We start from the raw sequence: 57671 nt of genomic DNA, 5'->3' as shown, positions 1-57671 counted from the left end.
GGACGTCCAACTATATGGTGACGTACGGCACCCCCGCTCCACAAGCCGACGGGGCCGGGCGCTCCGGTCCCTTGGACGGCGCACCGCTCCGGCGGCCGTCGCGTTAGACGGGGCGGCCCGCCGCGCCCGCGACGACAGCGCGTCTGTACACGAGCCCCCTCCTCGTCCTAGATTCCACGCATGGACCTCGAACTCCGCCACCTGCGCACCATCTGCCTCCTGGCCGACACCGGCAGTGTGACCAAGGCGGCCGCCGCGCTCTCCACCTCCCAGCCCGCGCTGACCACCCAACTCCAGCGGATCGAGCGCGAGGTCGGCGGACCGCTGTTCCACCGCGGGCGTTCGGGGGTCCGCCCCACCGAGCTGGGCGAGTTCGTGCTGGTGCGCGCACGCTCGGTCCTGCTGTCCATGGACGACCTGCTGCACGACATCACCGCGCGCGGGGCCTCCCCCACCACCCTGCGCGTGGGCGGGGTCGGGCCGCTGACGCTGGAGCTGTCGGCCCGCATACCCGAGGTCTTCCCGAACGTGCCGGTCCACGTGCGCACGGAGTACTCCCCCAAGCTGGTCACCGACCTGGTGCGCGCGGGCCGCCTGGACCTGGGGACCACGATCGACTACGTGGACCGCGACCTGTCCACCGACGGCCCCCTGTCCTGGGCGATGCTCTCGGTGGAACCGCTGCACGTGGCGCTGTGGGCCGACCACCCCCAGGCGAAGCGGCCGCTGGTCAGGCTGGGCGACCTCGCGGGGACGCCGTGGGCGCTGACCCCGCCGGACGGCACCGGCTGGCCCGAGTGCTTCTACCTGGCCTGCCAGCGGGCCGGGTTCACCCCCGAGGTGCCCTACCGGCTCTACGACCGCTCCGAGATCCGCGACCTCATCGCCGACCGCCGGGCGGTCGCGCCGTGCCAGCCGGACTTCGACACCGGCCCGGACGTGGTGGTACGCCCCCTGGAGGGTGAGCCCATACAGCTGCGCCACCTGTTGGTCTGGCGGCGCGACAGTCCGATCCAGCAGGCCTCCGACACGATCGCGCGGCTGGCCCGCGAGATCCTGGGCGGCCCGTCCCGCACACCGGACCCCCCGGCCCCGGGCGACGCCGGGTCCACTCTCGGCCGGGCGCCGGGCGAGCGGCGCAACGGGCGCGCGCCGGGGACGCTCAACGGCTGAGCCGACCGCACTCCACCCCCTCCCACCTGGACACACGTCACATAGCGACCGGTCGGTTTGCGAGGTGGGGCGGCACGCGTAGAGTGTTTACTCGCAAGTAACGTACTCGTGAGTAGACATACCCCCGCCGTCCGCTCCACAGACACGTACCTCTCCCCCACGGGCCCCGCCCCGCCCGTTCCGCGAAGGCACGACCGAGTCCAGGACACCATCATGCGACCACTGAGCATCCTCTCCTCGACGCTGGCCGTCACGGTTCTCCTCACCTCCTGCTCCAGCGGCACGGACGGCTCCGACCGGGCCGTCACCCCCGGGGTGACGGACGACGCCGTCGTCATCGGCACGCACCAACCGCTCACCGGAGCGGCCTCCCCGGGTTTCCGCCACGTCTCCACCGGCGCCCGCGCCGTGTTCGACTACATCAACGACAACGGCGGCATCCACGGCCGCCGGATCGAGTACCAGGTCCAGGACGACGCGTTCGACCCCGCGCAGACCCAGGAGGCCGTCCGCAGCCTCATCGACGACCAGGAGATCTTCGCCATGCTCGGCGGCCTGGGCACCCCCACCCACGAGGCCGTGATCGAGGAGCTCAACGAGGCGGGCGTCCCCGACCTGTTCGTCTCCTCCGGCGCCCTGGCCTGGGACCAGCCCGAGGTCTACCCCCACAGCTACGGCTTCCAGGTCGACTACACCCGGGAGGCCAAGATCCAGGGCCAGTACATCGCCGAGAACTTCCCCGGCGACAGGGTCGGCCTGCTCTACCAGAACGACGACGTGGGCCCCTCCTCCCACGCGGGGATCGAGCAGTACCTCACCGAGGAGATCGTGGCCTGGGAGTCCTACGACCCCGGCGTTCCCGAGCTCGCCGGACAGGTCGAGGAGCTCAAGCGGTCGGGCGCCGAGGTCGCCGTCTGCCACTGCATCCCCGCCTTCCTGGCCCTGGCCGTCCTGGAGGCCACCGCGATCGGCTACACCCCTCAGTGGGTGGCGCCCAGCTTCGGCGGCGACGTGGCGGTGGCCACCGGGCTGATCGAGGAGTACGCACAGGGCACGGCGGCCGAGAACGTCCCGCCCGAGGCCTTCCTGGACGGTCTGATCATCACCGCGTTCCTGCCGATGGCCGCCCAGCGCGAGGACCCGTGGACCGAGTTCTTCCTGGAGATCCACGAGAGGTACAACGAGGGCACGCCCTTCACCGACACCACCGTCTACGGCATGGTGCAGGCGGTCCTGTTCGCCCAGGTGCTCATGGAGACCGGCCCCGACCTGACCCGGGAGAGCCTGCTCTCCACCCTCGACTCCCACGAGTGGACGGGGCCCGGCCTGGTGCCGTTCAACGCCACCGAGGACGACCACAGCGGCTACGCCGGGGTGATGGTGGTGCAGCACCACGCCGGTGAGGAGCCCGAGGTCCTCCAGGAGCCCATGGTCACCGACAGCGACGGCGGGGAGGTCCTGCCCTTCGAGCTGGACCGGCCCTCGCCCGACGAGGTGACCCTCTTCGGGGGGTCCGGCGGCTAGGTTCCGTTCTCTGGTTCGTGGTCCGGCCAGAGCGGGGCGCTGACCGGTACGGCCCCGGCCCGGGGAGGCGTGGCGAGCTTGTCCAGACGCGTAGCGACGCCCCGGTGGTGCTTGAGCGGGCCGATGCAGCGTTCGACCGGGTCGCGGCGCTTGTGGGCCTGCCGGTCGAAGGCGGGCGGGCGTGCGCGACCGCCGCGGGAACGCGCGGGTTCGGGACGGGCCTCAGGACCGCGTCCGCCCGCGGCGCGAGCGCGCCCACCAGACCGCGCCGATCACCACCGCGAGCACCGCCCCGCCCACGGCCACCGGCAGGCCCAGGTCCGTGCCGCCGACGCCGACCAGCACCAGCGCCGCCGTGCTGGGCACCCCGCCCAGGAGCGTGCCCAGCACGAAGGGCCACATCCGCATCCGGGTCAGCCCGAAGCCGTAGTTGACCACCTGGTAGGGGATGACCGGAACCAGGCGCAGCTGGAGCACCGCCAGGAGGGCGCGACCGCCCGCCAGGGTCTCCAACCGGGTGCGGGCCCCCTCGGGCAGCCGCCGGGCCACCGCGTCGCCCGCCACGTGGCGGGCGACCCAGAACTGGGCCAGGGCGGCGCACACCCCGCCCGCCACGGCCAGGACCAGGCCCAGGGACATTCCGAAGAGCAGCCCGGCGGCGGCGTTGAGGGCGGGCCTGGGCAGGAAGGCGAACACTCCCAGCAGGTACACGCTCAGGTAGGCCAGCGGAGCGGCCGCTCCGGCGTCCTCCACCCAGGCCTGGAGGGTCTCCAGGTCGGGGCCCCACAACAGCGCCGACACCAGCAGCGCCACCCAGAGCAGCAGCAGGGCGAGCCGCGACACGTCCGCGGCTCGCACGCCGCGCGTGTCCTCACCCATGGCCACAGCGTACGCCCGGCGCCGGACTCCCACGGAACCGGCATATCAGCGCCGTTCGGCACAGGCGGGGCGAACAGTGCGTTCAGTGTTGTCCGGGACGCCCCGAACACCCGTGCCGCCCGGAGCGGACGGTACGGTCCGCGCTGTCCGGAACAGCCGGGATGACCGCGGTGCCCAGGACGAACGGAACGGCCCGCGTTACTCGGGACGGTCGTGGTGCCCGTGGTGCCCGTGCTGTTCGGGGTCCTCGGAGGCCTCGGGGAGGCGCAGAACGAACGCGGCCCCGCCGAGCAGCTCGCTGTGGCCGGCCAGCAGACTGCCGCCGTGGGCCCGGGCGATCTCGCGGGAGATGGCCAACCCCAGGCCGCTGCCGCCGGGATCGCGCTCCCGCGACTCGCTCAACCGCGCGAAGCGCTCGAAGATCCGCTCCCGTTCCCCGGGCGGAATCCCCGACCCGTCGTCGTGCACCTCCACCACCGCGAAACCGTCCTCCCGCCCGACGATGACGTCGACGCGGGATACGGCGTGCCGGTCGGCGTTGGCGATCAGGTTCGTCAGGACCCGCACGAGGCGCAGGCGGTTGGCGACGACGTGGACCGGCCCGGAGGAGTGCAGCCGCAGTTCGGGAATACGGCGCTCGAACGGGAACTCCTCCGCGACCAGCGCGGACAGGTCCAGCCTTTCCTGAACAGGCGCGGTACCGGCGTCCAGACGGGCGAGTTCGAGCAGGTCGGCGACGATGTTCTCCAACCGCTCGGTGTCCGAGAGCAGACCGGTGAGCAGCCGTTCACGCGCGCGGGCGTCGGGATCGGGGTCGGAGAGCTCCACCTCCAGCTTGGTCCGCATCCCGGCGATGGGGTTGCGCAACTCGTGGGAGGCGTCCGAGACGAACCGCCGCTGCCGGGCCATCCCCTCCTCCATCCGTTCCAGGCTGTGGTTGGCGGTACGGGCCAGGTGGGCGATCTCGTCGTCGCTGTCGGGCACCGGGAGCCTGCGGTGCAGGTCACTGACGGAGAGGGTGTCGAGCTGGGCCCTGATCTCCTCCACTGGGCGCAGTGCCCGGCCGACCCCGTGCCAGATGACGAACCCGGTGGTGGCGAGCAGGACGCAGGACATCACCACCAGCGCGTCCTCCAGCACGTGGGTGGCCACGATCTGGGGCGTGCCCACGGCCGCCAGGACGACGACGTCGCCGTAGGCCGTGTCGTCGACGGCGTAACCCGACACCAGCAGGCAGGTCCGGGGGTCGACGCCCGCGACCGGCCCGCAGACCGTGGTGTCCACCCGCGGGTCGGAGGCGGTGGGGCGCTCGGCGGTCAGCTGCGGCTGGCCCTCCATGGCGTCGCTGGAGGCGAGCACCGCACCGGAGTCGCGCGCGACGACCTGGATCCGCAGGACGGACTCCCCGTCGGGGATCAGCTCCGGATAGCGCTGGACCGCGATGTGGTCCGCGACGTCGCGGGCCTCCTCCGCCGCCAGGTCGCGGACCTGCTCCACGATCGCCTCACGGACGAGGAAGATGGTCAGGGCCAGGCCCAGTCCGGTGACCACGGCCAGTGCCGCGACCGCGCCGAACGTGACCCGGGCCCGAATCGACCGGGGACGTATCCGCTCCCACACCCTCATGGGCCCGTCATCCCAACCTGGCATCGCCCCATTGTCACCCAGGGGACCGGACATCCGTCGAAGCGACGGCGGTGTGGCGGCGGTTGACGAACGGACCGGCGGTTACTGCTCGTAGGGGGAGGGCGGGTTGCTGACCTCCTCCATCTCCAGGACCTCGAACTCGTGCTGGCTGACGTCGGCGATGTCGCCCTCGGGCTCGACCCAGGTGCCGCGCACCGTCCACCAGCTGTCGGTCTCCGGCGAGGGCTCGTTGGAGATGTGCACCTTGTTGACGATGGCGTCGGCCGCGCAGCAGGACATCTGGAGGCGGGCCAGGAACCAGCCCTCCCCCTCGGGGTCGGGCACCGCGAAACCGGTCAGCTCGACCTCGCGCCCGGCCAGCTGGCGCTCCTCGTCCACCCAGGCGCGCATCACGAACTGGCGGATGTCCATCGCGACGACCTCGCCCGGTCCGGCCTCGGCCAGGCCGTCGTCGAAGCGGCCGGGGCGAGCCTGCTCGGGCGGCGGGGCGGAGGAGGAGGCGGTGGACTCCACGGTGTAGGCGCCCAGCGCGGGCGGGGCGACGACGAAGACCGCGACCACCGGCAGCAGGAGCAGCCAGGCCACTCTGGGCGCGCGGGAGTGGTCGTGCCCGTGGCCGTGGCCGTCGGCGGAGTGGTCGGAGTGCTCCTCGGGGGCGTTCGCGGCCGCCCTCTCACCGCGCAGCTCGGCCACGATGATGAGCACGCCGAGCACGGCCATGACCACGCCCGCGGCGATGAGGAAGGGGCCGAAGCCCGCCTTGACCCAGTTGAGGTAGAGGTCGGTGGCGACCGTGCTGGTCAGCGCGGCGGCGCCGAGCAGGACGAGGGTGAGCCCCTGGGCGATGCGGTTCACAGGAAGAGGCCTCCGATCAGGAAGGTGCTGAGCAGCCCGACCAGCAGGCACATCGGCGCGAAGCGCACCACGAAGCGCCAGCCGAACACACCCGCCTGCATCGCGATGAGCTTGAGGTCGACCATCGGGCCGATCACCATGAACGCGAGCTTGGCGGTGGGCGAGAACTCGGTGAGGCTGACCGCGACGAACGCGTCGGCCTCGGAGCAGATGGACAGCAGGATGGCGAGCAGGGCGAGCACGAGGACCGAGACGACCGGGAGTCCGGCCACCGTCACCAGCCACTCGCGCGGGACCAGGACGTTGAGGGAGGCCGCGGCCAGGCCGCCGACCACGAGGTAGCCGCCCGCGTGCATCATGTCGTGCAGCATGGACTCGCGGAAGACGGTCCACCGGGATTCGCCGGGGGCGTGCGTGCGCGCGGGCAGGCGCAGCCAGTCGGTGCGGCCGAAGCGCACCCAGATCCACCCGATGACCACGGCGGCCAGCAGCGAGGCGACGAACCGGGCGAGCACCATCTCGGGCTGCCCGGCGAAGGCCACCGCGGTGGCGATCATCACGATCGGGTTGATCGCGGGCGCGGCCAGCAGGAAGGTCAGCGCGGCGGCGGGCGCGACCCCGCCCTTGATCAGGCTTCCGGCGATGGGGACCGAGGCGCACTCGCACCCGGGCAGCAGGGCGCCGGAGGCCCCGGCCACCGGCACCGCCCGCGCGGGGCTGGAGGGGATGAGGCGCTGGTAGACCGAGGTCGGGACGAACGCGGTGAGCGCCGCCGACAGCGCGACGCCGAAGACCAGGAAGGGCAGCGCCTGGAAGCTGATCGCGGTGAAGATGGTGGCCCAGGCCAGGAAGGCGTCGCTGGTCAGCCGGTCGGTGACCCAGGCGTGCCCCATCGCCATGGCGGTGATGAACAGGGCGAACAGCCAGACCGTGCCGGTCCTGCGCTGACCGCCCCTGCGCCCCCAGTCCTCGGGGGGCAGTTCGTCGCCGCGGTCGCTCCACCCCCCGGCGAGGGTGTCGCCGAGCGAGGCGGAGGCGTTGGGCGGGGCGGAGCCGGGCGCGGCGGGGTCGGGTGCGGCGGCGGGCGTCGTCCGGTCGGACACGGTGGTACTCCGCGGTGGTCGGGTGGGAACTCCACGCATCGTACCGAAAATCGTTTTCGCCCGTCAGCGTCCCACTCCGGCCTGTGGACAACCGGGCCCCGGGTTCGACCGGGGCAGCCCACCCCGGCGGGGGAAACGGTCTTCCGCTCTCCTCCCACACCCACGTACCGCACCAGCCCCGCGGGCACCATCGCGGCGAGCGCCCGCGGCCGGTCCCCGGGCCTGCGGGCCGCCACCAGCACGAGCACGACGCCCACCGACACACAGACGCGGACCACAGGCCGCCGAACCCCGAGGCGGCAGGGCCGTCACGGGGAGGGAGAGCGCGCCCGGGGCGGGCCCGGCCACGGCGGCCGGGAGGAGCACCGGAGGAGGGAAGGGGAGCCGGTGGAGGGGGGGTGTTTACCGCACGCCCCGGTCATCGCTCGGTGTCGGAGCCCCGGTTCCCCTCCTCGGGGCCGTCGTCACCGTCGGAGCGGTCCGCGTCAGCGGCCTCGTCCACGGCCGTCGCGCCGTGCGACTCCGCCTCTTCCGGGTCGGACCGCTCGCCGTCCCGCCCCTGCTCCTCCGCGACGGCGCCCGGGTCCGGGGGCGCCTCGCCCTCGTCGCGGGGGACGTCCTCGGGCTGGGGCCCGGAGGCCGGGCCCCAGCACTCCACGTTGCGCAGGCCGGGCATCTTGGCGAGCGTGAACTGGGGGTCCAGGCCGTTGCGCAGCTGGCGGCTGTAGTCGGCCAGCAGCCGGAAGGCGATCCCCGACAGCGGTGCCAGGGCCAGCAGGTTCACGGTGGCCATCACGCCCATGGAGATGTCGGCCAGGCTCCACACCAGGGTCAGGGGCGCCACGGAGCCGAGGAAGACCGCCGCCAGGACCGCGTAGCGGAAGTAGGTCATGTGCTGGGGGCTGCTGTCCAGGAACTGGAGGTTGGTCTCCCCGTAGTAGTAGTTGCCCAGCACGGAGGTGAAGGCCAGCAGGAAGAGGATGACCGTGAGCGCGTGGACCGACCACCCGCCCAGGCTGTCCTCCAGCGCGCCCTGCGTGACCTGGATGCCCCGGTCGTCGCCGTACTCGGGGCCGCTGACCAGCACGATGAAGGCCGTCACCGAGCACACCAGCCAGGTGTCGAAGTACACGCCCAGCGTCTGCACGAGCCCCTGCTTGGCCGGGTGGGAGACCGAGGCGGTGGCCCCGGCGTTGGGGGCCGAGCCCAGACCCGCCTCGTTGGAGAACATGCCGCGCCGCATGCCCTGGACGATGGCCGTGCCCACTCCCCCGGCGACGAACTCGCGCGCGCCGAACGCCGACGCGAAGATGTCGCCGACGACCCGGGGCAGCTCCCCTATGTTGAGGGCGACCACCCACAGGCCGATGAGGATGTACAGGACGGCCATGAGCGGGACCAGCGCCTGGGCCGCGTGCGCGATGCGCCTGACCCCGCCGAAGATCACCAGCGCGGTCAGGCCCGCCAGCACCAGCCCGATCACGGCCGACAGCAGCAGGCCGGGCGTTCCGCCGAGGGCGCCCACGGAGGTGGACACGGCGGCGGCGATGCTGTTGGCCTGCACCGTGTTGAACACCAGGCTGAAGGTCACGGTGATGATCACCGCGAACAGCACGCCCATCCACCGCCTGCCCAGCCCCTTCTCCATGTAGTAGGCCGGACCGCCCCGGAAGCCGGTGTCGGTGCGCACCTTGTACAGCTGGGCGAGGGTGGACTCCACGAACGCCGCGGCGCCCAGCACCGCGGCCATCGTCCACATCCAGAACACCGCGCCCGGCCCGCCCAGGATGATCGCGGTGGAGACGCCGACGATGTTGCCCGTCCCCACCCGTGAGGCGGCCGAGATGGAGAAGGCCTGGAAGGAGGAGATCTCCCGCCGGCCGTCGGGCGCCACCCCCGGGGCGCTGCCAAGGACGCGGAACATCTCCGGCAGCAGACGCAGCTGCACGATCCCCGAGCGCACCGTGAAGTAGACGGCCAGGACGATCAGGAGCGGGATGAGGAAGTAGCTCCAGAAGAAGTCGTTGACGGCGACGACTGCGTTGTTCACGCGCTCCCCTTCAAGCGGTCCGGTCTCCGGCAAGTGTCCACGTCACCGGAGGTGGGAGCCCGTGCGGACACGCGAAGGGGCGGTAAAGGACCGTAACGGGTCAACAACCCGCCGCGGGCACATGATCGGGCCCCGGCCTGTGGTGGGGGCGCCCATGGTCAGCCGTGCCCGCGCTCCCTACGGTTGCCGGACATGAGACAGAAAGCCTCCTTCGGGCGGGTGGTCACCGCCAGCCTCATCGGCACGACGATCGAGTGGTACGACTTCTTCCTCTACGGGTCGGCCGCCGCGCTCGTGTTCAACCACGTCTTCTTCCCCGAGTCCGACCCGCTGGTGGGCACCATGCTGGCGTTCACCACCTACGCCGTGGGGTTCGTCGCGCGTCCGCTGGGCGGCCTGGTCTTCGGTCACTTCGGCGACCGGATCGGCCGCAAACAGCTGCTGGTCATCAGTCTGCTGCTGATGGGCGGATCGACGTTCGCGATCGGCCTGCTGCCGACCTACGCGGTGATCGGCGTGGCCGCTCCGCTGCTGCTGACGCTGCTGCGGGTGGTCCAGGGCTTCGCCCTGGGCGGCGAGTGGGGCGGCGCGGTGCTGCTCGTCGCCGAGCACGGCGAGCCGCGGCACCGGGGGTTCTGGGCGTCCTGGCCGCAGGCGGGCGCTCCGGGCGGCAACCTGCTGGCCACCGCCGTGCTGGCGGTGCTCGCCGTGGTGATGAGCGACGCGGCCTTCCTGTCCTGGGGCTGGCGCGTGCCGTTCCTGCTCTCGGGCGTGCTGGTGCTCATCGGCCTGTGGGTGCGCCTGGCGGTCAGCGAGTCGCAGGTCTTCCGCGACGCGCACGAGCGGGCGGCGGCCTCGGCCCGGCCCGAGCGCGCCCCGATCCTGGGCGTGCTGCGCGACCACTGGCGCGAGGCCCTGGTGGCCATGGGCGTGCGCATGGCCGAGAACGTGTCGTACTACGTCGTCACCGCGTTCATCCTGGTCTACGCGACGCAGGAGGCGGGGATGCCCAACGGCCAGGTGCTCAACGCGGTACTCGTCGCCTCGGCGGTGCACCTGGTGACCATCCCCGCGTGGGGAGCCCTCTCGGACCGGATCGGCCGCAGGCCGGTGACCGCGCTGGGGGCCGCGGGGGCGGGGCTGTGGGTGTTCGCCTTCTTCCCGCTCGTGGACGCGGGGACCTTCTGGTCGGTGACCCTGGCCGTGACGGTCGGCCTGGTCCTGCACGGGGCCATGTACGGCCCGCAGGCGGCCTTCTTCTCCGAGCTGTTCAGCACCCGCGTGCGCTACTCGGGAGCGTCGGTGGGCTACCAGCTGGCGTCGATCGTGGCGGGCGGACTGGCCCCGCTGGTCGCGACGGCCCTGCTGGCCTCGTTCGGCAGCAGCGTGCCGGTCTCGCTGTACGTGGCCGCCATGGCCGCGGTCACCCTGGTCGCCGTCGCGGCCGCCCGCGAGACCAGGGGCCGCGACCTGCGGGAGGTGGCAGTGTCCGAGAGAAGTGGGTGACCCCGGTAAAAGGGCCCGGGCCCGGCAGGTGCCACCTGCCGGGCCCGGGTCTGTCATCGCACCGGTACCGCTCCGAGCACGGGAGCGGTGACGGGATCAGTACTGCGGAGCGGAGTCGAAGCGCTCCTCGCGGCGCGGGCCGCGACGGTCGCCGCGGTAGCCGCCGCGGTTGTCGCCGCCACGGTAACCGCCACCGCCGCCACGGCGCTCGCCGCCGCGGTAGCCGCCCTCACCGCGCGGAGCGAAGTCACGGCGCTCACCACCGGGACGGTCGCCCCGGTAACCGCCGCCTCCCTCGGCCCCGCGGCGCTCGCCGCCGCGGTAGCCGCCCTCACCGCGCGGAGCGAAGTCACGGCGCTCGCCACCGGGGCGGTCGCCCCGGTAACCGCCACCGCCACCGCGACGGTCACCGCCGCGGTAGCCGCCGCCACCACCCCGGTAGCCGCCACCGCCACCGCGGGGGCCGCCCCGACGGGGGCCGCCGCGGCCGCGGCGCTCGCGCACGGGCTCCGGCGGCTCGATCCACGGCTCCCAGGAGGGCTCCTTGGCTCCGGTCACCTCGCTGAGCAGCTCGTCGCCCGGGTTGACCAGGTGCTGCTTGGCCTCGACACCGGCGTCGCTGAGCAGGCGGCGGGCCATGCGGCGCTGGTTGGGCGCCACCAGGGAGACCACCAGGCCGGAGGCACCCGCGCGGGCGGTGCGGCCGCCGCGGTGCAGGTAGTCCTTGTGGCCGGTGGGCAGGTCGACGTTGACCACCATGTCGATGCCGTCGACGTGGATGCCGCGGGCGGCGACGTCGGTGGCGACCAGGGCCTGGATGCGGCCCTCACGGAACTTGGCCAGGGTGCGGGTGCGCACGCTCTGGGTCTTGCCGCCGTGCAGGGAGGCGCAGGGGACACCGGCCTGGGCCAGCTGCTCGCTGATGGTGTCGGCGCGGTACTTGCTGCGCACGAACAGGATCGTGCGGCCCTCGCGCGCGGCGATCTGGGTGACGATCGTGTTCTTGTCGCGGGGCAGCACCTTGAGCAGGTGGTGCTCCATCTTGGCGACCTGCGAGACCGGCGGGTCCACGGAGTGGGTGCGCGGCTCGTTCATGTACTTGCGGACCAGCTTGTCGACGTCGCCGTCGAGCGTGGCCGAGAACAGCAGGGTCTGCCCGTCGGGGCGGACCTGGTCCAGGAGCTCGCTGACCTGCGGCATGAAGCCCATGTCGCACATCTGGTCGGCCTCGTCCAGCACCGAGATCTCCACGTCGCCCAGGTCGCAGGCGCCCTGGTCGATCAGGTCGGACAGACGGCCCGGGGTGGCGACCAGGACCTCGACGCCGCGGCGCAGCTCGTTGATCTGGCGGGTGTAGGAGCTGCCGCCGACGACGTCGCCCACGCGCACGCCCACGATGCGGGCGTAGGTGCGCAGGGCGTCGCGGACCTGGTGGGCCAGCTCGCGGGTGGGCACCAGGATCAGGGCCCGGGGCCGGTTGGCGGCGGCGCGGCGCTCGGCGGCGCGCATCAGGACCGGCAGGCCGAAGGCCAGGGTCTTGCCCGATCCGGTGCGGCCGCAGCCGAGGACGTCGCGGCCCTCGATGGCGTCGGGAATGGTGGCGGCCTGGATCGGGAACGGGGTGGTCACACCGTTCTTGGCCAGCTCCTCGACGATGTCCTGGGGCAGTCCCAGGCTGTCGAAGGCAGGCGTTACGGCAGTGTCCGTCGTCAAGTGACGTGTACCTTCCTCATCGTTTGGCGGCGTTTCGAGGAAGGCTTCACACGGCCATGACCGACCCAGCGAAGAAATCACACAAACGCGCCTGATCACACGCGGAAGCGGGCCCCATCATGTGCGTGGGGCTCCTGAGCTCGTGAGATCCTCACTGGCGTGGGGGGACGAGCGACTCTTCGGGTCAAGAGTGGCGCCGACCGGGTCGGCACGCTCTCCGCGTCTTGCGCGGCCTCGGCGCGCTCGGATGCGCGCGGCATGTCACGACCGCTCGTAGAAGACTACTAGAGATCCTCCCACGACGGGGACCGGGTGGGGGTTTTCGACCGGTGACAAGGGTCTCCCCCTCCCGTCCACATCTTCGCGCGACCGCTGGGTACGCGGCGTCGCCCCTGGTCCGGGGCAGGAGGACGGGAGGCGGAGCGCTAGCGTGATCCGTCGGCCGCGGCCCGGGCCAGGGCGGCGAGCCGGGCGGCCTGCGCCGCGCGCTCGGCCTCGGCCTGCTGCTGGAGGGTGTTGCCCGCGGCCTGCTGGAGCAGGGCCTTGGTGGCGGTGGCGGCCGCGCGGTCGGTGGCGAGCAGGGCGGCCACGACGTCGTCCACCGCGGCGGAGAGTTCGTCCGCGGGGACCACGAGCTCGGCCAGGCCCAGGTCGCGCGCCTCCTGGGCGCCCACGCGGCGGGCGGTCAGGCAGATCTCGATCGCGCGATTGACGCCGACGATGTCGACCAGGGGCTTGGTGCCGGTGAGGTCGGGGACCAGTCCCAGGGCGGGCTCCTTCATGCACAACTGGGCGTCGTCGGCCAGGATGCGCAGGTCGCAGGACAGGGCCAGCTGGAAGCCCGCGCCGATGGCGTGGCCGCGCACGGCGGCGACGGTGACCAGGTCGGGGCGGCGCAGCCAGAGGAAGCCCTCCTGCAGGCCGGCGATGTAGTCCCGCACCTCGGCGTCGGAGGCGGTGCCGTCGGCCAGGCCCGCGACCATGGAGCGCTCGCCGTCGACGCCCTCGGGGCTGAACATGCCGAGGTCGATCCCGGCGGAGAAGATGTCGCCGTCCCCGTCGACGACGACGATGCGGACGTCCTCGGGGAGGGTCCGGCCGATGCGGGCCAGCGTGGTCCAGGTGCGCCCGGTCATCGCGTTGCGGCGGTCGGGGCGGCTGATGGTGACGTGGGCGACCGGCCCCCGCACCACCAGCCTGAGCCTGGCCCGGGAGAGCTCCTCCTCGGTGGGCGCCGGTCCGGACCCGTTCGTCGCCTGTGCCATGGGTTCCTCCGTCGTGTTCGGGGTCACCCCCGGATATTACCCATCGGTAACACAGGGCGGCCAGCGGGCCGGGCCGCGACGCCTCACGCCTTGCGCGTGGGGCCTCCGCGACCGCGCAGTTCCACCCCGGCCTCACTCAGGAGCCGGTGGACGAAACCGTAGGACCGTCCGGTGGCCGCCGCCAGCATGCGGATGCTCTCCCCCGCGTCGTAGCGGCTCTTGAGCTGGGCGGCGAGCGCGGAACGGTCCTCCCCCGCCAGCCGTGGGCGCTTGATCGGCGCGTCGTTCACTCACTCGCTCCTCAGAGTCGTCGGATCACCCGTCGTGGGACACCCTCATGATCCGGTATCGGACCCGCGGACCGCCACACCACGCGGGCGCCCCGCCGAGAACACCTTTTTCGGCACGGGGCGAACACTGACCGAAAAGAGGGGAGGTGAACCTCCCGGGCCCGCCGGGCGTCCACCTCCCCCACACCTCGCGTCCGCCGCGGGCGGCGTCAGGCCAGCGCGATGAGGTCCTCGAACTCGGCGTTCCACACGTCCTCGACGCCGTCGGGCAGGAGGATGACCCGCTCGGGCTGGAGGGCCTCGACCGCGCCCTCGTCGTGGGTGACGAGCACGATCGCGCCCTTGTAGTTGCGCAGCGCCGCCAGGATCTCCTCCCGGCTGGCCGGGTCGAGGTTGTTGGTGGGCTCGTCCAGCAGCAGCACGTTGGCGCTGGAGACCACCAGGGTGGCCAGCGCCAGCCGGGTCTTCTCACCGCCGGAGAGCACGCCCGCGGGCTTGTCCACGTCGTCACCGGTGAACAGGAACGAGCCCAGCGTGCGCCGCGCCTCGACCTCCGGCAGGTCCGGGGCCGCGCTCATCATGTTCTCCAGCACGGACCGGTCCACGTCCAGGGTCTCGTGCTCCTGGGCGTAGTAGCCGAGCTTGAGCCCGTGACCGGGCACGACCCGGCCCGTGTCGGGTGTCTCGACACCACCGAGCAGGCGCAGCAGGGTGGTCTTGCCCGCGCCGTTGAGGCCCAGGATCACCACCCGGCTGCCCCGGTCGATGGCCAGGTCCACCCCGGCGAAGATCTCCAGGGACCCGTAGGACTTGGACAGGCCCTCGGCCATGAGCGGCGTGCGGCCGCTGGGCGCCGGGTCGGGGAAGCGCAGCTTGGCCACCTTGTCGGACTTGCGCACGCCCTGCACGCCGTCCAGGAGGCGGTCGGCCCGGTTGAGCATCTGCTGCGCGGCGCGCGCCTTGGACGCCTTGGCCCGGAAGCGGTCGGCCTGCTTGCGCAGGGTGTCGGCCTGCTTCTCGGCGTTGGCCAGCTCGCGCCTGCGGCGGCGCTCGTCGGCCTCGCGCTGCTCCAGGTACAGCTTCCAGCCCATGTTGTAGACGTCGATGACGCTGCGGTTGGCGTCGAGGTAGAACACCTTGTTCACCACGTGCTCGACCAGTTCCACGTCGTGGCTGATCACGATGAGCCCGCCCTGGTGGGACTTGAGGAAGTCGCGCAGCCAGGCGATGGAGTCGGCGTCCAGGTGGTTGGTGGGCTCGTCCAGGAGCAGGGTGTCGGCCCCGCTGAACAGGATGCGCGCCAGCTCGATCCGGCGGCGCTGACCGCCCGAGAGCGTGTGCAGCGGCTGGCCGAGCACCTTGTCCGGCAGACCCAGGCTGGAGGAGATGGCGGCGGCCTCGGACTCGGCGGAGTAGCCGCCCAGCACGTGCAGCCTCTCCTCCCAGCGCGAGTAGGCGCGCACGCCCTTGTTGCGGGTCTTGGTGTCGGTGCTGGCCATCTTCTTCTCGGCCTCGCGCATCCCGCGCAGGGCCTCGTCGATGCCGCGCGCCGACAGGATCCGGTCCCTGGCGATCACGTCCAGGTCGCCGGTGCGCGGGTCCTGGGGCAGGTAGCCGATGCTGCCGGAGGAGGTGACCGTGCCGCCGGTGGGCAGGCCCTCGCCCGCCAGCACCTTGGTCATGGTGGTCTTGCCCGCACCGTTGCGGCCGACCAGTCCGATCCGGTCCCCGGCGGCGACGCGGAAGGTGGTCGGCTCCAACAGGAGTCGAGGACCGACGCGCAGTTCGAGGTCGGTGGCGATCAGCATGGTGGGGCTTCCTACGGGGTGGTGGGACGTTCGGGTGCGACCGGTGTGGCTGGTCGGGGCGGCCGGGCACGCGTGTGCGCCGCGGGGAGACATGATCTCCCTCGCGCGGCGGCGGGAGGGGCGGCTCGGGGCCTACCGACCCAGACTAACGGCACCGGTGGGGGGCGGCGCGAGGACGTGACCGGAACGCGGGCGCCCCCGCCCGGTCAACGGGGCGGGGGCGCCGGGCATTCCCGGGGGCGGCGCGGACGTGGCGGCGCCGCCCCCGGACCTACTTCTGCTCGGGGGGATCGACCGGGGTGGCTCCGCCGGAGGCGTCCTGGACGGGCCCCTGGTCAGCCCTGACCACGACGGTGTCCGCTCTGACCTCGGCCACGTCCGCGTCCTCTCCGCCGGAGTCGTCACCGCTGGAGGGCGGACGGTTGCGCAGCAGCGCGGCCAGCACGGCGACCACCGGAGTGGACAGGAACATGCCGGGGATGCCGCCGACGACCGCGCCGACGGAGATCCCGATGAGCACGATCGGCGAGGGCAGGTCGAGCGAGGCGCCGTAGATGCGCGGCGCGAAGACGTTGCTCTCCAGCTGCTGCACCAGGAGCACGGCGCCGACCACGACCAGCGCGATGACCCAGCCCTCGGTCACGAAGGCCACCAGGGCGGCGAGCAGGCCGGTGACGAAGGCGCCGATGATCGGCAGGAAGGCCCCGACGAAGGTCAGCACGATCAGCGGGATGGCCAGGTTGATGTCGATCAGGAAGACCAGGAAGATCCCGATGCCGACGGCGTCGAAGAAGCCGACCGCGGCCACGCCGCGCACGTAGCGCCCCATGACTCCGTAGGCGACGTCGCCCGCGTGGCGCATGCCCGGGCGCGAGCGGGACGGCAGCAGGGTGACCAGCCAGTCCATGAGCTGGTCGCCCGAGTGCACGAAGTACACGGTCAGGGCGATGATCAGGACGATGCCGACCAGGACCGAGATCACCGCCGAGGTGGCGGTCCAGGCTCCGCTGAGCAGCTGGTCCTGGTTCTCGGTGATCATGCTCTGGATCTGCGCCCAGGCGTCGTCGATGATGTCGGTGAACAGGGCCGGGTCGACGAAGGGCAGCCGGATGTCCTGAAGCTCGGTGATCGCACTGGTGACGCTGTCCACCAGCGGGCCGAAGCCCTGGACGGCGGGCGTGACGATCAGCGAGATCACGCCGCCGAAGACGATGAGCCCGACCAGCAGGGCGATGGTGGTCGACAGTCCCCGGCCCAGCCCCTTGCGGCGCAGCCCGTTGGCGATCGGCATGAGCAGGGCGGTGAGGAACACCGCCAGGATCACCGGCAGGGTGACGACCGACAGGTAGACGAGCACGTAGACGAGCAGGCCCGCCACCACGCCGATGAGCAGTACCCGCCAGGCGACGTCGCTGATGGACCGCAGGAGGTTGTCGTCCCCCTGGTGCTGCTCGGCCAGTCCCTCGTCCGCGGCCTGGGGTTCGGCGGCGCGCTGGTTCTCCGCCTCCAGCCTGGCGAGGCGCTCGGCGCGGGCTCTGCGGGCGGAGAGCCACTTGTTCAGGAGCGCCCACACTCCCGGCCGCTGGGCTTGCACATGGACTCCATTCTCTGGACGTTGCGCGGTGGAGGTCGGGGGACCGACGGCCGCATGGGGGTGGTCTCGCGGGGGGCGAACGGGCGGGGCCCGTGTTTCCCACGGGCCCGGTGGGAGGTCAACGCTGTCAGAACTGCCAGGGTTCCCGCGGACGGCCGCTCTCGACGATCTCGTTGCCGAAGGGCGCGAGGGCCACGGGGATCATCTTCAGCGAGGCCCAGGCCATGGGGATACCGATGATAGTGACGGCGAGGCCGATCGCGGTGGCGATGTGGCCGAGGGCCAGCCACCAACCGGCGACGATCACCCAGATGACGTTGAGGAAGGTGCTGCCCCCGCCCGCGCCGGGCCTGCGCACGAGATCGCGTCCGAAGGGCCAGATCGCGTACCTGGCCATGCGGAACGAGGCGACGCCGAAGGGGATCGTGACGATGAGGATGCAGCAGATGACGCCCGCGAAGACGTAGCCGACGGCCAGCCAGAACCCCGCGACGAAGATCCAGATGACGTTCAGGATGAACCGCAAGAGGCCCACGGTGTTCTCGTCCTCCCTCGTGTTGGTGTCCCGCTACGGGGACACGCGGCCGCGGAGCGGCCGTGTCCGTTGTTTCTACCGTCTGGGACGTCCGCGCACCACGACCCGTTCGGGCGCCCCACCCTGGTACTTCCCCTAGGGGCGGCCTTCAGGCACGCGGGAGGGGTTGGCGCGGGAGTCGCGAAGCGGCGTGTCGTGTGGGGTTCGCGGACCGACGGGGTAGGGGCACGGGACGCGAGGGAGGACGCCCGGGAACGGACGCGGGAGGGACCGCTCACCCTCCTCACCGGCATCGACGGAGGGTGAGGACATACGGTCAGGCCCGAACCGGGAACTCCGCGCAGACCGCAATGTGACCCGCACATCAGGAGGACCCCCTAGGCAGGAGGGACATCGCACCATACGATGTGCTGTGTCCTTCGCAAGGCCCCAGATCTTGCGATGCACAACAAACTCAGACAAAAGACCGCACATCGGTCAGTTGTCATCTGGTTTCGGTAACGGTTGTGCGAGTAATTTCCCTACCCCCCGTGCATGATCGGGACGAGGGATGGCATGATTACGTACCGGCTCGGACGGAGGCCGTCACCGCCTCCGCAGCCGTTCGCGTGAGAGCACTCCGCCGCTCGGCGGATCGGTGCCGCAGTACCTGTGCTTCTCGTGGTCTCAGCCACACCGGGGAACATCACTCGCACCGCTCGGCGTTTGCGTCGTGCGGGGTGACTCGCGCCGCATGACCAATTTTGGTGACTGAAGCTTTTTCCGACAGCTTACTAGTGATTTCAGTAGAGGTGGTTCAAGCATGTCTCAGGTACGTCGGCAGGCCGCGCTGCGCCCCCGCCCGCACTGGGGGTGGCAGGATGCCGCCGCGTGCCGGGGCGAGGACCTTGTGCTCTTCTTCGGTCCGGACGGCGAACGCCAGCCGGAGCGGGAGATCCGTGAGCGCAAGGCCAAGGAGATCTGTGCGGCCTGCCCGGTTCGAAACGACTGCCTGGACTATGCGATCTCGCGTCCGGAGAAGTACGGCACCTGGGGCGGGCTGAACGAGGACGAGCGCGCCTCCGAGCGCCGTCGCCGCATGCGCCGCGCGAACGCCGCGTAGTCCGGAAATTCCCGCAGGCGGATCTCCCCCGGTGGCCCCGGCCCCCGAACAACCCGCGGCGCCCCGACGAACAACGTCGAGGGCGCCGCGGGTTTTCTCATGCCCGGTGTCCTCCCGTGTCCGGTGAAAGGCACCGCTCCCACCCAGGGGACGGCCGTGTCCGGCCCGCCGGCGCCTCACCTTCGACCCGCGTCCAGGTGCCGGTCGAACCAGTCCAGGGCCTCGGCCGCCACACGGCGCCATTCGCGGGAGTCGCGGAGCAGCCGCTCGGCCCCCGACACCACCCGCAGGTCCGTGGAACCGCCGATCCGGGCGCGCGTCCACTCGCCGAGCTCGCGCAGGAAGGAGTCGTCCCCCTCCAGCAGCACCAGGACCGACGCCCGCACATCCGGCAGGCTCGCCTCGGCCACGTCGATCCGCCCTCCGTGCGCCACCACCGCGGCCACGTCCCGCGGGTACCGGGCCGCGGCGACCAGGGCCGAGGCCGCGGCGTCGCCCGAGGCCAGCACGCCCAGGGGCTCGTCCGCGGTCTCCGGTGTCCGGCGCAACCAGGCGGCCGCGGCGCCCAACCGCTCGCCGAGTTCGTCGGCGCCGACACCGGAGGCGGTGTCGGGAGCGGTGTCGAAGGAGCCGGGCGGGCTTTCCCGCTCGGTCAGCAGGTCCATGAGGAGGGTGGCGTACCCGGCCTGCTGCAGGACCGAGGCGACCGACCGCCACCGCTCGTCCGCGCGCCCCTCCCCCGCGGCCATCACCACCGCGCCGCGCGTCTCGGCGGGCACGGTGAGGTCGCCGTCGAGATGGACCCCTCCCGCGGGCACCCGCACGCGCCGTGTCCGGCCCGTCCGCGGCCGGGTGTGCGCGTTCTCGGCGAGGATGGCGGTGACGTGGTCGTCGGAGAGCTGGCCGAAGTCGCGGTACCACTCCCCCACCGCGCGGAAGTTGTCCGGCGCGCTGAGCACCACCAGGGCGTCGGCCTCCTCCCGCAGCAGCGCGACCGCCTCCGGCGAGGCGACCGGCACGGCCAGGACCAGCCGCGCCGGACCGGCCTGGCGGACCATGCGCAGCGCGGCGCGGGCGGTGCCCCCGGTGGCGACACCGTCGTCCACGACGACGCAGTCGCGCCCGGCGATCCGCGGGGGCGGGCGCTCTCCCCGGTAGACGCGGCGCCTGCGGTCGAGTTCGTCGCGTTCGGCGGCGACGGTGTCGGACAGGGCCTGGCGGGGCACGTGCAGCCGGGCCAGGGCGCGGTCGTCGTAGAGGACGCGCCCGTCCTCGGCGACGGCGCCGACCCCCATCTCGGGGTGTCCCGGCAGACCGATCTTGCGAACCATGAGCACGTCGAAGTCGGCGCCCAGCCGCAGGGCGAGTTCCGCGCCGACCGGCACGCCCCCGCGGGGCAGGGCCAGCACGAGGGGTTCGTCGACCGCGAAGGGGCGCACCCGCTCCGCGAGTCGGCGCCCCGCCTCCGACCGGTCGGCGAAGGGCAGTGAAACGGGTACTGGGTTCATGGCCTCACCGGCGCCGGGGACCGGGCCCCGGTACCGCTCCTCTCGGCTGTGTGGATGAGCCGCTGGAAAGTGGTACCGAGATACCCCCCGACACGGCGGTTCCAACCCCGCCCCCGAGCAAAACCGTCCCTCAGGTGCGACGGAAGCCGTTCCGCAACACGGCCATCAGCAGCGCGTCGTAGCGGCGCCCGTCCCACAGCAGGGAGTCGCGCATGCGCCCCTCCACGGCGAAGCCGCAGGAGCGGTAGACGGCGATCGCCCTCATGTTGAAGGCGTAGACGTACAGCCAGACGCGGTGCAGGCCGATGTGCTCGAAGGCGTACTCCAGCACGAGCTGGGTGGCCTCCCTGCCCAGGCCCCGGCCGGTGAACTCGATCGCGGACAGGGCGATGCGGTACCCGGCGCTCTCGTTGTCGGGCGCGACGGCGTAGAGGGACAGCTCGCCCAGGTAGCGCCCGTCCTTGGGCGCGGTGATGGCCAGGTCCAGGCGGTCGGTGCGGTCCGCGCGGGTCTCGCACCACTCCTTGGCCTGCGCGTAGGTGATGCGCCGGTGGGTGCCGGTGAGTCTGCGGACCTCCTCGTCGAGGCTGGCGGCGAAGTAGGCGTCGGTGTGCTCGGCCGCCAGGGGCGTCAGGCGTACGCTCCTCCCGGTGAGTGTGGGCTTCTCTCGCAGCGCGCTCGTGTTGATCATGGGCTCTTCCGGTTCCGTCCGGGCCGTGCGGACACGGTTCCCGGCGTGGGGGAGGCGGCGGACAGCGGGCTGGACGCCCTGCGCGGGAGCGGGCCGCTGGGCGGTGGCTCGGGTCGGGGACCCGGAGAGGGTGGCGGACGGGGGCCGGGGCGGAGGATCCCGGGCGGAGTGGAGGCGGGTCGTGTCGGGGGCGTGACGTGTGGGACGCGGGTCCTGTCGGGGGCGGCCAGGGGTCTGTCCGGTGACGGCGCAGGACCTCTATTTGACTTCCTCTTCCATCCGAAGGCAAGAAGGGTCCGGCGGGACCCGCCGGGGCGGTCCCACCGTGGACGACGGCTCCACGACGGGGCCGTCCCGCACGAGCGGTGGAACGGGATCGCCCCGGGGACGAACCTGTCCGGGGCCATGGAAAAGGCCTGCCATCCGATGACCGGACTCGATAGCATCTGCACGCACCGAAAGCCGTCCTGGGAGCCGCCGTGAACGTCCAGACCAGAACCGAGTCCCCTCCGCAGGAGGCCCGCAGGGCCAGGGTCGCGGTCTCCACCCTCTTCTTCGTCAACGGCTTCACCTACACCAACGCCGTCCCGTGGCTGCCGGTGCTCAAGGCCCAGCTGGGGCTGAGCAACACGGAACTGGGCCTGGCGATCGCGGCGATGCCGACCGGCGCGATCCTGACCGGCATGCTGGCGGGCCCGCTGATCCACTGGTTCGGCAGCGGCCGGACGGCGGTGGGGACCAGCCTCATCTCCTTGGGAGCGCTCCCATTCATCGCGCTGGCGCAGAACTGGTGGATGCTGGCGGCGGCGCTGTTCGTGCTGGGCAGCGCGGACGCCTGGACCGACTCGGCGCAGAACTCGCACGGCCTGCGCGTCCAGCGGCGCTACAGACGCAGCATCATCAACACCTTCCATGCGCTGTGGAGCATGGCCGCGGTGGCCGGAGGGCTCCTGGGCGCGGCCATGGCCGGTACCGGCGTGCCCATCCTGTGGCACCTGGGCGGCGTGACCGCGGTGCTGGTGTGCGTGAACCTGGCGGTGAGCCGGATGCTGCTGCCCGGCCCGGAGAGCAGCGAGCGCGAGGACGGCACGGACGCCGGGAGCGGGCGACGCCTGCGCGTGCCCGGACGGGCCGTGCTGCTCCTGCTGGTGCTGAGCGTGCTGCTGATGTTCGCCGGAGGCATCGAGGACTCCGCCGCCACCTGGGGCGCGGTGTACATGACCTCGGAACTGGAGGCGTCGCTGTTCCTGGCGGCGATGCCGTTCGTGGCCTGCCAGGCGATGATGACGCTGGGTCGCCTGGCCGGCGACCGGGTGACCGACCGGTTCGGCGCTGCCGCCGTGGGACGCGCGTGCGGGCTGCTGGCGGGCGGCGGAATCGCGTTCGCCCTGCTGGTACCGAACCCGGTGGCCACGGTCATCGGCTTCGGGGTGATGGGACTGGGCGTGTCCACGCTCTTCCCGCTGACCCTGGCGGCGGCGGGGAACGTGCCGGGCGTACGCACCGGGGACGGGATCACCGTCGTCGGGTGGCTGGGCCGCGCGGGCTTCCTGGCCTTCCCGCCGCTGGTGGGCTTCCTCGCCGACTCCTCCAGCCTGGGGAACGCGCTGTGGGTGATCGCGGGTGCGGGCGTGGGCGCCTTCCTGCTCGCCTTCGCCCTGCGTCCGCGCGCGTGAGGTCCGAAGGACCGTCGCGCCGTCCCCGGCGGGACCGCGCGGTTCTCCTCCCGCGCACGTGAGAGGGCCCCCGACCCGACGGTCGGGGGCCCTCGTCGCCGCGCGGTCCCGGGGACCGTGCGGCGGGGTGGTGCCGTTAGGCGATCGGAGCCGGACGGCGGGCCCCGGCCCACAGGGCCAGAGCGCCGATGCCCGTCACCACGGCGCCGCCGAGCACGAAGCCCTGCATGTCGACGCCGGTGGTGGCGAGGGTCTCGTCACCGTCGTCGTCGCTGTCGCCGTTGCCCTCGCTCACCGGAGCGGCGGCCTCGGGGGCGCTACCACCGGGGGCGGTGGTACCGGGGGCCTGGATCTCGTCGCCGCCGCCGTTGCCGTCGTCGTCGCCGTCACCAGGGGGCGTCCCGCCGTCACCGGGGGGGTTGCCGTCGTCGCCCGGGTCACCGGGACCGGGGTTGCCCGGGTCGGGGTCACCCGGGTCGCCCGGGTCGCCCGGGTCGCCGGGGTCACCCGGGTCGGGGTCGCCCGGGTCACCCGGGTCGCCGGGGTCGGGGTCACCGGGGTCGCCGGGGTCGCCGGGGTCACCCGGGTCGGGGTCGCCGGGACCGGGGTCACCCGGGTCGCCAGGGCCAGGATCGCCCGGGTCACCCGGACCGGGGTCACCGGGGTCGCCGGGACCAGGATCGCCCGGGTCACCGGGACCGGGGTCGCCCGGGTCACCAGGACCGGGGTCACCCGGGTCGCCAGGGTCACCGGGGCCGGGGAAGACGGGCCCGTCGAGCTGGGGCTCGATGTCCTCGGCAGTGAGGTTGACGACCGTGTTCTCGGCGGCCTGGGGGGCCGCCTCAGCGGCGGTCGCGTCCAGGGTGTCAGCGAACGCCGGACCCGCGGAGAAACCGGCCATGAACAGGCCGGCCGCGGTCACGGTGAAAACGCGCTTCTTGGGGGTCATCCCACTCCTTTCTCTTCTCGTGTACTGATCTATTCAGAGGGGATGGCATAGAGGTGGTCCTCGTGGACCACGACGGCCCGCTCTCCGAGCAGGCCGATGGGTGGGACGGAGTCCGCTGGAGCCTCCTCGACCCTGCCCTCGGCGTCGACGGCCACTGGGGCTCCGTCGATCTGACCGAAGACGAGGGGGCCGACCGCGATGTCGGGTTGGAGGCCCGGAACGACCGCGGTCCGCCCGTTCTCGGGGTCCATCACCGCGGGCCCGTAGGCGACCAACTGGGTACCCACGGCCTCCGAGCGGTGGCGCACTTCCTCCAGGTCGGCGGGATCGACCTGGGCGCTGCCGATGACGCTTCCGTCCTGGGTGTCGTGGAAGGCCAGGACCGTGCCCTCGCCTCGCAGGGGCTCCCAGCGGATGACGACGTACTCGCGCAGGGCGGTGAGAACGGCCTCCATCTCGCCCGCGTCGTCCGGACGCTGGGGATTGACCCCCACGGGGTTGCCCTCGGGACTGACCCAGGTCCAGGGTCCGTTGACCACGGCGGCGAGAACGTTCTCCCCCTCGGCCAGCATGGGCGCCGATCCCTCGGGGAAGTCGATCTGCCGCAGTTCACCGCCGACCGGGACGAAGGCCTCGGTCTCGGTGCGTATGAGAGCGGATGTGCCCACGTACTGGACGAAGGCGGCTTCGGGCAGGTCGACTCCGACGGAATCGCCGTCCTCCGTGGACCAGAACCACAGGGTCTGGGCGGTCTCCATGACGACGGCCTTCTCGCCGCCGTACTCCACGAACCAGGGCGCTCCGAGCACCTCGCCGGCCTCCACGGGCAGGTCGACCGACCACAGTCGCCCGCCATCGGCGTCGAGCAGGTTGAGCCGCTGCTCGGGGTCGACGTAGGCGAGCAGGTCGCCCTGGCGGCTGACCCCGGGCTGACTGCCCGGGGCGATCTGCGCGCTGAAGTCGACGGTCGTGGAGAAGTGGGGCGGCGCGGGGTGGTTGAGGGTGGTCACGTCCGCGGCGATATCGCCCCCGCCGAGGCCGGGCAGGAAGCGCCAGGCCGCGGCGCCCGCACCGGCGAGCAGCACCAGGGCGAGCACGGCGGCACCCACGATGACGAGGGTCCGACCGCTCTTCCTCTCAGCCTTGGCCTCGGGCCGGGCGACGGTCTCGGCACCGCCGACGGGAGGGTCGGCCGGGGCGGGAGGAGGCGGCGGCGTCGGCTCGTGGCCGGCCACGACCTGGTCTGCGGCCTGGACCACGCCCGTGGGCGTGGCGACCAGGCGCCAGTAGCCGTTGGCGTCCCGGGCGTCGATGAGGACCGGCTGGCCGATCCTGGCGGCGTAGCCGGTGGCGACGTCCAGCGCGGCGCGCCGCGTCTCCTTGGGCGCCTGGCCCGTGACGACCTGGCGGCGCCCCTCGACGACGATCTCGGCGCTGCGTTCGTCGGGCGCGATGACGATGACGGCGGTGGGCCGGGACTGCCCCGGGCGGGACTCCCGGCTCATGGTGCCTCCGAAGGCATGGGGAACGTGGACCTGTTCGTGTACGGGGGTACGGGGACCTAGGTCAGCGATGACGGTGGTTCGCGGTCGGGGACTACCTGGAGACGGTGCCGACGCACGCGTAGTCAGTGCTGCACGCGATCATACTGATCGTCGCTCGTCACGCCTATTCCGGCCATGCGTCGACGCCGCGCGCACGGACCGGTGTACCTGGGGCAGTTGTCCCGCCCTCCCCTCCGTGACCTGGAGACTCACCCGAACATGGGATGTGACTGGTGCCGTGGGCATCACCGTCACCATGGAGTGGACACCTGGGGAAGATATTTAGTTCACACCGAAAATGGCCGGATCTGGCCACCTGGTTTCCACCGGCCGCACGCGTAGCAGGTCAGGGCCTCACCGGGGCGGGACCCGGACGAGGCGGAAGTACTCGCCGGGGCGCGAGCGCCGGTCGGCGTTGGCCCGGCGGTCCGGACTGGCCGGTTCGACCGTGAAGTGGACCGCGGCACCGGGTTCCGCCGTGAAGGGGACGGGGGTGTTGGTGAGCCTGCCGAGACTGCCCTGGACGCTGTGCGGGCCCGGAGGGAGACCGAGCACGAGGGTCTGGCCGGGGCCGAGCGCGCCGACCCGGTCGCCGTCCACGAGGATCCGGTAGTCGACGAGCATGTCGAACATCCCGCGGTCGATCCGGTGGACCAGCACCGGGCTCCAGCCCGGCGGCACCTGCTCCGGGCTCCGGATGCCGATGACCTTGGGACCGGTGAGTTCGGGCCGGGCGAGCGCCTCGCGCAGCTGTTGGCGTTCGCGTCTGCCGGCGGCGAGGGAGAGCACGCCCGCCGTGCAGGACACCAGCAACAGCGGCACCAGGGTCCACACGGCGTTGGAGACGATCAAGAACAGCGCGAGCAACCCGTTGCAGAAGACCATGAACCACCACGGACGCGCCATCCGGAAAGGGTGCCGGAAGTTGTGCACCCGGTGGATCTCGCCGGAGGTCAGCTCCGCGTTGGCACCCGCCCAGAGCCCGACCGGGTAGAGCAGCAGGAAGGCGAGGAAGATCCCGGCGGCCACCGGAACGGGGTCGCCGGTGGTCCCCACCCATCCGGCGATCGCGATGCACGCCACCAGGCCGAACGCTGCCTCCTGGACCAGCAGGAAGGATGCCCTCACGACCGCCACCGCCGTTCGCGCACGAAGGCCTCCACAGCAAGCCCCAGTGGGACGAGGGCGACCAACTGGAACCCGTGCACCGGCCAGGGAAGGCCTCCGTACAGGACGTCCCGGAATCCGATGACGAGCAACACACCCATGCCCACCCACATCAGAAACAGTGCGGCTCTCTGCATCCGCAAGGCAGGGAGGGGAATACGCCATTCCTTGGCGAAGTGAGCCGGAAAACGCAGGGACAGTACAGGCAGAAGTGCCATGAACAAGACGAGGCAGACGAAACCGACCAGTGGGAACGTGTCCCCGTGCGACAGGTAACGGGCCAGGGAGAAGCCCATCCCGACCAGGAGCCAGGCGTACAAGTTGTACAGGAGGGGACGTGCACTGACGGTGGGCTCGACGGTGACGGGCACGGAGTCCCGGTCGCCCTCGTCCTGCGGGGGAACGGCGTCCGGTGGGGGAACGGTCATGGGGGACGGCCTCTCACGGGCGGCGCCGTCCGGGCTCGGGTGCGGCGGGATCGCGGCCTCCCGCCCGTCGGCACGACAAAACTACCGGCGACACAGGACTTTCCGGGCTTTTCGGACGCCGAAGCGCGACCGCCGACCGGAACCGGTCAGTGCCCGTTGCTCTCCACGATCGTGTCGATGAACGCCTTCTCCCGGCGCTGGACGAGCCGGTTGGCCCGCTCGAAGTCCCGGTTGGCGATCTCCGCCCGGGCCGCGGCGGTGCGCGGCATGGGCCACATCGCGTCGATCTCGGCGTTGAAGGACGATCCCACCAGCACGGCGATCGCCATCACGAACAGCCAGGCCAGGATGGCGATCGGCGCGGCCAGGGAACCGTAGATGGTCACCTGGCCGAAGGAGGCGTCCAGGTAGACCCGCAGCGCCACCGAACCCGTGATCAGCACCAGTGCGGCCAGCAGCGCCCCCGGCAGGTGGCGCCACAGCGGGGTGCGCACCGGCACGCTCAGGGCGTAGAGCAGGGTGACCGCGGCGACGGCGAGCAGGGCGACGGTCGGCCAGTAGAACAGGTTGAGCCGCCCCACGGTCATGGGCAGCAGCCGGTTGACCAGGTCCGGCCCCGCCACCAGGACCGGCAGCAGGAGGATGGCGAACAGCAGCCCGCCCAGGTAGGCGACGAAGGCCAGGACCCGCTGGCGCACCCATCCGCGCAGTTCGTCCAGGCCGTAGGAGATCGTGATCGAGCGGATGAAGACGTTCATCGCCCGCGACCCCGACCACAGCGACACCAGGAACGTCACCGACAGGACCCCGCCCGGGACTCCCCCGAGGAAGTCGTCCACGAGCGGCTCGACCACGCTGTCCACGGTGTCCGGGGTCAGCACCCGCGCGGTCAGGTCCAGGATCCACAGCCGGATCTCCTCGACGAAGTCCTCGCCGAGCACGACGGTCAGCGGGCCCAGGGCGCCCAGGAGGCCCAGCATGAGCGCGGGCAGCGAGATGAGGGTGAAGAAGGCCGACTCGGCGGCCAGCCCGACGACCCGGTCGCGGGCGAAGGCCCGGGCCGTGCGCAGGACGAGGAGCATCCCGCTGCGCAGGCGGGCATGGCTTCTCAGCCACCCGTCCACGGCGTACCACAGCCGCTCCCAGAAACCCGCCACGGAGAGAACGTTAGCGCTCCTCGGGAGCCGTCCCGCGCCACAGGCGCACGGACCTAGTGACGTGACTCACTCGGGGGCGGTCAGACCCCGTCTGGACAAAGCGTCGGCGCCCGTGACATTCTCATTACATGATCGCTGCTCTGGACCCCATGCTCTACGTGCGCCGTCACGTGGACTTCCTGCGGGTCGGCAGCGCCATCTGTTGCAGCGTCGGTTAATCTCACCGCCCTTTGACGCACCCCAGGGGTGCGCGCGGCACCGGCGCCCTGCCTCTTCTCCTTATCCCACACGCGGATCCCTCCCGATCGCCAGCACGACGATGTGCGGCGACGCGGGCGTGCGGTGTGGACGCCGGGGCTGTGAGCACCCCGCGACACCTCATCGGAGACACCCGCGATGCCTCCCTCTTCCGCGCAGCCCGGCAGGACAGCGACCGCGGCCAAGCCGCGCCGCCGCCGTGGTGAGGGCCAGTGGGCCCTCGGCTACCACGAGCCGCTGAACAAGAACGAGGAGAACAAGAAGAACGACGACGGGCTCAACGTCCGCGATCGGATCATCAACATCTACTCCAAGGGCGGGTTCGACTCGATCGACCCCGCCGACCTGCGCGGACGGTTCCGCTGGTTCGGCCTGTACACCCAGCGCGCGCCGGGTATCGACGGCGGCAAGACGGCCGTCCTGGAGCCCGAGGAGCTCGACGACCGCTACTTCATGCTGCGGGTGCGCATCGACGGGGGGCAGCTGACGGTCGCCCAACTGCGCGCGGTCGCCGAGATCTCCCGCGACTACGGGCGCGACACCGCCGACATCACCGACCGCCAGAACGTCCAGTACCACTGGATCCGGGTGGAGGACGTCCCGGCGATCTGGGAGAAGCTGGAGTCGGTGGGCCTGTCCACCATGGAGGCCTGCGGCGACACCCCGCGCGTCATCCTGGGCTGTCCGCTGGCCGGGGTCGCCGAGGAGGAGGTCATCGACGCCGGTCCCGCGATCCGCGAGATCTACGAGGACCACATCGGCAGCGAGCTGTACTCCAACCTGCCGCGCAAGTTCAAGACCTCGGTGTCGGGGTGCACGGTGCACTGCGTCAACCACGAGATCAACGACGTGGCGTTCGCGGGTGTGCGCAACGAGGCGGGCGAGGCGGGCTACGACCTGTTCGTCGGCGGCGGCCTGTCCACGAACCCGATGTTCGCCCAGCGCCTGGGCACGTTCGTGCGCCCGGACCAGGTGAGCGAGGTGTGGGCCGGGGTCTGTGGGATCTTCCGCGACTACGGCTACCGGCGCCTGCGCACCCGCGCCCGGATCAAGTTCCTCATCAAGGACTGGGGCGCGGAGAAGTTCCGCGACGTCCTGGAGAAGGAGTACCTGGGCTACGCCTTGCCCGACGGCCCCGCCGTCGAACTGGACTCGGGCCTGCGCCGCGACCACGTGGGCGTGCACCGCCAGAAGGACGGCAGGTTCTACGTGGGCTTCGCGCCCAAGGTGGGCCGGGTTTCGGGCACCGCGCTGCTGCGCGTCGCCGACATCGCCGAGGAGCACGGTTCGGACCGCGTCCGCACCACCGCCGACCAGAAGCTGGTCATCCTCGACGTGGAGGAGGACCGGATCGCCTCGATCACCTCCGCCCTGGAGACGGAGGGGCTCCAGGTCAACCCGAGCGTGTTCCGCCGCCAGACGATGGCCTGCACCGGCATCGAGTTCTGCAAGCTGGCGATCGTGGAGACCAAGGACCGCGCGGCCACCCTGATCGACGAGCTGGAGAAGCGGCTGCCCGACTTCGAGGAGCCGCTGACCATCAACGTCAACGGCTGCCCGAACTCGTGCGCGCGCATCCAGGTCGCCGACATCGGCCTCAAGGGCCAGCTCGTCATGAACTCCGAGGGCGAGCAGGTCGAGGGCTACCAGATCCACCTGGGCGGCGGCATGGGGCTGACCCAGTCCTTCGGCAAGAAGATCCGCGGGCTCAAGGCCACCGCCGACGAACTGCCCGACTACGTCGAGCGGGTGGTGCGCCGGTTCCAGGACCAGAAGGAGGACGGCGAGTCGTTCGCCTCCTGGGTCGGCCGGGCCGAGGACGCCGACCTGAAGTAGTTCGTCCGGGCGGTCGGGACCGCCGCGGCCGTCCGGCCGCGGCACCGGGGCCGGTCCGCGTGCGGACCGGCCCGGCCCACGGCCGCGAAACGACCTGGAAGACCCGAGCGAGAGGAAGAGGTGCGCCATGTCCGAGAGGGCCGCGCCCCACTACTGCCCCTACTGCGGCGACGAGGACCTCGTGCCGGAGGAGGGCGCCGCCGTCAAGGGAGAGGGCTACCCCTGGGCCTGCCTGTCCTGTGCCCGGGTGTTTCGGGTCAAGTACGTCGGGTTGCGCTCCGCGTCCTTCTCCGCGGGAGGCGCCCCCTCCAGACCGACGGAAGGGAACTCATGAACTCCACCACCATCACCCCCCTGGGCGGTCCCGAGCTCGCCGAGCGGGCCGCGCGCGAACTGGAGGAGGCCTCCGCCCCGGAGGTCATCTCCTGGGCCGCCGAGACCTTCGGCGACCAGCTGTGCATGACCTCGTCCATGGCCGACGCGCTCATGGTGGACCTGGTCTCCAGGACGGTGCCGGGGATCGACGTCATCTTCCTGGACACCGGCTACCACTTCCCCGAGACCATCGGCACGCGTGACGCCGTGGCCTCCGTGTACGACATCAACCTCATCAACGTCGAGCCCACCCGCACGGTGGCCGAGCAGGACCTGGCCCTGGGCCCGCGCCTGCACGGGCGCGACCCCGGCATCTGCTGCCACCTGCGCAAGGTGGAGCCCCTCCAGCGGGCCCTGGAGCCCTACGCCGCGTGGCTGACCGGTCTGCGCCGGGAGGACTCGGCGACCCGCCGCGACACCCCCGTCGTGCAGTGGGACCGGCGCCGGCGGATGACCAAGGTCAACCCGATCGCCCGGTGGACCCAGGACCAGGTGGACGCCTACATGGCCGAGAACGGGGTCATCGTGAACCCGCTCCAGTACGACGGCTACCCCTCGATCGGCTGCGAGCCGTGCACGCGGCGGGTGGCCCCGGGCGAGGACCCGCGCAGCGGCCGGTGGTCCGGCACGGGCAAGACCGAGTGCGGAATCCACGTTTGAGTGCGCCTCCGGCGGCCGGGCCGTACGGCCCGGCCGCGGCTCCGCCGCGGCCCGGCGGTGTCGGGGGCGGCGGCGCCGGGTGCGGCGGCGCTCGGAAGCGAGGAGGAGGACGGCCATGACGGTGGACGGAACCGGGGCACGCGGCGGCGGAGGCCGGGACGGGGGCGTGCCCCTGCTGGCGGTGGCGCACGGCAGCGCGGACCCGAGGTCGGCGCGGGCCGTGTCGGCGGTGTTCGAGCGGGTGCGGTCGCTGCGCCCGGAGCTCGACGTGCGCGTGTCCTACCTGGACCACGTGGCGCCCTCAGCGCGGGACGCGCTGGAGGAGCTGGCCGCGCGCGGGGCGGGTGAGGCGGTGGTGCTGCCGGCGCTGCTGACGGCGGCCTACCACAGCAAGGTGGACCTGCCGAAGGTGCTGGCGGACGCGCGCGGGCGCAGCCCGTGGCTGCGGGTGCGCTACGCCGACACCCTGGGTCCGCACCCGCTGCTGACGGAGGCGGTGGAGCGGCGCCTGGACGAGGCGGGGGTGCGCCCCGACCCCGACACGGCCCTCGTGCTGGCCTCGGCCGGTTCCAGCGACCCCGGGGCGAACGCGACCGTGGCGGCGATGGCCGCCGAGCTGGCCGGGCGCGGTCCCTGGCGGGAGGTCGTGGCCGCCTACGCGTCCGCGGCCTCCCCCGGCCCGGGGGAGGCGGTGGCCGCCCTGCGCGAGCGGGGGGCGTCGCGGGTGGCCGTGGCCACCTACCTGCTGGCGCCGGGGTTCTTCGCCGACCGGGTGCGCGCCCGGTCGCTGGAGGCGGGTGCGTACGCGGTGTCCGAGGCGCTGGGGGACGTGCCCGAGATGGCCGGGGTGGTGCTGGACCGCTACGACGCGGCGGTGGCGTCGCGGCACGCGACCAGCTTCCGCTGAGGCGCGGAGCACTGCCGGTCGAGGCGGGAGCGCCGACGGCTGCGGTGCCCGGCGTCCGCGCTGTGGGGACGTACGGGCGGACAAGGCGGCGCAGGGCAGACGACGCGGGACAGGGCGCGCGAGACGGAAGGAACGAACGGGCGGCCCACCGGACGGGCCGCCCGTTCGCGTTGTCGCGGGCGGGCCTGCCGCCGGGCGGGGCGAACGCGAGAACCGGCCCGACGACGGGAACCGGCCGCCTTCCGGCTCCTCCCCCGCCGCGTCCCCCGAAAGGGCCGCACGCGGTTGTCCACAACCTCGGAAAGCGGCTTGTCCGCGCGACCGCGGCCCAGAAGAATCGAAGGTGGGCGCCGCGAACGCGCGCCGACCGACCGAGGAGTCGTGGGGGTGTCCGTGTCGGAGGAGCGGAGTGCGGTGCGCAGCGGAGTCCGGGACCTGCTGCGGGGGCTGCCGGTGTTCTCGGGGGCGCTGCCGGAGTTCGACCCCGGAGCGGCGCCCGAGGACCCGGCGGAGCTGTTCCTGGAGTGGTTCTCCGAGGCGGTCGAGAGCGGTGTGGCCGAGCCGCACGCGATGACGGTCACGACCGTGGACGGAGAGGGGGCTCCGTCGGCCCGCGTGGTCATCATGAAGGACTTCACGCCCGAGGGCTGGTGGTTCGCCACCACGACCGGCTCGCGCAAGGGACGGGAACTGGCCCGCAACCCGGCGGTGGCGCTGCTGTTCCACTGGATCGGACAGGGCCGCCAGGTGCGGGTGCGCGGGCGGGCGGAGCTGGCCGCCCCGGAGCGGTGCGCCGCGGACTACCTGGCGCGGCCGCTGGAGTCGAGGGTGGCCGGTCTGCACGGCAGACAGAGCGAGCCCCTGGACGACCTCGCTGACGTCGACCGCGTGGCGCGGGAGAGCCGGGAGCGGCTGGAGCGCGACCCGGAGCTGGTTGCCGAGGACTGGGGCCTGTACCTGGTCCGCCCGGCCGAGGTGGAGTTCTGGCAGGCCGACCGGGACCGCCGCCACACGCGCCTGCGCTACACCCGTCCGGGCGTCGACGCGTCCTGGGAACGCGGCCTGCTCTGGCCGTGACCGGGCGGAGGCGCCACGGCCGGACCCGTCGTCCCCGAGAGCGGCCATCGACCCGGGACCCAAGCGTGACCGAACCTGGTTCTGTTCGGTGTCCCCTGCGGGGATAGGATTCCCGCACTCCGACCGCCCACGACCAGCAACGAAAAGAGGTGGCCGCCGTGCCCCCCACACACGAGGTGTTCAACCAGGCGCCCCCGCTCGGCGACTACGCGGCGGCGGAGGACCCGGCGCTCGTGGAGGGCCTTCGGCGCGAGGGCGCCGGATGGGCCGAGGCCGAGGTGCGCGAGGTCGGCGACGCGGCCGGTTCGGAGCGGGTCCGCGCCTGGGGCGAGTCCGCCAACGCCTACCCGCCGGTGCTGCGCACCCACGACCGCTACGGCCACCGGGTGGACGAGGTCGACTACCAGCCCGCCTACCACGTGCTCATGGACCAGGCGGTGGAGCACGGCATGCACGCCGCGCCGTGGGCGGACGGGCGCCCGGGCGCGCACGTGGCCCGCGCCGCCAAGTTCTTCCTGTGGTCCCAGCCCGAGGCTGGTCACGGGTGCCCGGTGTCGATGACCTACGCGGCGGTCCCGGCCCTGCGCCACTCCCCCGAGCTGGCGCGGCGGTACGAGCCGCTGCTCACCGCGCCCGTCTACGACTTCGGGCTGCGGGCGCCGCACACCAAGCGCGGGCTCCTCGCGGGCATGTCGATGACCGAGAAGCAGGGCGGCTCGGACGTGCGCGCCAACACCACCCGCGCGGTCCCCACCGCCGAGGGGCACCACGTGCTGACCGGGCACAAGTGGTTCACCTCGGCGCCGATGAGCGACTTCTTCCTCACGCTGGCGCAGGCGCCCGAGGGGCTGAGCTGCTTCCTGGTGCCCCGGGTGCTGGAGGACGGCGGCCGCAACGCGCTGCACATCCAGCGGCTCAAGGACAAGCTGGGCAACCGCTCCAACGCGTCGGCGGAGCTGGAGTACGACGGCGCCGTCGCCCATCTGGTCGGCGAGGCGGGCAGGGGCGTGCCCACCATCATCGAGATGGTCAACAGCACCCGGCTGGACTGCGTGATCGGCTCGGCCGCGGGCATGCGCGCCGCGGTGGTGCACGCCCTGCACCACGCCGAGCACCGCAGCGCCTTCGGCGGGGTGCTGGTCGAGCAGCCGCTGATGCGCAACGTGCTCGCCGACCTGGCACTGGAGTCGGAGGCGGCGACGGCGCTGATGACCCGTCTGGCCGGTGCCGTGGACCGCGCGGTGCGCGGGGACGAGACCGAGGCCGCCTTCCGCCGGCTGGGGGTGGCCGTGGGCAAGTTCTGGGTGACCAAGCGCCAGCCCGCGCACGCCGCCGAGGCGCTGGAGTGCCTGGGCGGCAACGGGTACGTGGAGGAGTCGGGGATGCCCCGGCTGTTCCGGGACTCCCCGCTCAACTCCGTCTGGGAGGGCTCGGGCAACGTGGCGGCGCTGGACGTGCTGCGCGCGATGGGCCGCAGCCCCGAGGCGCTGGAGGCCTTCCTGGCCGAGCTGCGCGCGGCCGCGGGCGTGGACGACCACTACGACGCGGCGGTCAAGCGGTTGGAGCAGGCCCTGGGCGACCCGGAGGAGGCGCAGTACCGGGCGCGGACGGTGGTGGAGCTGATGGCGCTGGTCCTGCAGGCGTCGGTGCTGCTGCGCCACGCGCCCACCCCGGTCGCCGAGGCGTTCACCGCCTCGCGTCTGGGGGGCGAGTGGGGGCACGTGTTCGGCACCCTGCCCAGAGGGGTGGACACCGAGCTGATCCTGGACCGGGCCCGCCCGAGCCGGTGAGGCCGGGGGCACGCCCCCGTCGTGCGGAGGGGGCCGGGGGCGTGCCGCCCTCCTCCGTACGGGGGTCCGGGGGCGCTCTGCCGCGGCCGCGGCGAGCGCCGGTGGGGGCCGGGGCCGTGCGCCCCTGCACGGCCCCGGTCGTACCGGCCCCGGAACGCGCTGGGCACGAGGGGAACCAGAGGCGTGCCGAGAGCACACGGACACCCTTTCTTAACCTCATAAATCCCGATTACCACTCTTAACCCTGATAATTCCCACAAAAACCCGCAAGAGGGACGGCCGATGAATGATCATCGGCCAGGTCGGCATACTTCGGCGTCCGGAGCGGAACAAAGAAGTCGTCACAGACCACGACCGCCTGCTTTCGGACGGGGAGCGGGCCCGCGCAGACCCTCCAGGAACGGCCGGAGGCGCGCGGGCCCGAACAGCCCCTTCCGAAGGCCCCGAATCCAAGAGACTGACGACGCCTATGGTGGAAGTCTGGCCAGGTAGTTCCTATCCGCTCGGTGCGACCTACGACGGGTCCGGCACCAATTTCTCCCTCTTCTCCGAGGCCGCCGAACAGGTGGACCTGTGCCTGTTCGACGACGACGGTGAGGAGACGCGTATACCACTGACCGAGTACGACGGTTTCGTCTGGCACGGTTACCTTCCCGGCGTCGGACCGGGACAGCAGTACGGGTACCGCGTCCACGGGCCCTACGCCCCGGAGCAGGGGCTGCGGTGCAATCCGAACAAACTGCTCACCGACCCCTACGCGAAGGCGCTGAACGGCAACCTCACCTGGCACGAATCCCTGTTCAGCTACCACTTCGCCTCACCGGAGCGCAGGAACACCAAGGACAGCGCGCCCTACGTGCCCAAGTGCGTGGTGGTCAGCCCGTTCTTCGACTGGGGAAACGAGTCCAGGCCCCGTACGCCCTACCACCGCACGGTGATCTACGAGGCGCACGTACGCGGGCTCACCATGCGCCACCCGGGCATCCCCGAACACCAGCGGGGCACCTACTCGGGACTGGCCCACCCGGTGATGATCGACTACCTCACCTCGCTGGGGGTGACCGCGGTCGAGCTCATGCCCGTGCACCACTTCGTGCCCGAGCACGCCATGGTGGCCCGGGGGCTGACCAACTACTGGGGGTACAACACCCTGGCCTTCCTCGCCCCGCACAGCGGGTACGCGGCGCGCGGCTCGCGCGGGCAGCAGGTCCAGGAGTTCAAGGCGATGGTCAAGTCGCTGCACGAGGCGGGCATCGAGGTGCTGCTCGACGTGGTGTACAACCACACCGCCGAGGGCGACCACATGGGGCCCACGCTGTCGCTGCGCGGCATCGACAACCTCAGCTACTACCGGGTCAGCGACGAGGACCAGCGCTACTACCTCGACTACACCGGCTGCGGCAACAGCCTGAACGTGCGCCATCCGCACTCGTTGCAGCTGATCATGGACTCGCTGCGGTACTGGGTCCTGGAGATGCACGTGGACGGGTTCCGCTTCGACCTCGCCTCGGCCCTGGCCCGCGAGTTCCACGACGTGGACCGGCTGAGCACGTTCTTCGACATCGTGCAGCAGGACCCGGTGATCTCGCAGGTCAAGCTGATCGCCGAGCCCTGGGACGTGGGCCCGGGCGGCTACCAGGTGGGCAACTTCCCGCCGCTGTGGACCGAGTGGAACGGCAAGTACCGCGACACCGTGCGCGACTACTGGCGGGGCGAGCCCGTGGTGGGCGAGCTGGCCTCGCGCCTGGCCGGGTCCAGCGACCTGTACCAGGACGACGGCCGCCGACCGGTGGCCTCCATCAACTTCATCACCTGCCACGACGGCTTCACCATGGCCGACCTGGTGTCCTACGACCGCAAGCACAACGAGGCCAACGGCGAGGACAACCGGGACGGCACCGACGACAACCGGTCCTGGAACCACGGTGTGGAGGGGCCCACCGAGGACCCCGCGATCATCACGCTGCGCCGCCGCCAGGTGCGCAACTTCCTCACCACCCTGTACCTGTCGCAGGGGGTGGTGATGCTCTCCCACGGTGACGAGGTGGGACGCACCCAGAACGGCAACAACAACGCCTACTGCCAGGACAACGAGATCGCCTGGATCGACTGGAAGGGCGCCGGGCTCGGCGAGGACGAGGAGCCCGACAACGACCTGCTGGACTACGTGCGCGGGCTGGCGCGGCTGCGCCGCGACCACCCGGTGTTCCGGCGCCGCCGGTTCTTCCGGGGCAGCCCGGTGGGCGGTGCCAAGGCCGGGAAGAGGGGGCTGCCCGACATCGTGTGGCTGCGCCCGAACGGAAAGAAGATGACCGGCGACGACTGGAACTCCACCGGCCAGGCCCTGGGCGTGTTCCTCAACGGGGACGCCATCACCGAACCCGACCCGCGCGGTCGGCGGATCCGGGACAGTTCGTTCCTGCTGCTGCTCAACAGCGGCCCGGAGACGGTGGACTTCACCGTTCCGGGCACCGAGTACGGCATGGCCTGGGAGACCGTGCTGGACACCGCCGAGCCGGACGTGGAGGGACGGCCGTTCGTGGCGGCCTCCGGTCCGGTGCGGGTGATCGACCGGGCGCTGCTGCTGCTGCGCCGGGTGTCGCACAAGCACACGCCGTCCCCGCGGTCCTGAGGGACCGGGCACACGGGCCCCGGAAGCTCCCTGGCGGGGGCTGTCGGGGCCCGTCGGCGTGGACGGCCGGTGGAATGCGAAGACGCACGAGGACACCAACGGGGGCAACGGAGAAGCCGGTTCGGCCGGGGCCCGTCGCCGCGCACGCGGCGTCCCGGTTGTCCACAGGACAAGATCCGCTCTGGTGGTGGCACGGCGCGTTGGAGATGCTGGGTGAAAAAGGCTGGGCAGGGGGGCTCGCGCCCCCCTCCTCGGGGTGCCCCGGGCCACCGCCTACTCTGGGTGACCATGTCGAGTACACACACCGGCGCGGAAACCCCCGCAGCCCCCATCGCGTTCCGGCAGCTGCTGCCCGTCCCCGGCGGCGCGGACGCGGACCCGGCCGCCGCTTACGCCTACCCCGCCGACCTGGACCGCCCCTGGGTGCGCGCCAACATGGTGGCCAGCGCCGACGGCGGCGCCGTGGGCCCCTCGGGGCGCAGCAGGGACCTGTCCTCGGCGCCCGACCGCAGGATCATGGGCGCGCTGCGCGCCCTGTGCGACGTGGTGCTGGTGGGCGCGGCCACGGCGCGCGTGGAGGGGTACGGGCCGGTCCGCGTGCGCAGGGCGTGGGAGGGGCTGCGCGAGGGACGGGCGCGGACACCGGCCGTGGCGGTGGTCTCCCGCTCCCTCGACCTGCCCGCCGACCTGCTCACCCAAGCGCCGTCGCACGCGCGCACGCTGGTGTTCACCACGAGCGGCGCCCCCGTGGACAGGCGCCGCGAGGTGGCCGCACGCGCCGACCTCGTGGTGGTCGAGGGGGACTCGGTGGCGCCCGCGCACATCGTGGACGCCCTGGCCGAGCGCGGACTGTACCGCGTACTGACCGAGGGCGGCCCGCGCCTGCTGGCGGAGTTCGTGGCGGCGGAGCTGCTGGACGAGCTGTGCCTGACCCTGAGCCCGCACCTGCTGGGGTCGGGGCCGCCGCGCATCGTGGCGGGGGGACCGGACGCTCCCGGAGCGCCGGAGCGCACCACCGGAGCGCGGAGCACGCCCGTGCGGATGGCGCACCTGCTGGAGGCGGAGGGGAGCCTGTTCGCGCGTTACGTCAGGGAATAGGGCGTCTGCGGAGGACACACCGGTGACCGCTCGGTTTCGGCCGCCTCACAACCACGCATGAACCATCCCGCAACCGGACATACCCGAGGTGTGCCCTCCACTGGAAACACCGCTGCTGGACCCAGGACACACCGCATTGACGGGGCTTACCGGCTTGGCCCCCCGGCCGAGAGGATGAACGTGGTGCCGACGTCCGAAAACGGATCCCCTCCGGTCTATCGCGGAATAGCCGAGGAACTACGCGAACAGATCCGCTCCGGACGGTACGCCGACGGCGACCGCCTGCCCGGGGAGAACACCCTCATGGAACGCCACGGCGTCGCACGGGCCACCGCGAGGCAGGCGCTCTCCGTACTGATCAACGAGGGCCTGGCCGTGGCCGTGCGCGGCTCGGGCATCTACGTCCGCCTGTTCCGGCCCCTGCGAAGACACGGCGCCCGGCGGCTGTCCCAGGATCTGTGGGGCAGCGGGCGCGCGATCTGGCAGGTCGACAGCGAGGACCGCGGGTACGAGGTGGACAGCCTGCGCGTGGACGAGCCGGCGCCCGCCGCGCACGTGGCGCGCGCGCTGAGCCTGGCCGAGGGGGCCGGGGTGGTGCGGCGCTCGCGCCGCTACCTCGTGGACGGGCGTCCGGTGCAACAGGCCGTCTCGCACCTGCCCCTGGCCGTGCTGGGGGACGGCGGGGAGCCGTCGGCCCTGCGCGTGCGGGACCACGACAGCGGGCCGGGGGGCATCTACGCGCGCCTGGCCGAACTGGGGCACGCCCCGGCGCACTTCACCGAGGAGATCCGGGTGCGCATGCCCACCCCCGAGGAGAGCGAGGTGCTGGAACTCGCCCCCGGAACCCCGGTGCTGGAGGTGGCGCGCACCGCGCTGACCGCCGACCACCGGCCGGTGGAGTTCAACGAGATCACCATGGACGGCTCGGCCTACGTGCTGCGGTACGACTTCGACGCCTGAGCCGGGTCCCGGTCCCCGCTCGCGCGTCCCGCCCGTCCCCGGGGCAGCGCCGCACGCCCCCGAGCCCCCGAAGGCCCCGAACCCCGAGAAGGGGGGAGGGACGCCGCCCCGGCGCCCCTCCCCCCTTCTCGGACCGACTTCAGCGACCGCCTCGCTTGGAGGCGAACACCAGGTACGTCAACGGCAGGAGGACGAGTCCCACCGCCAGCGCACCGGCGGCGGCGAAGGGCAGGGAGTCCGACGCGGTCATGGCCCACCGCGCCATGCCGAACCCCAGGAGGAGCGCGACCGCCAGCGCGCACACGGCGACGGCCGCGGCGGCGAGCAGCAGCGTGCGTTCGCTCCAGGGTTCGGGCCGGGCGCGAGCGGCCCGCACGACCGTGGAGCGGACGCTGAGCTCGGCGGCCCAGCGCAGCTCACGACCGGTGGTGGCCGCTCCGTCGGCGACGGTCCTCAGGAGGGACCGCGCGCCCGTGGTGTTCTGGTCGAGCCACCACAGTCCGTACCGGATCCTGCCCACGCGCAGCGGTCGCCTGTTCACTCCGAGTGCCTGATGCGTTGTAACGGTCATGTCACCTGCCTCAAGTGCACTGTTCGACCACTGACCCTGGCTACAGCCGTACCCTCGCCTTCGGCTACCGAACGTCGCATAGGCCGAAGTTAGGAGGGTCTGGCCGTTTGGGACGGTTTTCCTGTCCCGAATGTCATATGTGAGTGTTTGCGGCACGAACGGTGCTGAGGCGGCATCCGGAGCCGATTCGGGGTAGCGTCGTCCCATGGCTGACTCAGCGGACCAGGCCCAGGACAACGGCAGCGGGCCCAAGGACATCCCCCGGACCGACCAGGAATGGCGCGAACGGCTCAACTCCCAGGAGTACGCGGTACTGCGCGAGGCCGCCACCGAGCGCCCGTGGACCGGGGAGTACGTGGACACCACGACCGCGGGGGTCTACCGCTGCCGCGGCTGCGGCGCCGAACTGTTCCGTTCCGGTGAGAAGTTCGAGTCCCACTGCGGATGGCCCAGCTTCTACGACCCGGCCGACTCCGACGCGGTGGTCCTGCACGAGGACCGCTCCCTGGGCATGGTGCGCACCGAGGTGCGGTGCGCCACATGCGACTCACACCTGGGCCACGTCTTCCACGGCGAGGGGTACGCCACCCCCACCGACGACCGGTACTGCATCAACTCCGTCGCCCTCACCCTGGAGCCGACCGAGTAGGTTGCCGTACGATCCTGGTGCCGGACGGCGGGACCGGGACCGCCCGGGGACGGCGGCGCGCACCCGCGACCCGTTCTCGGCGGAATCAGGAATAATCGCATTCAGCGCACCAACGGCCGGTCCCCCACCGGCCCGCGGGGCGCGGCGCGCGGGGCCGGTCGCATCCGGCCCCTCCGCCAGCCGGCCCGGGAGCCCCGGGCCGACCCCCGCAGCGGCAACCTGTGTGCGGGCGAACCGACAGACCCGCGACGAAAGCGCTCGATGACCGACGACTCACCACTCTCATCCGCCTCCCACCGCCCCGTGGCGCGTCCGCGCCTGGGCATGGCACAGGGTTCGGCCCCGTGGCTGCTGCCCGCGCTGGGAGCCGCCGGAGCCGCCGTCCTGGCCGCCCGGGGCTCGCGGGCCCGCACGGCGCTCGCCGTCCCGGTGGTCGGGCTCGCGGCGGGGATGACCTGGTTCTTCCGGGACCCCGAGCGCGGCCCGGCGACCGGACGGGTGCTGTCCGCGGCGGACGGCGTCGTGCAGAGCCTCGACCCCCAGCCCGACGGGCGGACCAGGGTCGCGGTGTTCATGAACCCCCTCAACGTGCACGTCAACCGTGCCCCCCTCGCCGGCGTGGTGACAGGCGTCGAGCACCGACCCGGCGGCTTCCGCCCCGCATTCGACAAGGACAGCGAGCGTAATGAGCGCGTCATCTGGACCCTTGAAACCGAGATCGGTGCGATCACGGTCGTTCAAATCGCCGGCGCGATGGTCAGGCGTATCGTCCCGTATCTCGCTGCGGGGCAGAAGGTCGAGCAAGGGGAGAGGATCGGTCTCATCCGGTTCGGGTCCAGGGTCGACGTCTACCTTCCGTCCGGGATCGCCCCGGCGGTGGAGGTCGGCCAGAAGGTCCGGGCCGGAGAAACCCGCCTTGACGCCGACTGAGAACGCCGTGGCGGCCGACGGGGCCGCCTCCACCGTTCCGCAGGAGGCTTCCAGGCTGCGTCTGGGCGTGGCCGACTACCTGACGCTCGGCAACGCCCTGTGCGGCTTCCTGGCGGTGTGGGCGCTGGTGGTGGCCCAGTCCGCGCAGGAGGCGGCCGGGATCGCCGGACCGCTGCCGCGCACGGCCATGGCCACGGTCGTGGGCCTGATGCTGGTCGCGGCCGCCCTGGACGTGCTCGACGGACGGGTCGCCCGCAAGCTGGGCGGCAGCGGCATGGGCGCGGAGCTGGACAACCTGGCCGACGTGATCAGCTTCGGGTTCGCGCCCGCGTTCTTCTTCGTCGTGTGGGGCATGCGGACCGAGGGCCCGGACCTGCTGCCGGTCGCGGCGGGCGGGGCCGTGCTGCTCGCGGTCATCGTGCGCCTGGCCCGGTTCTCCTGCCAGGCCCCGGGGGCCAGCTACTTCACCGGGTTGCCGTGCCCGTTCGGCGCCATGGCCGTGGTGACGGTGGTCCTGCTGGACCCGCCGCTGGTGGCGGGGGTGACGGCGGTGCTGCTCATCTCCTGGCTGATGGTGAGCCGGATGGAGTACCCCAAGCCGCGCGGGCGCAAGGCCCACGCGGTGCTGGGCATCCTGGCCGTCGGGGTCGCCCTCATGGCCGTGTGGGGCATGGGCCTGCCCGCGGGCCAGACGCTCATCTACCTGATGAGCGCCGCCGTGCTGGGCTTCATCGTCACCATCCCGTTCTACGTCCTGGCCGTGCGGCGGGCCGCCGCGGCGCAGGACTGACGTACACGCGCGGGGGCGCCCCGGGGAAGGAGTTCCTTCCCGGGGGCGCCCCCGTTCGCGTTGCGGCCGTCTACGGCAGGGACTCGACCAGCTCGGCGACGCTCTTGCGGCGGCCGGTGTAGAACGGCACCTCCTCGCGGGTGTGCAGGCGGGCCTTGGCGCCGCGCAGGTGGCGCATCAGGTCCACGATGCGGTGCAGGTCGTCGGCCTCGAAGGCGAGCAGCCACTCGTAGTCGTTGAGCCCGAACGAGGACACCGTGTTGGCGCGCACGTCCGGGTAGGGGGCGGCCATGCGGCCGTGCTCGGCGAGCAGCGCGCGGCGCTCGTCGTCGGGCAGCAGGTACCACTCGTAGGAGCGCACGAACGGGTACACGCACAGGTGCTCGCGCGGCTCCTCCCCGGCCAGGAACGCGGGCACGTGGCCGCGGTTGAACTCGGCGGGGCGGTGCAGGCCCACGACCGACCACACCGGGGTGCTCACCCGGCCGATCCGCGTGCGGCGGAAGGCCGTGTAGACGTCCTGGACCTGCTCGGGGGAGTCGGCCACCCACCAGAACATGATGTCGGCGTCGGCGCGGAAGCCCTGGACGTCGTAGCTGCCGCGGGTGGTCACACCCTGCTCGGCGGCCTTGTCCAGGAGCGTGGCCAGTTCGTCGGCCGCGGCGGCGCGGTCGACCCCGTCCAGGGCCCCGACCTTGAAGACCGACCACATGGTGTAGCGGATGAGGGAGTTGAGGTCGCTGCCGTCCTGCTCGACGGCTTCGTTGTGCTGGCCCGTCACGGGTTGACTCCTTGCTGGTTCGTTCCGGCGGCCTCGTCGCCGCCGGTGGGGCTGTTCGTCGTGAGGGCGCCCGCCAGGAGGTCGGCCTGCTGGAGGGCGTCGGCGATGCAGGCGGGGACGCCCACGCCGCCGTAGACCGCGCCGCACACCCCCAGGCCGGGGCTGCGGGCGACGTCGGCGCGCACGCGCTCGACGAGGGAGGCGTGGCCGACGGCGTACTGGGGCAGACCGTCGGTCCACCGGGTGACCCGGGTCTGCACCGGCGCCCCGGCCATGCCGGTGACCGTGGCCAGGTCGCGCACGGCGGCCGCGGCCAGCTCCTCGTCGGAGCGCTCCAGGACCCGCTCCTCGCCGAAGCGCCCGATGGAGCAGCGCAGCACGACCAGATCGTCGCCGGGGTTGGCCGCGGCCAGCTCCTCGGCGATCCAGGGCCACTTGTTGCTGGAGAAGGTGGCGGCCTTGACGGTCAGCCCCTCCCCCGCCGGGACGAGGAAGCCCGTGCCGGTGAGCGGCTCGGGGAAGGCGGACGCGGGCAGGGCCAGGGTCACCAGGGCCATGCTGGCGTACTCGACGCCGCCGAGGTCGCGGGAGGCGCCGGGGGCGTGCCCGGCGAGCAGGCGGGCCGCCTCGGGGGCGGGGCAGGCGAGCAGGACGCCGTCGCAGGCGATGCGTTCATTGCTGTCCAGGCGCACCCGCCAGCCCTCGGGCAGGCGCTCCAGGGCGCGCACCCGCGAGCCCACGCGCAGGCTGTCGGCGTGGCGTTCGGCGAGCGCGCCGACGAGCCCGGCCACGCCTCCGCGCAGGGAGGCGAACACCGGCCCGGGCTTGGTGGGCGCCGCTCCCCTGCCGCGCAGGCTGGTGCGCACGGCGTGCATCAGGGAGCGGTTCCGGCGGGCCATGGGCGCGATCTGCGGCAGCGTGGAGTCCAGGGAGAGCCGGTCGGCGCGGCCCGCGTACACGCCGCCCAGGAGGGGCTCGACGAGGCGGTCGACGACCTCGGGGCCCATGCGGGCCCCGACGTAGTCGGCGACGGACACGTCGCCGCGCACCGGCGTGCGCGGGAGCACGAGGTCGAGTCCGGCCCGCAGGGTTCCGGCCCCGGAGAGCACCCCGCTGCGGGCGAGCGCGCGCAGGTCGCCGGGCACGCCCATGAGCTGGCCCTTGGGCAGGGGGCGCACCCGTCCGCGGCTGTAGACGGCGGCGGCGCCGGGTCCGGGGTGCACCACCCGGTCGTCCAGGCCCAGCTCGGAGAACAGGTCCAGCGCCTCGGGGCGGCGGGCGAGCACCGCCTCGGCGCCCGCGTCCACGGACACCCCCGCCACCGGTGAGGCGCGCAGCTTGCCCCCGGGGGCGTCGGAGGCCTCCACCACGGTGACGGCGGCGCCCAGACCACGGAGGCGGTGCGCGGCGGTGAGTCCGGAGACCCCGCCCCCGACCACGACGACGTGCGGTGCTTCAGGCATACCCCCAGCTTCCCAGATGACCTGGGTCACCGTGATCCGCCTTCCCCCGCGACACCCCGTGATTCGCGTCGCGCCCCGCGTCGGGTCCGCGCGCGGTGCCCCGGGCGGACCGGGGCGGCCCCGCCGCCGCACGCCGCCGTTGCCCGGTCGTTACCACGGCGCCGCAACGGGACCGCGGCGGAGCACGTCGAAGCGGGCATGGTTACCTCAGCCCTCCCCCCGGCCCGGCGTGTCGCCGGGACCGTGCTCTCCGTGGGCCTGGCGGCCCTTCTGGCCACGTCCTGCGCCTCCCCCATGTCCGACGGCGGCGCCGGGGCCGTCAACGAGTCCGCGGCCGTGGCCCCCGAGTCCGCTGACCGGGCGCTGCCCGAGGAGCAGGCGGGCCCGGAGTCCGCCGAGGAGGGCGGCGGTTCGGCCGTCGGCTCCGAGGTGGAGATCGGCGACCGGGAGCTGGTCCACACCGCCGATCTGTCGGTACGGGTCGAGGACGTGTCCGAGGCGGTCGGGCTCGCCAAGGAGCTGACCCTCGACGCGGGCGGCTACGTCGCCTCGGAGCGGGTGTCGACCCCCCAGGGCGGTTCCCCCGAGGGGTCGCTGACGCTGCGCGTCCCGGGCGACGGCTACGAGGGCGCCCTGGAGGAGTTGTCGCGGTTGGGCGACCGCTCCAACCTGGAGCGGTCGGTGCAGGACGTCACCGAGGAGGTGGCCGACGTCGAGAGCCGCATCGAGTCCTCCGAGACCGCCCTGGAGACGCTGCGCGGCTACCTGGAGGAGGCCGAGGACGTCGACGAGCTGCTGCGGGTGGAGGGCGAGATCCAGAACCGCCAGGCGGAGCTGGAGGCCTTCCAGGCGCGGTTGGAGACGCTGCGCAACCAGACGGCGTACTCGACGGTGAACCTGACCCTGCTGCCCCCGGAGACCTACCTGGAGGAGCCCTCGGAGGACTCCATCGGCTTCCTCGGCGGACTGGAGCGCGGCTGGCGCGCTCTGGTGACCTTCGGCCAGGGCGTGGCCGTGGTCGTGGGCTGGCTGCTGCCGTTCCTGGTGGTGGCCGCCGTGCTGGGCGCGGGACCGCTGTGGTGGTACCGCTCGCGTCGGCGCGCGTCCGCGAAGGGCGCCTCCTCCGCGGGCGGTAGTGGGACCGGCTCCGCGAAGGGCGCCGCCCCGGTGGGCGCCGCGTCCGACCGTCCGGCCCCGGGCCGCCCCTCGGGCGGCGCTGGGTCCACCGCGAGGGACGAAGGCCCCGGCACGTCCTCCGGGCCCGGCGGAAGGCCGCCCGGGGACGGGGGGTGAACCCGCCCCGCCGCGCAGCGCCCCAGCGGGCGATGGCGGGCGGCGGGCGGGCCGAGGCGAAGCGGAAGGTCCCAGAGGACACCGCCTAGACGGCGGTCTCCTCGTGCACGAACGCGGTGAGCCGCTGGAGCATGTCCGGGTCGGTGCTGGGCAGCACGCCGTGGCCCAGGTTGAAGACGTGGCCGTCGGCGGCGCGGCCCCGGGCCAGGATGTCGCGGGTGCGCTCGGCGACGACCTCCCAGGGCGCGAACAGGGTGGCCGGGTCGAGGTTGCCCTGGAGGGCGGTGCCGGGCTGGACGCGCTGGACCGCCTTGTCCAGCGGCACGCGCCAGTCCACGCCCACGACGTCGGCCCCGGCCTCGCTGAGCAGGCTGAGCAGTTCTCCGGTGCCCACACCGAAGTGGATGCGCGGCACCTCGTGCTGGGCGAGCTGGCCGAAGATCCACGAGGTGTAGGGCAGCACCGAGGCGCGGTAGTCCTCGGCGCTCAGGGCGCCCACCCAGGAGTCGAAGAGCTGGACGGCGCTGGCGCCCGCCTCGATCTGGGTGCGCAGGAAGCCCAGGGAGATGGTGGCCAGGCGGCGCATCAGCTCGTCCCACAGCTCGGGCTCGCCGTACATGAGCGCCTTGGTGTGCTCGTGGTTCTTGGAGGGGCCGCCCTCGATGAGGTACGAGGCCAGGGTGAACGGGGCGCCCGCGAAGCCGATGAGGGGCTTGTCGCCCAGCTCGCCGACCAGCTGGCCCACGGCCTCGGTGATGTAGGGCACGTCGCCGGGCTCGATCTCGCGCAGCCGCTTGACGCCGGTCGCGTCGCGGATCGGGTCGGCGACCACCGGGCCGACGCCGGGCTTGATGTCGAGGTCGATGCCGATGGCCTTGAGCGGCACGACGATGTCGCTGAAGAAGATCGCGGCGTCGACGTCGTAGCGGCGCACCGGCTGCATCGTGATCTCGGTGATCATGTCGGGGCGCGCGCAGGCCTCAAGCATCGGCACGTCGGCGCGGACCCGTCGGTACTCGGGCAGGGAGCGCCCTGCCTGGCGCATGAACCACACCGGGGTGTGGGACACGGGAAGGCGTCGGCAGGCGCGGAGGAAAGGAGAATCTTGCAGGGTCACCCCTCGATCGTGCCATGCCCCGCCCGGTGCTCCCACTCGGATCGCCGAACCCGGACGCGCCCGTGCGCGCACCCGCGGCGGGGCCGGGGAAGGCGCGAACCGGCACCGTCGGCGACCGGCCGGTCCCAAGATCATCACAAAACGCCGACACGCCGGGCGAACTCCGACTCGCGGCCCGTGACTCATGCCACGGTCTTTGACGTGCCCGCCTTTTCCGCCCCCGGCGGAGGGACGGAGCATGTCCACACGCCCCCGCCCAGACGTGATCACCCCAGAATGAAGGCTGACGTTCCCACCATGCCCGATGCCGGTAGCGCCGAGGACGCACACGAGACGTTCCGGCGAGCGGTCGAGGCCCTGCGCTCACCTCTCCCGCGACCCGAGATCACCGTCCGGGAGATCCCCGCCCCCCAGCGGCTGGCCCCCCACTCCGCCGCGGTCTCGGCCGAGGTGACCGTCCACGGAGAGGAGGTCGCCTGGGGCAGACTCATCGTCCTGTACGACCCCGAGGACACCCGCGACTGGCCGGGTCCCTTCCGGGTGGTCTGCCAGGCCAACTCCGAACTGGAGTCGGAGATCGCGACCGACCCCCTGCTCGGACCGGTCGCCTGGAGCTGGCTGACCGACGCCCTGGACGCGTGCGGCGCCACGCACCACACGCTGAGCGGCACGGTCACCCGTGCCACCACCGAGGGCTTCGGCACCAAGGCGGACCAGGGCGCCACCACCGAGGTGGAGATGCGCGCCTCCTGGACACCGGAGTCCGACGACCTGACCGGGCACGTCCAGGCGTGGTCGGCGCTGCTGGCCTCGGCCGCGGGGCTGCCGCCGCTGGACGTCACCGACATCACCGGAAAGCGCTCCCGGCCCTGACCGCGGGCCCCTGTGTCCCCGGGGCCCGCGGCCGGTCCGGATCCGCGTCCGGTGGCGACAGCGCATACCGTAGTGGTGTGGCGAACGCGTTGAACTCCAAGACAGAACCCCGCGAACCAGGCAACGACGACGACGCCGAGAGGGCCCCCCTTCTGCGGGAACCTCGCGAGGGCCTGCCCGAGGTCACCTCCGACGCCGACGCGCTGGCCGGTGTGGTCGCCGCGCTCTCCGCCGGTACCGGCCCCGTGGCGGTGGACGCCGAACGCGCCTCCGGCTACCGGTACGGGCAGCGCGCCTACCTGGTCCAGCTGCGCCGCGAGGGAGCGGGGTCGGCGCTGATCGACCCCATCGCCTGCCCGGACCTGAGCGCGCTCAACGACGCCGTGGGCGACGCCGAGGTGGTGCTGCACGCCGCGCACCAGGACCTGCCCTGCCTGAGCGAGATCAACCTGCGGCCCCGGAGCCTGTTCGACACCGAACTGGCCGGGCGGCTGCTGGGATACCAGAGGGTCGGCCTGGGGTTCATGGTGGAGCGGCTGCTCCACCTGCGGCTGGCCAAGGAGCACTCGGCCGTGGACTGGTCCCAGCGCCCGCTGCCGGAGGACTGGCTGCGCTACGCGGCGCTGGACGTGGAGATCCTCATCGACCTGCGGGACTCCCTGGAGGTCGAGCTGGAGGAGAGCGGCAAGCTCGAATGGGCGCGCGAGGAGTTCGCCGCGGTCCTGTCCGCGCCGCCCAAGGAACCGCGTACCGACCCCTGGCGGCGCACCTCGGGCATCCACCGGGTGCGCAACCAGCGCGCCCTGGCCGCCGTGCGCGAGCTCTGGTACGAACGCGACCGCATCGCCCAGGAGCGGGACATCTCGCCCGGCCGGGTGCTGCCGGACGCGGCGATCGTGGAGGCGGCCACCGCCATGCCGCGCACCACCACCGAGCTGGCCAAGATCCGGCAGTTCGGCATCAAGCTGGCGCGGCGCTACCTGACCACGTGGATCAAGGCGGTCAACCGGGCGCGCGACATGCCGCAGGCGGAGCTGCCCCGGCCCAACGCGCCGGGCGACGGCCCGCCGCCGGTGAACCGGTGGGGCGACCGGGCGCCGGAGGCGGCGCGGCGGTTGGAGGCGGCCCGGGCCACGGTCACGGGGATCGCCGAGGACGTCGTCATGCCGACCGAGAACCTGCTGCTGCCGGACACGGTGCGCCGCCTGGCGTGGGCGCCGCCGCGGGCGGTGGACCCCGACGCGGTGGGCGCGTTCCTGCGTGAGCGCGGAGCCCGTGAGTGGCAGGTCACCCTGACTGCGGAACCCCTGGCCACAGCGTTGCGGACGGCCGATCAGGCGTAGCGTTTTACCCCGTTCTGTCACGATCAACCCAGGAGTGAGCGAACTCACCGTGCCCTCAGGGCGTTTGGTGCCTGTTCCGTAGCCCGGTGTCCGATTAAGTTATAGAAACGTGCCCTGGCGCTTTCTGGGTACGGGTTGTCCAACGGGTGTTACGCCGCAGGCCTGGGGCCGCGGTGCGCGATCAGGGGAATGTGGTGATTGTGCTGTCGTTCTGGCGTGCGTTGCTGCGCGAGACCGGACTCAAGGGCGCGACCAGGACCCGGTCCGCCGATACCACCGTGCCTGCGCGCGCGGAGCAACCCGTGGAGAAGCCAGCGGAACGGCCGACCGGGGTCTCCGTGCCGAGCCCCGCGCCGGCGAGCGGTGCGCCCACCGAGCCGCTGGCCCTGACCGGGGCGCGCGAGGAGGCGGCGCGGGCGACCTCCGGGGTGGCCCAGGCCCCCGCCCCCACCGCCGGGATGCGGGCCGCCTCCCTGGAGCGGACGCTGCGTTCGCTGGTGGAGCGACTGGGTACCGAGCACCCGGACACGATCACCGCGCGCAACAACCTGGCGACCAAGTACGCGCAGATGGGGCGCCGCCAGGCCGCGGTGCAGCAGTTCGAGCTGACCCTGGCCGAGGCGGTGGCGGTCTTCGGCGAGGAGCACCCGCGCACCGAGATCATCCGCGAGAACCTGGCCTGGGCCTACGAGGACGCCGGTCGTCCGGCGGACGCCGCGGGGCAGTGGGAGATGCTGCTGCGCGAGCGCGAGCGCCAGTTCGGCTCGGCCGACGAGGACACCGTGGAGGCGCGCATGCGCCTGGCGGTCTGCTACCGGCGCAGCGGCCGCCTGGACGCGGCCGTGGTGCACTACGAGCGGGCCATCGAGGACGTGGCCTCCACCGAGCGCCGTGAGGAGCTGCGGCTGGGGCTGAGCGCGGCGCAGAGCATGTCCGGGCGCTACGAGGACGCGATCGGGCAGTTGCGGATGGTGCTGGCCGGGCGGCGGCGCCGCCTGGGCAAGGGGCACCTGGACACCCTGACGGTGCACCACCGCCTGGGCCGCGCCTACACGCAGGCGGGACGCTCCGACGAGGCGGTGGAGGTGCTGCGCGACGCCTACCGGGTGGCGCTGAACTCCTCCGGCGACCCGGAGGTGCGGCGGCTGACGCTGCGGCTGCGCCGCGACCTGGCGGGCGCCTACAACGCCGCGGGCCGGTACCGCGAGGCCAACGCGCTGCTGTGAACGGCCGCGCCCTCCCGGGCACGGCCGTCGCCGGCCGGGGACGGCGCGCCGGAGACGACCGTCGTCCCCCCTCGATCGGCCCGCGGGCGACGGCGGAAGGGCGGCACGCGCAGAGCGCCTGATCCGGCGAGGCGGCCTTGGAGGGGCCGGGGTCGCGCGACCCCGGCCCCCCGGCGTGTTCAGGGGGTCTCGGCGGTGAGCAGCTGCCCGGCGGCGAGGTCGCGGTAGAGGTCGTCGGCGGCCACCAGCTCCTCGTGGGTGCCCACGGCGCGCACCCGTCCGGCGTCCATGACCACGATCCGGTCGGCGCTGGTGACCGTGGACAGCCGGTGCGCCACGACGATGACGTTGGTGTGGCGGGCCGCGTCCAGCATGACCTCCTTGAGGGCCCTCTCGTTGGCGGCGTCCAGTTGGGAGGTCGCCTCGTCCATGAGCAGCAGCCGGGGGCCGCGCAGCAGGGCGCGGGCGATGGCCACCCGCTGGCGCTCCCCTCCGGAGACCGTCACGCCCCGGTGGCCGATCGCGCTGTCCAGTCCGTCGGGCAGACGGGCCACCAGGTCCCCCAGGCGGGCACGGAGCACGGTCCGGGCCAGCTCCTCCTCGGTGGCCTCCGGGGCGGCCATGAGCAGGTTCTCGCGCAGGGTGCCGTCCAGGACCGGGGCGTCCTGCTCCACGTAGCCGATCTGGGCGCGCAGCGCCGTCAGCGGCCATGAGCGCACGTCGGTCCCGTCCAGGAGCACCCGGCCGGAGGTGGTGTCGTAGAACCGCTCCACCAGGGAGAACACGGTGGTCTTGCCCGCTCCGGAGGGGCCGACCAGGGCGGTCAGACCGGCCCCGGAGGCCTCGAAGCTCACTGCGTGGTGCACCGGCGCCAGGTCGGGGTGGTAGCGGAAGGCCACGTCCTCGAAGACGACCGAGGCGGGGCGGTCGGCGTCCGCCGCGGGGTCGGCGCCCTCACGGAGGTCCTCCTGGTCCAGTTCGGCGACCTCGTCCACGCGCCGCACGGCCGCCAGGCCGGTCTGGAGCTCGGTGGCCGAGCTGACCAGGGTGCTGATCGGCTCCATGAGGTAGAAGAGCAGGAGCAGGAAGGCGATGAGGGAGGAGACGGGCAGCTCCCCCGCGGCCACGCGTCCCCCGCCGACGGCGAGGATGGCCAGGAAGGCGACGTTGACCGCCAGCGAGGCGGTGGTGCCCGACACGGCCGTCCACCCGGCCACCGCCACGCCCCTGCGCCAGGACTCGACCGCGGCGGCGTCCAGGCGGGCGGTCTCCGCCTCCTCCGCCGAGGAGGCCTTGACGGTGCGGAAGGCGCCGAAGATCCGCTCCAGGCGCGAACCCATCTCGCCGAGCGCGGCCTGGGCCGCCTGGGTGGCGGTGCCGATCCGGGGCAGGATCACGCCCATGACCAGGCCGACCATGACGATCATCGCGGCGGCCAGCAGGAACAGGAGGCCGTCGAGGACGGCCATGACCACGACGCCGCCCACCAGGAGCACCGAGCCGGTGAACAGGTTGGTGATGCCGCTGGTGGCGACCGTGCGCAGCAGGGTGGTGTCCGCGGTCAGGCGGGCCACCAGGTCGCCGGGCTTGAGGCGGTCGACCTCGGCCACGCGCAGTCGGACCAGTCGGCCCACCAGGCCCCGGCGCACGCCGAGCACGACGCTCTGGCCGGTGCGCTCCAGCAGGAAGGCGCCCAGGGATCCGATGAGGGCGCCGCCGAGGATGACGGCGGTCAGGGCCAGGACCGGCCCGAGGACGGGCTCCCCCGCGCCGAGGGCGTCGATGACGTACTTGGCCAGGAGGGGCTGGGACAGGCTGGTGAGGCCGCCCAGGAAGGTGAGCGCCCCGCCCAGGACGAGCACCCGCCAGTGGGGGCGGGCGTACTCCCACAGGCGGCGCGGGGACGCCTTGGGCGCGGCGTCCGGTGCCGCGGCGTGGTCGGCGTCGCGCACGCCCGGATCTGACACGTGGGCCCCCGATGTCGTCGCACGGCGTCTTCGCGCCGCCCGCTGTGGTTCGCTGTGTTCCGTGGTGGAACGTCCGATCAGCAAACCGCGCGCGGGGCGGGCGGTGCCACCGCCGAAAGTCGGGGATCGCCCCTGACTTCCGCCCCTGACCGAAGTCGGGGGGCTCCACTGCTCGCAGAAGTTGTTACTGACGAGTAGCATGGGGGTCGACGAGTCCATCCACCCTTGGAGAAGGAGGGGCCATCGTGCCGCGAACTGCCCGCGATGTCGTGTTTGTCGACGGGGTCCGCACCCCGTTCGGCAAGTCAGGCAAGGGCCTCTACGCCGAGACGCGCGCCGACGACCTCGTCGTACGCGTGATCCGCGAACTGATGCGCCGCAACCCGGGGCTGCCCCCCGAGCGCGTCGACGAGGTCGCCATCGCCGCCACCACCCAGATCGGCGACCAGGGCCTGACGATCGGGCGCAGCGCCGCGATCCTCGCCGGACTGCCCCGCAGCGTCCCCGGCTACGCCATCGACCGCATGTGCGCCGGTGCGCTCACGGCCGTCACCACCTCCGGCGCGGGCATCGCCTTCGGCGCCTACGACGTGGTCATCGCGGGCGGAGTCGAGCACATGGGCCGCCACCCCATGGGCGAGGGCGTCGACCCCAACCCGCGCTTCCTCTCCGAGAAGCTCGTGGACCCGTCCGCGCTGGTCATGGGCAACACCGCCGAGAACCTGCACGACCGCTACCCCTCCATCACCAAGGAGCGGGCCGACGCCTACGCGGTGCGCAGCCAGGAGAAGGTCGCCAAGGCCTACGCCGACGGCCGGATCCAGCCCGACCTGGTCGAGGTCCTGGTCCGCTCCCTGGAGAAGGGCTACGGCCTGGCCACCCAGGACGAGCCGCCCCGGCCCGGCACCACCATGGAGACGCTGGCCTCCCTCAAGACCCCGTTCCGCGCGCACGGCAACGTGACGCCCGGCAACGCCGCCGGTCTCAACGACGGCGCCACCGGCGCCATCCTGGCCGCCGAGGACGTGGCCGGGGAACTGGGGCTGGACGCCAGGATGCGCCTGGTCGACTTCTCCTTCGCCGGAGTGGAGCCCGAGGTCATGGGCGTGGGCCCGGTCCCGGCCACCGAGAAGCTGTTCGCCCGCCAGGGCATCTCGATGGACGACATCGGCCTGATCGAGATCAACGAGGCCTTCGCCGTGCAGGTGCTGGCCTTCCTGGAGCACTTCGGCCTCGCCGACGACGACGCCCGCGTCAACCCCTGGGGCGGCGCCATCGCCCTCGGCCACCCGCTGGCCTCCTCGGGTGTGCGCCTGATGATGCAGCTCGCGCGCCAGTTCGCCGAGCGCCCCGACGTCCGCTACGGCCTGACCACCATGTGCGTCGGCATGGGCATGGGCGGAACCGTCCTGTGGGAGAACACCAACTACGAGGGGGGCAAGTGAGCACCGTCATCGACGAGGCACGGGAACTGTTCAGCGACGAGGTCGTCACCAACGCCCTCTCCCGCGACGTCGAACTCCCCTACGGCGCGGGCACCGCGGTCCTGATCACCCTGGACAACGGGCACGACCACACCAAGCCCAACACCTTCGGCCCCGGCGGGCTGCTCAGCCTGGACGCGGCGATCGAGGCCGCCAGGGCGCGCACCGACATCGTGGCCGTGGCCGTCACCGGCAAGCCGTTCATCTTCGCCGTGGGCGCGGACCTGACCGGCGTCCCCGCCCTCCAGAACCGCGAGCAGGCGCACGCCATCGGCAAGCTGGGCCACGACGTGTTCCGCAAGCTCGGCGAGCTGGACGTGCCCACCTTCGCGCTGGTCAACGGCGCGGCCATGGGCGGCGGCGTCGAGGTGGCGCTGCACTGCACCTACCGCACCATCTCCTCGGGCGTCCCGGCGCTGTCGCTGCCGGAGACCTTCCTGGGCCTGGTGCCCGGCTGGGGCGGCACCTACCTGCTGCCGAACCTGATCGGCGCCGAGAAGGCCCTCAAGGTCATCATCGACAACCCGCTCGCCCAGAACAAGGTGCTCAAGGGCACGCAGGCCTTCGAGATGGGCATCGCCGACGCGATGTTCGAGCCCGCCGACTTCGTCGAGGAGTCGCTGCGCTGGGCCGCCAGGGTCGTCAAGGGCGACGTCGTGGTCGAGCGCCCCGAGGTCGACAAGGGCGAGGCCTGGGACAACGCGGTCGACATGGCCCGGTTCACCGTCGAGGGCAAGCTGCACGGCGCCGCCCCGGCCCCGGCCCGCGCGGTCGAACTGGTCGCCCAGGCGAAGACCCGCACGCGCGACGAGGGCTTCGCGGCCGAGGACGACGCGCTGGCCGACCTGATCATGAGCGACGAGCTCAGGGCGGGCCTGTACGCGTTCGACCTGGTGCAAAAGCGCGCCAAGCGCCCCGCAGGAGCCCCCGACAAGTCGCTGGCACGCAAGGTCACCAAGGTCGGCGTCGTCGGCGCCGGCCTGATGGCCGGGCAGCTGGCGCTGTTGTTCGCCCGCCGCCTGGACGTGCCGGTCGTCATGACCGACCTGGACCAGGAGCGCCTGGACAAGGGCGTGGCCTACGTGCACGGCGAGGTGGACAAGCTCCTGAAGAAGGGCCGGGTCAACAACGACAAGGCCAACCACCTCAAGGCCCTGGTGACCGGCTCGCTGACCAAGGACGCCTTCTCCGACGCCGACTTCGTCATCGAGGCCGTGTTCGAGAAGATGGAGGTCAAGCAGCAGGTGTTCGCCGAGGTGGAGGCCGTGGTCTCCCCCGAGGCCATCCTGGCCACCAACACCTCCTCGCTGTCGATCACCGAGATGGCGTCCAAGCTCCGGCACCCCGAGCGGGTCGTGGGCTTCCACTTCTTCAACCCGGTCGCGGTCCTGCCGCTGCTGGAGATCGTCCGCGGCGAGGCGACCGACGAGGCCGCCCTGGCCACGGCCTTCGCCACCGCCAAGAAGCTGAAGAAGACCGCGGTGCTGTGCAAGGACGCCCCGGCGTTCGTGGTCAACCGCCTGCTCACCCTGTTCATGGGCGAGGTCCTGGGCGCCGTCGGCGAGGGTACCGAGCCCGAGAAGGCCGACCGCGCGGTGGCGCCCCTGGGCCTGCCGATGTCGCCGCTGCTGCTGCTCCAGCTGGTGGGCCCGGCGGTCGCGCTGCACGTGTCCGAGACCCTGCACGAGGCCTTCCCCGAGCGCTTCGCGGTCTCGGCCGAGCTGGCCGAGATCGTGAAGGCGGGCAAGACGGCGATCTACGCCCCCGACTTCAGCATCGACCCCGAGGTCCGCGCGCTGCTCGTGGGCGGCGACAAGCCGTCCGAGGAGAGCGAGATCCTGGACCGGGCGCTGCGCGCGCTGGCCCGGGAGATCCGGATCATGCTGGACGAGGGCGTCGTGGCCGAGGCCGCCGACATCGACCTGTGCCTGATCACCGGCGCGGGCTGGCCGTTCCACACCGGCGGCATCACCCCCTACCTGGACAGGGTCGGGGTGTCGGAGGCCGTGAACGGCAAGCGGTTCCACGAGGGCGACCCGAAGGCGTTCTAGCCTTCGCGCGACCCCGCGGCGGGCCCGGCAGCGGATGCCGGGCCCGCCGTTGCGTGTCCGGGTCAGAAGTCCTGGGAGGACTCCTCCCCGGTCGAGCTGGGGCTGGAGGAGCGCACGCGCCGGATGTGCAGCTGCCTGCCCAGCCGGATCACCGGGCGGATCAGCAGCTCGACACTGCCGACGAGGAAGCACCAGGTGCCCGCGGTGGTCCAGGCCTCGGAGAAGAACATGATGCTTCCGGCGATGAACCACAGGGCGATGAGGATGTCGTTGACGATGCTCGCAGTCTCGTAGCGGCGCCGGACGACGAGTTCGTCGTGCCCCACGTGCAGGACCAGCGGTCTGCTCTGCTTCTCGGACATGTTCGGCCCTCCCTGCGGGGTCGTCTCGGCACCGCGTCTTCCCCTGCCCGAAGTGGGCGAACGCGAAAAGTCACCACATAACGACTACTCGCACATACTTACTGGTAACCCTGTGTAACGTCTGCCTCGTGGCAATATCCGCTGAACACCAGATCTACTCCGAGTTGTTCGCCGACGCGCCGGACACGGCCGTCGGCTTCCTGCGAGGCCTCGGCGTGGACGTCCCCGACTACGACCGCAGCGAGGTCACCTCGTGCGACCTCGGCCACGTCGATCCCGTCGAACGCCGATCGGACGTCGCGATCATGCTGCGCGGCCCCGGCCCGAAGGACCCCTTCGACAAGCTGATGGGCATCGTCGTGGAGGTCCAGCGCGACGAGAAGGAGCGCAAACGCTTCACCTGGCCCGAGTACGTGGCCTCGCTGCGCTCACGGCACGAGTGCCCGGTCGTCCTGCTGACCATCTGTCCGAAGCAGTCCGTGGCGGACTGGTACGCCGAACCGATCCACCTCGGCCATCCGGGTTTCGTCCTGCGTCCCCTGGTGGTGGGGCCGGCCGGGATCCCGGTCATCACCGATCCCGGGGAGGTGGAGCGGCACCCGTCTCTGGGTGTGCTGTCCGCCGCCGCGCACGGCGGTCAGGACATGGACGTGCTCAAAGCCCTGCACACCGGCCTCGATGCGATCGACCGGGAAAAGGCTACGAAGTACATTGGATTCACGTTGAACCTGCTGGCGAAGACCGAAGGCCAGGCCGCCCTGGAGGAACTCATGATGACGGACACGTACGAGTACAGCAGCGCCTGGACCGAGAGCCTCAAGGCCAAAGGAAGGGCCGAGGGAGAGGCTCGGGCCATCTTCCGGCTCCTCACCCGACGCGGAATCGACATCCCCGAGGAAGCACGCGAGCGCATCAATGCATGCCGCGACCTCGATCAGCTCGACACCTGGTTCGACCGAGGCTTCACCATCACCCACATCGACGAACTCTTCGCCGAGTGACCTGAGAACCGTG

At 72.4% G+C, this 57671-nt stretch carries 49 protein-coding genes; 25 read left to right on the top strand and 24 right to left on the bottom strand.

Annotation, left to right across the window (positions count from 1 at the left end; all coding sequences use genetic code 11):
• Positions 1–180: 180 nt before the first annotated feature.
• The gene (locus tag G011_RS0110065; RefSeq protein ID WP_019608352.1) at positions 181–1173 is read left to right on the top strand and encodes a LysR family transcriptional regulator; all 993 of its coding nucleotides are present in this window, start codon (positions 181–183) and stop codon (positions 1171–1173) included.
• Between the two features lie 213 nt (positions 1174–1386).
• Positions 1387–2697 carry an ABC transporter substrate-binding protein gene (locus G011_RS0110060; RefSeq protein ID WP_019608351.1) on the top strand — a complete coding sequence of 437 codons (1311 nt, stop codon included), beginning with the start codon at positions 1387–1389 and terminating at the stop codon, positions 2695–2697.
• Between the two features lie 222 nt (positions 2698–2919).
• Here the strand turns inward: G011_RS0110060 and G011_RS0110055 are convergent, their stop codons facing one another.
• The 5 genes from G011_RS0110055 to G011_RS0110035 form a co-directional block, all read right to left on the bottom strand.
• On the bottom strand, positions 2920–3576 hold the full coding sequence (locus G011_RS0110055) for a TVP38/TMEM64 family protein (protein WP_019608350.1): 657 nt from the start codon (positions 3574–3576) through the stop codon (positions 2920–2922).
• Positions 3577–3774: 198 nt separating this feature from the next.
• Complete coding sequence (locus G011_RS0110050) at positions 3775–5226, bottom strand: cell wall metabolism sensor histidine kinase WalK (protein WP_036552468.1); 1452 nt, start codon at positions 5224–5226, stop codon at positions 3775–3777.
• Between the two features lie 78 nt (positions 5227–5304).
• Positions 5305–6078, bottom strand: coding sequence for a TIGR03943 family putative permease subunit (locus G011_RS0110045; protein WP_019608348.1), 774 nt, complete (start codon positions 6076–6078; stop codon positions 5305–5307).
• Positions 6075–7181 carry a permease gene (locus G011_RS0110040; protein WP_019608347.1) on the bottom strand — a complete coding sequence of 369 codons (1107 nt, stop codon included), beginning with the start codon at positions 7179–7181 and terminating at the stop codon, positions 6075–6077. Before G011_RS0110040 ends, G011_RS0110045 begins: the two co-directional genes overlap by 4 nt.
• Positions 7182–7599: 418 nt before the next feature.
• Positions 7600–9231: a sodium:alanine symporter family protein gene (locus tag G011_RS0110035; protein ID WP_019608346.1), complete on the bottom strand. Its 1632-nt coding sequence runs from the start codon at positions 9229–9231 to the stop codon at positions 7600–7602.
• Positions 9232–9423: 192 nt separating this feature from the next.
• Here G011_RS0110035 and G011_RS0110030 point away from each other — a divergent pair, with 192 nt between their 5' ends.
• Positions 9424–10737: an MFS transporter gene (locus G011_RS0110030; RefSeq protein WP_026338190.1), complete on the top strand. Its 1314-nt coding sequence runs from the start codon at positions 9424–9426 to the stop codon at positions 10735–10737.
• Positions 10738–10833: 96 nt separating this feature from the next.
• Here G011_RS0110030 and G011_RS0110025 read toward each other — a convergent pair whose 3' ends face one another.
• The 6 genes from G011_RS0110025 to G011_RS0110000 all read right to left on the bottom strand — a co-directional run bounded on the left by G011_RS0110025 (position 10834) and on the right by G011_RS0110000 (position 17942).
• Positions 10834–12450, bottom strand: a complete 1617-nt coding sequence (locus tag G011_RS0110025) for a DEAD/DEAH box helicase (protein WP_019608344.1) — start codon at positions 12448–12450, stop codon at positions 10834–10836.
• A 425-nt stretch (positions 12451–12875) separates the two neighbouring features.
• A complete protein-coding gene (locus G011_RS0110020) occupies positions 12876–13715 on the bottom strand; it encodes an enoyl-CoA hydratase/isomerase family protein (protein WP_019608343.1) in 840 nt (279 codons plus the stop codon).
• Positions 13716–13798: 83 nt separating this feature from the next.
• Entirely contained in the window at positions 13799–14005 is a 207-nt protein-coding gene (locus tag G011_RS0110015; protein WP_013153820.1) for a helix-turn-helix domain-containing protein, read from the bottom strand.
• A gap of 209 nt (positions 14006–14214) precedes the next feature.
• Positions 14215–15813, bottom strand: a complete 1599-nt coding sequence (locus G011_RS0110010; RefSeq protein ID WP_013153821.1) for an ABC-F family ATP-binding cassette domain-containing protein — start codon at positions 15811–15813, stop codon at positions 14215–14217.
• 271 nt (positions 15814–16084) lie between these two features.
• On the bottom strand, positions 16085–17386 hold the full coding sequence (locus G011_RS0110005; protein ID WP_019608342.1) for an AI-2E family transporter: 1302 nt from the start codon (positions 17384–17386) through the stop codon (positions 16085–16087).
• Between the two features lie 148 nt (positions 17387–17534).
• Complete coding sequence (locus tag G011_RS0110000) at positions 17535–17942, bottom strand: YccF domain-containing protein (protein ID WP_019608341.1); 408 nt, start codon at positions 17940–17942, stop codon at positions 17535–17537.
• An 802-nt stretch (positions 17943–18744) separates the two neighbouring features.
• Here G011_RS0110000 and G011_RS0109995 point away from each other — a divergent pair.
• On the top strand, positions 18745–19044 hold the full coding sequence (locus tag G011_RS0109995; RefSeq protein ID WP_013153824.1) for a WhiB family transcriptional regulator: 300 nt from the start codon (positions 18745–18747) through the stop codon (positions 19042–19044).
• 176 nt (positions 19045–19220) lie between these two features.
• On the opposite strand, the gene G011_RS0109990 is transcribed toward G011_RS0109995, so the two are convergent.
• Both G011_RS0109990 and G011_RS0109985 read right to left on the bottom strand, forming a co-directional pair.
• Complete coding sequence (locus G011_RS0109990) at positions 19221–20552, bottom strand: phosphoribosyltransferase family protein (RefSeq protein ID WP_026338188.1); 1332 nt, start codon at positions 20550–20552, stop codon at positions 19221–19223.
• A 130-nt stretch (positions 20553–20682) separates the two neighbouring features.
• Complete coding sequence (locus G011_RS0109985) at positions 20683–21243, bottom strand: GNAT family N-acetyltransferase (protein ID WP_019608338.1); 561 nt, start codon at positions 21241–21243, stop codon at positions 20683–20685.
• 479 nt (positions 21244–21722) lie between these two features.
• Between G011_RS0109985 and G011_RS0109980 the strand changes: the two genes are divergently transcribed.
• Entirely contained in the window at positions 21723–22919 is a 1197-nt protein-coding gene (locus tag G011_RS0109980) for an MFS transporter (protein WP_019608337.1), read from the top strand.
• Between the two features lie 136 nt (positions 22920–23055).
• On the opposite strand, the gene G011_RS0109975 is transcribed toward G011_RS0109980, so the two are convergent.
• The 5 genes from G011_RS0109975 to G011_RS0109955 form a co-directional block, all read right to left on the bottom strand.
• On the bottom strand, positions 23056–23868 hold the full coding sequence (locus G011_RS0109975; protein ID WP_019608336.1) for a hypothetical protein: 813 nt from the start codon (positions 23866–23868) through the stop codon (positions 23056–23058).
• A 29-nt stretch (positions 23869–23897) separates the two neighbouring features.
• Positions 23898–25373 carry a hypothetical protein gene (locus tag G011_RS0109970; protein WP_019608335.1) on the bottom strand — a complete coding sequence of 492 codons (1476 nt, stop codon included), beginning with the start codon at positions 25371–25373 and terminating at the stop codon, positions 23898–23900.
• Positions 25374–25766: 393 nt separating this feature from the next.
• Entirely contained in the window at positions 25767–26540 is a 774-nt protein-coding gene (locus tag G011_RS0109965; protein ID WP_231391413.1) for a hypothetical protein, read from the bottom strand.
• Positions 26537–27007, bottom strand: coding sequence for a hypothetical protein (locus G011_RS0109960; protein ID WP_019608333.1), 471 nt, complete (start codon positions 27005–27007; stop codon positions 26537–26539). Before G011_RS0109960 ends, G011_RS0109965 begins: the two co-directional genes overlap by 4 nt.
• Positions 27008–27153: 146 nt before the next feature.
• A complete protein-coding gene (locus tag G011_RS0109955; protein ID WP_019608332.1) occupies positions 27154–28164 on the bottom strand; it encodes a YihY/virulence factor BrkB family protein in 1011 nt (336 codons plus the stop codon).
• Between the two features lie 128 nt (positions 28165–28292).
• On the opposite strand from G011_RS0109955, the gene G011_RS32960 reads away from it, so the two are divergent.
• The 10 genes from G011_RS32960 to G011_RS0109905 all read left to right on the top strand — a co-directional run bounded on the left by G011_RS32960 (position 28293) and on the right by G011_RS0109905 (position 39757).
• Positions 28293–28382, top strand: coding sequence for a putative leader peptide (locus tag G011_RS32960; protein ID WP_017564358.1), 90 nt, complete (start codon positions 28293–28295; stop codon positions 28380–28382).
• Between the two features lie 178 nt (positions 28383–28560).
• On the top strand, positions 28561–30258 hold the full coding sequence (locus tag G011_RS0109945; RefSeq protein ID WP_013153833.1) for a nitrite/sulfite reductase: 1698 nt from the start codon (positions 28561–28563) through the stop codon (positions 30256–30258).
• Positions 30259–30385: 127 nt separating this feature from the next.
• The gene (locus tag G011_RS0109940) at positions 30386–30592 is read left to right on the top strand and encodes a hypothetical protein (protein WP_013153834.1); all 207 of its coding nucleotides are present in this window, start codon (positions 30386–30388) and stop codon (positions 30590–30592) included.
• Positions 30589–31293 carry a phosphoadenylyl-sulfate reductase gene (locus G011_RS0109935; protein ID WP_019608331.1) on the top strand — a complete coding sequence of 235 codons (705 nt, stop codon included), beginning with the start codon at positions 30589–30591 and terminating at the stop codon, positions 31291–31293. Before G011_RS0109940 ends, G011_RS0109935 begins: the two co-directional genes overlap by 4 nt.
• Before the next feature lie 115 nt (positions 31294–31408).
• Complete coding sequence (locus G011_RS0109930; RefSeq protein ID WP_019608330.1) at positions 31409–32200, top strand: sirohydrochlorin chelatase; 792 nt, start codon at positions 31409–31411, stop codon at positions 32198–32200.
• Between the two features lie 387 nt (positions 32201–32587).
• The gene (locus G011_RS0109925) at positions 32588–33277 is read left to right on the top strand and encodes a pyridoxal 5'-phosphate synthase (protein WP_019608329.1); all 690 of its coding nucleotides are present in this window, start codon (positions 32588–32590) and stop codon (positions 33275–33277) included.
• A 158-nt stretch (positions 33278–33435) separates the two neighbouring features.
• Complete coding sequence (locus G011_RS0109920) at positions 33436–35067, top strand: acyl-CoA dehydrogenase family protein (RefSeq protein WP_026338186.1); 1632 nt, start codon at positions 33436–33438, stop codon at positions 35065–35067.
• A gap of 469 nt (positions 35068–35536) precedes the next feature.
• Positions 35537–37699, top strand: a complete 2163-nt coding sequence (gene glgX / locus G011_RS0109915) for a glycogen debranching protein GlgX (protein ID WP_019608327.1) — start codon at positions 35537–35539, stop codon at positions 37697–37699.
• Positions 37700–37987: 288 nt separating this feature from the next.
• A complete protein-coding gene (locus tag G011_RS0109910) occupies positions 37988–38797 on the top strand; it encodes a dihydrofolate reductase family protein (protein ID WP_026338185.1) in 810 nt (269 codons plus the stop codon).
• A 174-nt stretch (positions 38798–38971) separates the two neighbouring features.
• Entirely contained in the window at positions 38972–39757 is a 786-nt protein-coding gene (locus G011_RS0109905) for a GntR family transcriptional regulator (RefSeq protein ID WP_019608325.1), read from the top strand.
• A 139-nt stretch (positions 39758–39896) separates the two neighbouring features.
• On the opposite strand, the gene G011_RS0109900 is transcribed toward G011_RS0109905, so the two are convergent.
• Positions 39897–40328 (bottom strand): hypothetical protein, encoded by a 432-nt coding sequence (locus G011_RS0109900; protein WP_369757354.1) that lies wholly within the window; start codon positions 40326–40328, stop codon positions 39897–39899.
• A gap of 205 nt (positions 40329–40533) precedes the next feature.
• Here G011_RS0109900 and msrB point away from each other — a divergent pair, with 205 nt between their 5' ends.
• The 3 genes from msrB to G011_RS0109885 all read left to right on the top strand — a co-directional run bounded on the left by msrB (position 40534) and on the right by G011_RS0109885 (position 42697).
• Positions 40534–40977 carry a peptide-methionine (R)-S-oxide reductase MsrB gene (gene msrB / locus G011_RS0109895; RefSeq protein WP_013153843.1) on the top strand — a complete coding sequence of 148 codons (444 nt, stop codon included), beginning with the start codon at positions 40534–40536 and terminating at the stop codon, positions 40975–40977.
• 261 nt (positions 40978–41238) lie between these two features.
• Positions 41239–41907, top strand: a complete 669-nt coding sequence (locus tag G011_RS0109890; RefSeq protein ID WP_019608323.1) for a phosphatidylserine decarboxylase — start codon at positions 41239–41241, stop codon at positions 41905–41907.
• Complete coding sequence (locus G011_RS0109885; RefSeq protein ID WP_026338182.1) at positions 41894–42697, top strand: phosphatidylcholine/phosphatidylserine synthase; 804 nt, start codon at positions 41894–41896, stop codon at positions 42695–42697. The genes G011_RS0109890 and G011_RS0109885 overlap by 14 nt, the downstream gene beginning before the upstream one ends.
• A gap of 70 nt (positions 42698–42767) precedes the next feature.
• On the opposite strand, the gene hemQ is transcribed toward G011_RS0109885, so the two are convergent.
• On the bottom strand, positions 42768–43478 hold the full coding sequence (hemQ, locus tag G011_RS0109880; RefSeq protein ID WP_019608321.1) for a hydrogen peroxide-dependent heme synthase: 711 nt from the start codon (positions 43476–43478) through the stop codon (positions 42768–42770).
• Positions 43475–44941, bottom strand: a complete 1467-nt coding sequence (gene hemG / locus G011_RS0109875) for a protoporphyrinogen oxidase (RefSeq protein ID WP_026338181.1) — start codon at positions 44939–44941, stop codon at positions 43475–43477. The genes hemQ and hemG overlap by 4 nt, the downstream gene beginning before the upstream one ends.
• A 198-nt stretch (positions 44942–45139) precedes the next feature.
• Between hemG and G011_RS0109870 the strand changes: the two genes are divergently transcribed.
• Positions 45140–46234, top strand: coding sequence for a DUF4349 domain-containing protein (locus G011_RS0109870; RefSeq protein WP_051104343.1), 1095 nt, complete (start codon positions 45140–45142; stop codon positions 46232–46234).
• Positions 46235–46319: 85 nt separating this feature from the next.
• On the opposite strand, the gene hemE is transcribed toward G011_RS0109870, so the two are convergent.
• Entirely contained in the window at positions 46320–47345 is a 1026-nt protein-coding gene (hemE, locus tag G011_RS0109865) for a uroporphyrinogen decarboxylase (RefSeq protein ID WP_071623235.1), read from the bottom strand.
• A 303-nt stretch (positions 47346–47648) separates the two neighbouring features.
• On the opposite strand from hemE, the gene G011_RS0109860 reads away from it, so the two are divergent.
• The 3 genes from G011_RS0109860 (at position 47649) to G011_RS0109850 (ending at position 50793) form a co-directional block, all read left to right on the top strand.
• The gene (locus G011_RS0109860; RefSeq protein WP_019608317.1) at positions 47649–48224 is read left to right on the top strand and encodes a DUF3000 domain-containing protein; all 576 of its coding nucleotides are present in this window, start codon (positions 47649–47651) and stop codon (positions 48222–48224) included.
• An 89-nt stretch (positions 48225–48313) separates the two neighbouring features.
• The gene (locus G011_RS0109855; protein WP_019608316.1) at positions 48314–49567 is read left to right on the top strand and encodes a ribonuclease D; all 1254 of its coding nucleotides are present in this window, start codon (positions 48314–48316) and stop codon (positions 49565–49567) included.
• 200 nt (positions 49568–49767) lie between these two features.
• Positions 49768–50793: a tetratricopeptide repeat protein gene (locus G011_RS0109850; protein WP_019608315.1), complete on the top strand. Its 1026-nt coding sequence runs from the start codon at positions 49768–49770 to the stop codon at positions 50791–50793.
• 179 nt (positions 50794–50972) lie between these two features.
• On the opposite strand, the gene G011_RS0109845 is transcribed toward G011_RS0109850, so the two are convergent.
• Entirely contained in the window at positions 50973–52745 is a 1773-nt protein-coding gene (locus tag G011_RS0109845; protein ID WP_019608314.1) for an ABC transporter ATP-binding protein, read from the bottom strand.
• Positions 52746–53005: 260 nt separating this feature from the next.
• Between G011_RS0109845 and G011_RS0109840 the strand changes: the two genes are divergently transcribed.
• Positions 53006–54205: an acetyl-CoA C-acyltransferase gene (locus G011_RS0109840; protein ID WP_013153854.1), complete on the top strand. Its 1200-nt coding sequence runs from the start codon at positions 53006–53008 to the stop codon at positions 54203–54205.
• Positions 54202–56295 carry a 3-hydroxyacyl-CoA dehydrogenase NAD-binding domain-containing protein gene (locus G011_RS0109835; RefSeq protein ID WP_019608312.1) on the top strand — a complete coding sequence of 698 codons (2094 nt, stop codon included), beginning with the start codon at positions 54202–54204 and terminating at the stop codon, positions 56293–56295. Before G011_RS0109840 ends, G011_RS0109835 begins: the two co-directional genes overlap by 4 nt.
• Before the next feature lie 62 nt (positions 56296–56357).
• Here G011_RS0109835 and G011_RS0109830 read toward each other — a convergent pair whose 3' ends face one another.
• Positions 56358–56657 (bottom strand): YrhK family protein, encoded by a 300-nt coding sequence (locus tag G011_RS0109830; protein WP_019608311.1) that lies wholly within the window; start codon positions 56655–56657, stop codon positions 56358–56360.
• A gap of 128 nt (positions 56658–56785) precedes the next feature.
• Between G011_RS0109830 and G011_RS0109825 the strand changes: the two genes are divergently transcribed.
• Positions 56786–57658, top strand: coding sequence for a hypothetical protein (locus G011_RS0109825; protein ID WP_026338179.1), 873 nt, complete (start codon positions 56786–56788; stop codon positions 57656–57658).
• Positions 57659–57671 lie beyond the last annotated feature (13 nt).

The organism is Nocardiopsis sp. CNS-639, from assembly GCF_000381685.1.
GTDB lineage: Bacteria > Actinomycetota > Actinomycetes > Streptosporangiales > Streptosporangiaceae > Nocardiopsis > Nocardiopsis dassonvillei.
The sequence above is the reverse complement of the archived record's forward strand: the minus strand, read 5'-3'. Positions and strand labels throughout refer to the sequence as shown.

Excerpts from the sequence above, each read along its gene's own strand:
- G011_RS0110065 (WP_019608352.1), top strand. The coding sequence starts at position 181 with ATGGACCTCGAACTCCGCCACCTGCGCACCATCTGCCTCCTGGCCGAC.
- G011_RS0109990 (WP_026338188.1), bottom strand. The coding sequence starts at position 20,552 with ATGAACCCAGTACCCGTTTCACTGCCCTTCGCCGACCGGTCGGAGGCG.
- G011_RS0109945 (WP_013153833.1), top strand. The coding sequence starts at position 28,561 with ATGCCTCCCTCTTCCGCGCAGCCCGGCAGGACAGCGACCGCGGCCAAG.
- G011_RS0109930 (WP_019608330.1), top strand. The coding sequence starts at position 31,409 with ATGACGGTGGACGGAACCGGGGCACGCGGCGGCGGAGGCCGGGACGGG.
- G011_RS0109860 (WP_019608317.1), top strand. The coding sequence starts at position 47,649 with ATGCCCGATGCCGGTAGCGCCGAGGACGCACACGAGACGTTCCGGCGA.
- G011_RS0109890 (WP_019608323.1), top strand. The coding sequence starts at position 41,239 with ATGACCGACGACTCACCACTCTCATCCGCCTCCCACCGCCCCGTGGCG.
- G011_RS0109975 (WP_019608336.1), bottom strand. The coding sequence starts at position 23,868 with ATGACCCCCAAGAAGCGCGTTTTCACCGTGACCGCGGCCGGCCTGTTC.
- G011_RS0109870 (WP_051104343.1), top strand. The coding sequence starts at position 45,140 with ATGGTTACCTCAGCCCTCCCCCCGGCCCGGCGTGTCGCCGGGACCGTG.
- G011_RS0110030 (WP_026338190.1), top strand. The coding sequence starts at position 9,424 with ATGAGACAGAAAGCCTCCTTCGGGCGGGTGGTCACCGCCAGCCTCATC.
- G011_RS0109905 (WP_019608325.1), top strand. The coding sequence starts at position 38,972 with ATGAACGTGGTGCCGACGTCCGAAAACGGATCCCCTCCGGTCTATCGC.
- G011_RS0109985 (WP_019608338.1), bottom strand. The coding sequence starts at position 21,243 with ATGATCAACACGAGCGCGCTGCGAGAGAAGCCCACACTCACCGGGAGG.
- G011_RS0110010 (WP_013153821.1), bottom strand. The coding sequence starts at position 15,813 with ATGCTGATCGCCACCGACCTCGAACTGCGCGTCGGTCCTCGACTCCTG.
- G011_RS0110020 (WP_019608343.1), bottom strand. The coding sequence starts at position 13,715 with ATGGCACAGGCGACGAACGGGTCCGGACCGGCGCCCACCGAGGAGGAG.
- G011_RS0109960 (WP_019608333.1), bottom strand. The coding sequence starts at position 27,007 with ATGACCGTTCCCCCACCGGACGCCGTTCCCCCGCAGGACGAGGGCGAC.
- msrB (WP_013153843.1), top strand. The coding sequence starts at position 40,534 with ATGGCTGACTCAGCGGACCAGGCCCAGGACAACGGCAGCGGGCCCAAG.
- G011_RS32960 (WP_017564358.1), top strand. The coding sequence starts at position 28,293 with ATGATCGCTGCTCTGGACCCCATGCTCTACGTGCGCCGTCACGTGGAC.
- G011_RS0109910 (WP_026338185.1), top strand. The coding sequence starts at position 37,988 with ATGTCGAGTACACACACCGGCGCGGAAACCCCCGCAGCCCCCATCGCG.
- G011_RS0109935 (WP_019608331.1), top strand. The coding sequence starts at position 30,589 with ATGAACTCCACCACCATCACCCCCCTGGGCGGTCCCGAGCTCGCCGAG.
- G011_RS0109900 (WP_369757354.1), bottom strand. The coding sequence starts at position 40,328 with ATGACCGTTACAACGCATCAGGCACTCGGAGTGAACAGGCGACCGCTG.
- G011_RS0110055 (WP_019608350.1), bottom strand. The coding sequence starts at position 3,576 with ATGGGTGAGGACACGCGCGGCGTGCGAGCCGCGGACGTGTCGCGGCTC.
- G011_RS0109970 (WP_019608335.1), bottom strand. The coding sequence starts at position 25,373 with ATGAGCCGGGAGTCCCGCCCGGGGCAGTCCCGGCCCACCGCCGTCATC.
- G011_RS0110060 (WP_019608351.1), top strand. The coding sequence starts at position 1,387 with ATGCGACCACTGAGCATCCTCTCCTCGACGCTGGCCGTCACGGTTCTC.
- G011_RS0109830 (WP_019608311.1), bottom strand. The coding sequence starts at position 56,657 with ATGTCCGAGAAGCAGAGCAGACCGCTGGTCCTGCACGTGGGGCACGAC.
- glgX (WP_019608327.1), top strand. The coding sequence starts at position 35,537 with ATGGTGGAAGTCTGGCCAGGTAGTTCCTATCCGCTCGGTGCGACCTAC.
- hemG (WP_026338181.1), bottom strand. The coding sequence starts at position 44,941 with ATGCCTGAAGCACCGCACGTCGTCGTGGTCGGGGGCGGGGTCTCCGGA.
- G011_RS0109940 (WP_013153834.1), top strand. The coding sequence starts at position 30,386 with ATGTCCGAGAGGGCCGCGCCCCACTACTGCCCCTACTGCGGCGACGAG.
- G011_RS0110050 (WP_036552468.1), bottom strand. The coding sequence starts at position 5,226 with ATGCCAGGTTGGGATGACGGGCCCATGAGGGTGTGGGAGCGGATACGT.
- G011_RS0109995 (WP_013153824.1), top strand. The coding sequence starts at position 18,745 with ATGTCTCAGGTACGTCGGCAGGCCGCGCTGCGCCCCCGCCCGCACTGG.